Source organism: Streptomyces sp. NPDC088124 (assembly GCF_040685895.1).
GTDB lineage: Bacteria > Actinomycetota > Actinomycetes > Streptomycetales > Streptomycetaceae > Streptomyces.
Genome location: NZ_JBFBJB010000007.1, coordinates 170,561 through 225,370 on the forward strand (window position 1 = coordinate 170,561; position 54,810 = coordinate 225,370).

Here is a 54,810-nt window from a genome sequence, read left to right on the forward strand (position 1 = left end):
CGGATCCACGCCCATGACACCGCCCTCGCCGCCCGTTTCCGCAAGGGGCTGGCCGCCCTCGGGCATGTGCCGGTGGACGCCGGGGACTCCGCCGTCGTCGCACTGCCGGGACTGGCCCACCGCCACGCCGGTCTCCAGCAGGCCCGGGTGGCGGTCGCGGTCCGCGCGGGCTCGCTGCGTACCGCCTTCCACCTCTACAACACCACCGAGGACGTGGACCGGGCGCTGGAGGCCCTCGGTCCGGCCGCCTAGGCGGCCCAGGCGGCCCAGGCGGCCGGACATCGCCGGAGGGGCGGGGCGCGGCGGTCAGAGGAAGCGGGCCAGGAACGCCCTGGTCCGCGGGTTGGACGGGTGGTCGAGCACCTCCTCCGGAGTGCCGCTCTCCAGCACCCGGCCGCCGTCCATGAACACCACCCGGTCCGCCACCTCCCGCGCGAAGCCGATCTCGTGCGTCACCACCAGCATGGTGAGCCCGTCACGCGCCAGATCCCGCATGGTGGCCAGGACCTCGCCGACGAGCTCCGGGTCCAGGGCGCTGGTCGGCTCGTCGAAGAGCATCAGCTTCGGCCGCATCGCCAGGGCGCGGGCGATCGCCACCCGCTGCTGCTGCCCGCCGGACAACTGGCGCGGATAGGCGTCGGCCTTGTCCGACAGACCGACCCGCTCCAGCAGTTCCAGCGCGGTCCTGCGCGCCTGCGCCTTCGGCACGCGGAGCACGCCCACCGGCGCCTCCGTGACATTCCCGAGGATCGTCAGGTGCGGGAAGAGGTTGAAGTGCTGGAAGACCATCCCGATGTCGCGGCGCTGGCGGGTCACCTCGCCGGGGCGCAGATGGTGGACCCGGGCGCCCGAGCGGCGGTAGCCGATCAACTGGCCGCCGACGTGGACGGAGCCCGAGTCGATCTGTTCGAGGTGGTTGACGCACCGCAGGAACGTCGACTTCCCGGAGCCGGACGGGCCCAGCAGCACCACGACCTCGCCCGCGCGGACGTCGAGGTCGATGCCGCGCAGCACCTCCAGATGGCCGAACTTCTTGTGGACGTTCCGCGCCATGACGAGCGGCGGGCCGGCCGCGTCCGGAGGAGCGGGAGCAGGCCCGGGAGCGGGCACGGTCGCCGGCCCGGGCGCGGTCGCGGGCGCCGGGACCTTGGTCAGGCTGTCCTCCGTCATGGGGTCCTCTCCTCCTGCTCGTGCCGTGCGTCCCGCTCCTCGGCGAGGGGCGCCCCGGCGGCGGCCCGGCGCCGGAAGAAGGCGAAGTCCCAGAAGCCCTGTGGGGCGTTACGGGTCGCCCCGCGCGCGTAGTACCGCTCGATGAACGACTGTCCGACGTACAGCACGGACGTCATCACCAGGTACCAGAGGCAGGCGACGATCAGCAGCGGGATGGTCTCGAAGGTGCGGTTGTAGATCGACTGCACGGTGTAGAGCAGATCGGCCAGCGCGATGACGCTCACCAGCGAGGTGGCCTTCATCATGTTGATGACCTGGCTGCCGGTGGGCGGCACGATGAACCGCATCGCCTGGGGAAGCACCACCCGCCGCAGGATCCGCGCCCGGCCCATGCCGAGCGCCGCCGCGGCCTCCGACTGGCCCTGGTCGACGCCGAGCAGCCCGCCGCGCACGATCTCCGCCATGTACGCGGCCTCGTTGAGCCCGAGGCCGAGGATGGCGGCGAGCAGCGGGGTGATGAGGGAGTTGGTCTGCCCGCTGACGAACTCGGGGCCGAACGGCACCCCGAAGGAGATCCTGGGCAGCAGCGCGGACAGGTTGTACCAGAACACCAGCTGGACCAGGACCGGGATGCCGCGGAAGAACCAGACGTACGCGCCGCAGACCGCGCTCAGCACGCGGTTCTCCGACATCCGGCCGACCGCGACGAGCACACCGCCGACGATGCCGATGAGCATGGCCACCACGGTCAGTTCGACGGTCGTGGCGATGCCCTGGCCGATCACCTGGGCGCCGAAGTAGCTGCCGACCGTGGACCATTCGAAGTTGGCGTTGGTCACCAGGAAGTGCGTGAGCTGGGCGGCGAGGACCGCGAGGACCAGGACCGAGAGCCAGCGCAGGGGATGCCGGACCGGGGTGGCCCCGGCGACGTCCACGGCGGGGACCGCGTCGGACGGGCTGCCGGAACCGGTACGGGAGCCGGGCCGCGCCGGGTCCTCGCCGGTCATGGGCGGGGGAGCGTCAGTGGTGGCCATGGGCGGCGCACCTCCTCACGGTGATCAGGCGGCGCCGCCGAGGTTGACGCCGGGCTTGTCGAGCTGGTTGGCGGACAGGCCCCACTTCTTCATGATCTGTCCGTAGGTGCCGTTGTCGATCAGCTTCTGGATCGCTTTCAGGAGCACATCGCGCAGCGGCGAGTCCTTGGCGACGACGGCGCCCTGGTAGAGATCGCCGAAGCCGTTGGGCTGTCCGGTCCCGGCGAGTTCGAGGTCGCCCTTGGCCTGCGACACGAAGTACGTGAGCGGTGCCCGCGAGGAGAAGAAGGCGTCGGCCCGGCCGGAGCGCACCGCCAGGATGGAGCCCGGCTGGTCCTTGTAGGACTGGACCTGTACCGCCGCCTTGCCGTCCTTGACGCACTTCTCGGACTGCGTCTTGATCACGCCTTCGGCGGAGCCGCCGCCCATGACGGCGATCCGCCGGCCGCAGGTGTCGTCGAGGGCGTTGATGGCGCGCGGGTTCCCCTTGGGCACCGCGAAGACGACGAACTCCTTCACCCAGTCGACGAAGTCGTTGGCGCCCTGACGTTCCTTGAAGTCGCCGACGGGGCCGATGGCGAGGTCGTAGCGGCCCGCCTTGATGCCGGTCAGCTCGCTGGGCAGACCGTCGGCGGTGACGTGCTCGATCTTCACGCCGAGGAGCTGTTCGAGCGAGGTGGCGAGGTCGGCGGAGGCGCCGGTGAGGCTGTGACCGTCCGAACCGGCGATCTCGTACGGCGGGAAGGAGCCGTTGTTGACCGAGACCAGCGTGCCGGACTTGCGGTTCTTCTCCGGCAGCAGCGCGTGCAGCGCCGTGTCCTCGGTGAGCCGGGCCCCGGCGGCCTCGGCCGTGCCGCCGGCGGCGCTGTCCTTGGCGCCCTCGGCCTGGGGCGGGTTGCTGCCGCAGCCCGTGAGGACGAGACAGCAGGTGAGGGCGGTGGTGGCCAGCAGGGCCACGCTCTTGGGGGATCGCGTCAGGCGCATCAGTGGGCTCCGAGGGGAAGGACGGTGGGGTCGACGGCGAACCGCCGGTTGGCGAGGACGGGCAGCGTCCGGCGGGCCGCGGCCGTCATGTCGGGATCGGCCTCGGCCCAGGCCAGGCCGCGGACGGCGGCGAGCCGGGAGCGGACGGTGCCGAGCGGGTCCACGATCAGGCTGTTGCCGATGTTGCGGGGCCCGCACTCCCCGCTCGCCGCGACCCAGCAGGTGTTCTCCAGGGCGCGCGCCGCGGTCATGACCTCCCAGTGCCGCTCCTTGGCCGGGCCGCGCACCCAGGCCGCCGGGAGCGCGAGCACCTCGGCGCCGGCGTCCACGAGCAGCCGGGCCAGCTCGGGGAAGCGCACGTCGTAGCAGGTCATCAGGCCGACCTTGGTGCCCGCGACCTCGACGATCACGGGCGGCTCGTCCGCCGGGCGCACGTGGGCGGACTCCTGGTCGCCGAAGGCGTCGTACAGATGGATCTTCCGGTAGCGGGCGATCAGCTCGCCGTCGCGCAGCGCCACCAGTGTGTTGAACACGCGGCCGTCGTCGGACGGTTCGTGGATCCCGACGACGACGGTGGCGCGCCCCCCGGCGGTGGCCGCGCGCAGCTCGGTGACGAACGGGCCGTCCAGCGGCTGGGCGACCTCGCGGATGCGGTGGCGGTCCTCGGTGAAGCGGGCCAGGACCCCCTCGGGGAGGACGAGCAGGTCCGCGCCGCCCCGCTCCGCCTCGGCGGTGAGTTCCTGGCAGGCGGTCAGGTTGTCCTTCCAGTCGGGGGTGGCGGCGAACTGTCCGACGGCGATACGCATGGTGTGGGCTCCGGAAGTGGATCGGTGGACCGGCGGGGGAAAGGCGGTGGGCGACGGGAAGGCGCTGGACGACAGGGAGTCGGCGGGCGACGGGAAGTCGGCGGGCGGTGACGAGTCAGCGGGCGGTGGCGAGCGCCGGGTCGGGGAAGACCACCCGCGGGTCTATCGGCTCCGGCCAGATCCCCTGGGCGTGCAGCTCCTCGCAGAAGGCGCGGGTCATCGCCGCGTTGGGATCGGCCCCGTACGGCATCCAGTCGTCGCCGAACAGCCGGGCGGACTCGGTGAGTTCGTGGAGCAGCCAGGGGGTGGTGTCGGTGAGCAGCCGGCGCCGGGCGACCCAGCGGTGCTTGGAGCGCTCCAGCGCCGAGAGCAGCGCGGCCGGCAGGGCGGGATGGGCCTCGACCGTCTCCTTCTTGAGCGTGACGAGATGGATGCCGGGGACGAATCCGGTGGTCTCCCAGTACGCGCGCTCCGCGGCCGGATGGTCGTCGAGGAGATGCCGGAAGCGGCTGGCGGAGGTGAACAGCTCCGCCGGCATGAACGGGGTGAGGACCGCGTCCAGCCGGCCCGCGGCCAGCTCCTCCTCCAGCGAGTCGCCCTCGGCCAGGACGGAGACATTCGCCGGGAGGGGCCGCCCGCCCACCCGGTCCTTGCCCGACTCCCCGGCGGTCAGCGGCCCCACCCGCCACTCCACCCCCGTGAGATCCACCCCGGCGCCGCGCAGCAGCGCCCGGGTCCAGGTGTTGCCCGAGTCGGGCCAGCCGGTGAGCCCGATCCGGGCCCCGGCGAGCTGGGCGAGGGTACGGAACGGGCTGTCCGCCCGTACCAGGACGCAGCGGTGGCGGAACCCCCGCATGATGAACGCGGGGAGCCCGACGAGCCGGTCGTCCCCCGCCGCGCGGGCCTGCACATAGCGGCTGAACGAGGTCTCGCCGCCGTCGAGTCCCGGCTCGGCGAGCACATCGGGGGTGACGTCCCGCGAGTCGACCCGGACCGTGAAGCCCGCCACGTCCACCAGGCCGGAGGCCAGTGGTACGAGGTGGTCCCAGTCACGTAGCCCCAGATGGATCACGGGAGATGACACAGCGGACGCTCCTTGCTTTTCGGTGCACTTCTCGCATGGTTCACAATCAAGCCGAATAAGCAATATTCGGCCGTGCGATGGCTGGAACAATATTGTTCAGCGATAGGTCAAACAAGATGTGTTTTGTGTCCGAACATAAATTTTCCGTGCCGTAATCTACGGAGCGTGTCGGCGAGGCGGGAGAGCGAAACGGTGGACAAGGCATGGGCGGCGGGGCCGCAGGGCGCGGTCAGACTGGCCGGGCGCATCCCCGACCCCAGCGCGCGGGGGGTCGCGGCGGCCATGACCGACCTCATACGCTCCGGTGAACTGGCCCCGGGCAGCGCCCTGCCGACCGTGCGCGCGCTCGCCGTCGCGCTGGGGGTCAGCCCCGGCACCGTCGCGGAGGCGTGGGCGGTCCTGCGCAGACACCGGATGATCACGACGCTGGGCCGGCGCGGCAGCGTGGTCAGCGGCCCGCCGAGCGTCCCGCACCCGGCGCGGTTCGAACGGGTCGGCGATCTCGGCAGTCATCTCACCCTGGACCTCGCGGTCGCGGCCCCCGACCCGGCGCTGCTGCCCGGACTGGCGGACGCGCTCCTCGCCGGGGCGCGCACCCCGCGGCTCAACGACTACTCGCGTACGGCGATCACGGACGGTCTGCTGGACGCCGTACGGGACACCTGGCCGTTCGAGGCGGCGGCGTGGACGGCGGTGGGCGGCGGCTACGAGGGGGTGCAACTGCTCTGCCAGGCCCTGATCGTGCCCGGCGACCGGGTCGCCGTGGAGGACCCGACGGCGGCGCGGCTGCTGGACATCCTGGAGGCGCTCGACGCGCAGATCGTGCCCGTGGCCTGCGACGGCGAGGGACCGCTGCCCGGCTCCCTCGCCCAGGCGCTGGAGCGGCGGCCCGCGCTCTTCCTCCACCAGTCCAGGGCGCAGGCGCCGTGCGGCTGGACGGTCGGCGAGGAGCGCGCGGCGGAGCTGGCGAGGGTGCTGGAGACCGCCCCGAACGTCATGGTGCTGGAGGACGACGGCATCGGCCCGCTCGCCGCGGACCCGGTGGCCAGTATCGGCACCCACCTGCCCGACCGTACGGTCCTGGTGCGCTCGTACTCCAAGGCGTACGGCCCCGACCTGCGCATCGCGGTGATCGGCGGGCCGCGCGAGGTGGTCGAACGAGCCCGGGTGCTGCGGACGTTCGGCACCGGCTGGACCAGCCGCATCCTCCAGGACGCCCTCGCCCACCTCCTCACCGACGACGGCGCGACCCGGACGGTAAGGGCCGCCGCCCACCGCTACGACCTGCGGCGCGAGGCGCTCGCCGGGCGGCTCGCCCGGCGCGGGGTGCACACCGCGAACCGGGACGGGCTGATGCTGTGGGTGCCGGTGGCGGACGAGGCGTCCGCGCTGGTCACCCTGGCCGCGCGGGGCGTCACGGTCTCCCCGGGCAGCCGCTTCTGTGTCGCGTACGCCCTGCCGCACGTACGGATCGCCACGAGCAGGCTCACGGACGACGAGGCGGCGCTCGACGAGACGGCCGCGCTGATCGCGCTGGCGGCGTCGGCGTCGGCCGGCCGACTGGGCTGAGAGCTGATCCGCCGCGTGGGTCGTCCGGCCGCGTGGGCCGTCCGGCCGTGCGGGTCGTCCGTCGGCATGGGTCGTCCGGCCGCATGGGCAGTCCCGTCGCGCAGGACGTCCCGCCGCATGGGCCGTCCGGCCAGCGCCCGCGGTCGTGACGGAATGAGCCGGGGCGAGCGGGGGTTGACACATCGGCCGGCCATGTACGGCCGGGCGCCGCAGCCCTGTTCCGGTTCGGCCGTCCCCGACCCCAGGAGACCTCATGACCACCGCGTTCGACCCGATCGACCTCTCGGGTACGCAGCTCGCCAACCGTGTCGCGCTCGCCCCCATGACCCGCAGCCGTGCCTTCGGCCCGGGGAACTCGCCCACCGATTCGACGGTGGAGTACTACCGGCAGCGGGCCTCGGCCGGGCTGCTGATCACCGAGGCGATCCAGCCCTCCGTCCTCGGCCAGGGCTACCCGGACACCCCAGGGCTGCACAGCCGGGAGCAGGTCGCGGCCTGGCGCCGGGTCACCGACGCCGTGCACGCCGCGGGCGGCCGGATCTTCGCCCAGCTCATGCACGGCGGCCGGATCGGCCACCCGGACCTGTACCCGGACGGCCTGGTCCCGGTCGGCGTCTCACCCGTCGCCGCGCCCGGCCAGATCTATCTGCACACGGGTCCCGCCGACTACGTCGTCCCGCGCGAACTGACCTCCGACGAGATACGCGCGACCGTCACCGACTTCGCCGCCGCCGCCCGCAACGCGATCGAGGCGGGCTTCGACGGCGTCGAGGTGCACGGCGCCAACGGCTATCTGATCCATCAGTTCCTCGCCCCCAACACCAATCTGCGCACCGACGAGTGGGGCGGTTCCGTCGAGGGCCGCATCCGCTTCGCCGTCGAGGTGACCCGCGCCGTCGCGGCGGAGATCGGGGCGGCGCGCACCGGTATCCGGCTCTCGCCCGCCATCGGGCTGCTGGGACTCGAAGAGCCCGACCCGGAGCCGACGTACACCGCACTGGTGGAGGAGCTGGACCGGCTGGGGCTCGCCTACCTCAGCCTGATCGAGAACACGCGTGAGTTCGCCAGGACCGTTCGCAAGCTCTACTCGGGGACGCTCATCCTGACCGCCGCGACCGAGAACGGCACCGGCGCCGAGGAGCTGAAGCTGATCGAGGACGGGACGGCCGACCTGATCACCTTCGGGCGGCTCTTCCTCGCCAACCCGGACCTGCCGGCCCGGCTGCGGGCGGGCGGCCCGTACAACGCCCCGGACCGGGCGACCTTCTTCGGCGGCGGCGACCAGGGGTACATCGACTACCCGGCCCTGGAGAGCTGACCGCGGCCCGTCGCCGAGCGGGCGCAGGAACGCGCGGAGAGACGCCGGGAGATGCGGTCGGAGATGAGGTCGGGCAGCCGGCGTCCGTGTCCCACCACCCGCCTCGGCCGCACCGTCCTTGGTACGAAATGGCTCGTCGTCGCCGGCCGGCTCGTCCTCGCCGTCGTCTGCACCGCGCCGGCCGCCGGACTCGGCGACGTACAGCGCGAGGACTCGGCCGCGTGACACGGGAAAGGGGCGCGGGACCGGTCGTCCTCCTGACCGGTCTCGCGCCCCTCGCGTGTGCGCCGGCTCAGCGCACCGGGGTGAAGTCCCGCGCCCCGATGAACTCGGGCCGGGGCACCGGCGCCCCGAACGGTTCGACCGCCGCGTTCTCCACGCTGTTGAACACGATGAAGACATTGCTGCGCGGGTACGGCGTGATGTTGTCGCCCGAGCCGTGCATGCAGTTGCAGTCGAACCAGGTCGCGGACCCGGCCTTGCCCGTGAAGAGCCGGATGCCGTGCTGGTCGGCGAGGCTGGTCAGCGCCTCGTTGGAGGGCGTGCCGGCGCCCTGCATCTTCAGCGACTGCCGGTAGTTGTCCTTCGGCGTCTCGCCCGCGCAGCCGAGGAACGTCTTGTGCGACCCCGGCATGATCATCAGGCCGCCGTTGGTGTCGAAGTTCTCGGTCAGCGCGATCGACACCGAGACGGTCCGCATATTCGGCAGACCGTCCTCCGCGTGCCAGGTCTCGAAGTCCGAGTGCCAGTAGAAACCGGAGGCGCCGAAGCCGGGCTTCACGTTGATCCGGGACTGGTGGACGTAGACGTCGGAACCGAGGATCTGCCGGGCACGGCCCACCACCCGCTCGTCGCGCACGAGTCCGGCGAAGATCTCACTGATGCGGTGGATCTCGAAGACGGACCGTACGTCCTGGGACTTGGGCTCGATGATCGAGCGCTCGTCCGCGCGTACCTCCGGGTCCGTGATCAGCCGTTCCAGCTCGGCGCGGTAGAGCACCACCTCGTCCGGGCCGATGAGCTGGTCGACGGGGAGGAAACCGTCCCGCTCGAACGCCCCGAGATCGTCCGGGGAGATCGGGCCCGCCGCGCCGGGCTGGGACCACACGACGGGGTCCTGCCTCGGCGTGGTCACCTCGCCACGGCCGCGCGTCGGGTACAGGTCGGTGTGCACGGGGGTGGTGGTCATGGTCAGCCCTCCTCGGTCAGCAGCGGGTAGACGCCGTTCTCGTCGTGGTCCTCCCGCCCGGTCACGGGGGGATTGAACACGCAGACACAGCGGAAATCGGTCTTGGGGCGGAGCGTGTGGCGCTCGTGCCCGTCGAGCAGATACATGGTGCCGGGGGAGATCCAGTGGGTCTCGCCGGTCTCCTCGTCGGTGAGTTCGGCCTCGCCCTCCACGCACAGGACGGCCTCGATGTGGTTGGCGTACCACATCGACGTCTCCGTACCCGCGTACAGCACGGTCTCGTGCAGGGAGAAGCCGACCTTCTCCTTGGCGAGCACGATGCGCTTGCTCTCCCAGGTGCCGGAGGCCGACCTCACATGGCGGTCGGTGTTCTCGATGTCCTTGAACGATCGGACGATCACGGTGCGTTGACGCCTTTCTCTCTCGACGGTGGTGGGGTCGCTGTCCGGCGCTGCCGGCGCCCCAGCGGAGCGACGCCTTGGTGCGACGTCTCGGTGGGACGCCGGCAGCGCCGGGTCGGTGTGCCGGGTCGCTGTGCCGGGTCGCTGTGCCGGGTCGGTCAGGAGGTGTCGCGGACGGCGCGGGCCACGGTCCGCAGCCCCTCGTCCAGCTCGTCGGCGGTGATGGTGAGCGGCGGCAGCAGTTTCACGACCTCGCTCTGCGGTCCCGACGTCTCCAGCAGCAGCCCCAGCTCGAAGGCGCGGGCGCAGACGGCGGACGCGCGGGTCTTGTCGGCGAACTCGATGCCCCAGACCAGGCCGCGGCCACGGATCTCGGGTACGTCGCCGGTGGACTCGGCGCGCAGCGCGTCGAGGGCGCGCTCGATCTGCTCGCCGCGCGCGATGGTCTGCTTCTCCATCTGCCCGTCGGCCCAGTACGTGTTCAGCGCGGCGGCGGCGGTGACGAAGGCCGGGTTGTTGCCCCGGAAGGTGCCGTTGTGCTCGCCGGGCTCCCAGACGTCCAGCTCGGGGCTGAAGAGGCAGAGCGACATGGGGAGCCCGTACCCGCTGATGGACTTCGACAGGGTGACGATGTCCGGCGTGATGCCCGCCTCCTCGAAGGAGAAGAAGGCGCCGGTGCGGCCGCAGCCCATCTGGATGTCGTCGACGATCAGCAGCATGTCCTGGCGGCGGCAGAGGTCGGCCAGCGCGCGCAGCCACTCGGGGCGCGCGACATTGATGCCGCCCTCGCCCTGGATCGTCTCGACGATCACGGCCGCGGGCTTGTTCAGCCCGGAGCCCTGGTCCTCCAGCAGCCGCTCGAACCAGAGGAAGTCGGGCGTCTGCCCGTCCAGGTAGTTGTCGAACGGCATCGGGGTGCCGTGCACCAGCGGGATACCGGCCCCGGCGCGCTTGAACGCGTTGCCGGTGACGGCCAGCGACCCCAGCGACATGCCGTGGAAGGCGTTGGTGAAGGAGACGATCGACTCCCGGCCCTTCACCTTGCGGGCCAGCTTGAGGGCGGCCTCGACCGCGTTCGTGCCGGTCGGGCCGGGGAACATCACCTTGTACGGCAGGTCGCGCGGCCGGAGCACCACGTTCTGGAAGGACTCCAGGAAGGCGCGTTTCGCGGTCGTCGCCATGTCGAGGCCGTGGGTGATGCCGTCCCGCTCGATGTAGTCGATCAGCGCCCGTTTCAGTACCGGGTTGTTGTGACCGTAGTTGAGTGATCCGGCGCCGGCGAAGAAGTCCAGGTAGCCATGGCCGTCCTCGTCGGTCAGGCGGGCGCCCTGCGCGCGGTCGAACACGGCGGGCCAGCCGCGGCAGTAGCTGCGTACCTCGGATTCGAGGGTTTCGAAGACGCTCAGTGCGGGCGGGGTGATGGTCATGGGGGTCTCCAGCCGGTGTGAGAGGAGGAAGCGCGGGGAGGGCGCGTGCGGTCAGTACGGAGGCACGCGCGTCCCGTACGGGGGTGGCCGCGTACGGGAAGGGGGCCGGGCGGGCTCAGGGGGCGAGCGTCGCGAGCGGGCCGATGCGGTACAGCACCTCCGGCTGGTGCACCCCGTCGGGGAACAGGCCGCCGTCGAAGAGGACCTCGCGCTCCAGCGGCGCGCCGTGGCGGGCCGCGTACGCGGTGAACAGGCGGTCCGAGGCGGTGTTGTCCGGGGTCACGGTCGTCTCCACGGCCGTGATGCCCAGCTCCTTGGCGGCCCGGACGGTCAGCTCGTCGAGCAGGGTGCCGGCGAGCCCGCGTCCGCGGTGGCTCGCGTCGACGGCCACCTGCCAGACGACCAGCGCCTCGGGGCGCTCGGGCCGGACATACCCCGTGACGAAGGCGATCGGCTCGCCTCCGCCGTCGCGGGCGACGACGGACGTCGCGGCGAAGTCACGGCACCAGAGCAGGTAGCTGTACGAGGAGTTGAGGTCCAGGACCTCGGAGTCGCGGGCTATGCGCCAGATCGCGGCTCCGTCCTCCACTCGTGGGGTGTCGATCGTCAGGGGTTGGTTGAATTCGCTTCGGGCGCCTGCAAGGTCTGCTTGTGCGGCGGTCATGTGAATTGAATTTACCGAGCAAATGGGCAAAGTGCATCTTCGGCAGGGGTTGGGAGATATGAGCTCCTGTGTTATCGCGCGGGCGCGGGTGCGGTGGCGGACCCACCGGGTTTGGGGTTATTATGTGCGGATAAATCCGGGCAAATCGGTGGTCATTGTGGGCTCGGTCACATGTCCGTAACGCTCGCGAGACCGCCCGGAATCCTGGTTTCGGGAGGGCTGAAACCCAGGCGTTTAGGCCAATGAAAAGCGGGCAGAAGAATACGGGGAGCTGCTCGGAATAAAGCAGTTCCCCGTATTCATGAATTCATTCGGTATTTGGGGTGGTGCTAATTTCCGGTCAGGCCGGACGCGTCCGCGCGGACGGCTGCCCACGCGGCGTCGGCCGCGCGGACGCCACCCGGCCGGTCCACCGCGACCCCGGCTCCCGCCAGCGCGGCGCCCAGCGCGTCGAGACAGGAGCGCACCACGTCGCCGGTGGCGTCCGCCCCGTAGTGGTTCACCCGGATCATCTCGGCGGCCAGCGCACCCCCGCCCGCCCGTCGCCCGCCACCACCCTCAACCGAAGCGCTGCGCGCAGCCCCTTTGACTGCGATCAGCGGCAGCGACGGATCGGTGGCCAGCGCCTTCGCTACCAGCTCCGTGGCGTCCACCCCCGCGGGGGTACGGAGCGTCGTGGCGACCGGCGCGGCCTCCGCCGCCTCACGGACGAACGGCGCCAGACCGCCCCCGAGCGCCAGCGCGCCGGCCCGGGTGGCGGCAGCGGCGGCGGCGTGCCGCCCGGTCACCGCCGCCAGGCCCGCCGTCTCGATGCGCTCCACGCACGCCTCCAGCGCCAGCATCTCCAGCTGGGCCGGCGCGTGCGGCAGCGCCCTGCGGCCCGCGTCGATCCAGCGCTCCTTCCAGTCGAGCAGCGAGAGGTACGAGCGCCGGGGCGCCCGCGGATTGGCGGCGAACCGCTCCCAGGCGCGCGGGCTCACCGCGACCGCCGAGACCCCGGCGGGCCCGCCCATCGCCTTCTGCGCGCCGATCACGCACAGGTCCACACCCCAGGCGTCGGTCAGCAGCGGCTCGGCGGCCACCGAGGCGACGGCGTCCAGCATGAAGAGCGCGCCGTGGGCCCGTACCACCTCACCGATCGCGGCCACCGGGTTGGTGTTGCCGGTCGCGGCCTCCGCGTGCACCAGCGAGACGAAGTCGATCTCCGGGTGCGCGGCGAGCGCCTCCTCCACCTGGGCGGCGGTCACCGCGGTGTGGAACGGCACCGCCAGGTCCACGACGGTCGCGCCGCAGTCCCGCAGCCAGTTCCCGAAGGTCTGCCCGTACGGCCCCGTGACCACGTTCAGCGCGGTGGAGCCCGGGCCCGCGCCGCCCCGGATGCACCCCTCCAGCGGGAGCAGGGCCTCACCCTGGGTGATCACGACGTCGTTCCCGGTGGCGAGGAGGGCGGCCACCCGGCGCTCGATGGAGGCGAAGCGCGCGGCGGTGAGCGGGGGCAGGTCAAGCAGCGGATGCGCAGGTGTCACGGCGGTGCTCTCTTCAGGGACGGATCGGGGGAGCGGGGGAGGGGCCCCCTTCCCGGCCGGGCGGGGAATCCCTCCGGTCGAGGGTACTCACGGCCTCGTACAGTGCTGCATATGAGTGATCACGCGGTGCTGCGGGTGACGGGACGGGTGCTGGTCGGCCCCGAGGAGGTCAGGGACGAGCTGTGGGTGGTGGACGGCAGAATCACCTTCGACCGGCCCGCGGGCGCCCGTGACGTCCGTACGGTCCACGGCTGGGCGCTGCCCGGACTGGTCGACGCCCACTGCCACGTCGGCCTCGACCACCACGGCGCGGTGGACGACGCCACCAGCGAGAAGCAGGCGCTCGGGGACCGGGACGCGGGCGCCCTGCTGCTCAGGGACGCCGGGTCGCCCGCGGACACCCGCTGGATCGACGACCGAGAGGACCTCCCGAAGATCATCAGGGCGGGCCGCCACATCGCCCGTACGCGCCGCTACATCCGCAACTACGCCCATGAGATCGAGCCCCCGGACCTCGTCTCCTACGTCGCCCGGGAGGCCCGCCGCGGCGACGGCTGGGTCAAGCTCGTCGGCGACTGGATCGACCGCGACGCGGGCGACCTGACCGCCTGCTGGCCGCGCCCCGAGGTCGAGGCGGCCATCGCCGAGGCACACCGGCTGGGCGCCCGGGTCACCGCGCACTGCTTCGCGGAGGCCGCGCTGCGCGACCTGGTCGAGGCGGGCATCGACTGCGTCGAGCACGCCACCGGCCTCACCGAGGACACCATCCCGCTCTTCGCGGAACGGGGCGTGGCGATCGTCCCGACGCTGGTCAACATCGCGACGTTCCCGCGCCTCGCCGCGGGCGGCCAGGAGAAGTTCCCGCGCTGGTCGGCGCATATGACCCGGCTGTACGAGCGCCGCTACGACACGGTGCGCGCGGCGTACGACGCGGGCATCCCGGTCTTCGTCGGCACCGACGCGGGCGGCGGCCTCGCCCACGGCCTGGTCGCCGGCGAGGTCGCGGAACTGGTGAAGGCCGGCATCCCGCCCCTGGAGGCCCTCTCCGCGACGACCTGGCGCGCGCGGGCCTGGCTGGGCCGCCCGGCCCTGGAGGAGGGCGCACCGGGCGACCTCGTGGTCTACGACGAGGACCCGAGGACGGACGTACGGGTCCTGGCGGCGCCGCGGCGGATCGTGCTGAACGGGTGGGTGGTCGGCTGAGCGCCCGTGCGGGTCAGCGGGTGGCGCGGATCATTACGGTGAGGACCGGCGACGCCGCTGACGGCTGGCTCTGTCCGATGTCCTCGAAACCCCACGACGTGTAGAGCGCGTGGACCTTCCCGTCACCGGCCGCCGGATTGACCATGAGCGTGACGTACGGCTCCTCGCGGGTGGCGAGGAAGGCGTCGAAGATGCGCGACGCAATTCCTGTGCCGCGCCACGCGGTTGGTACGCCGATCTCCTTCAGGGCGACGGCCGGACGCTCGGTGTACTTATCCACCGGTGCCGGGGTGGTGCGCTGCCGGTACTGGCGGTGACCGCGTCGTAATCGGCAGGTGGAGCAGCGGCACACGCACGTCGGCGTACACGTCGACCAGGCTGCCGCGCGGGGGTCCGAGAGTGGTGAACACGCGGAGTTCGATAGCGGGTGCCGAGGTCATGCGGGTGTCCTCCAGGCGTCGCGGGTGTGCTCGGTCCAGATCTGTGCGGTAGGGCTGCCCGGCGTGGTGGCGCGCAGTGCGGCACCGAACTCTTGCAACATGCGCGTCACCCGGGCGTGCTGGGTTGCGACATCGGCGGGGACCTTCATCGCAGTGGCGACGGCTTGCTCGATATCGCCTTGTCCGAGTTGGGCGGCAGCGAGCCGGGCGGTGTTGATGGCGCGGTCGCGCCGCATCTGAGGGCGGAGCAGGGCCAGACTCCGGTGAGCATGGGTTTCGGCTCGTTCGAAGTTTCCGAGGCGAAAGTGTGCGGCGAGAGCAAGCGTTTCCAGCTCTGCTCCGTTACGGACCGCCGTCATCCACACTGGTCGAGCGAGCCCCGGATCGGCACGGTCGAGTGCGTCCTGGGCGCAGCCGAGGGCGCGCTGCACTGCTGCGGTGTCACCGGTGAGGCCGAGGGTGGCGGCCTGACGGGCATGCCCGAGAGAGGCGAACAGGGGATCACGACGCGTGATGTTCAGATTGCGGGCGACGTCGTTGGCGGCGAGGGCATCGGCAGGGCGGCCCATGTGCCGGTACATGGTCCCCGCGTGACTCCAGATGCGGAACTTGATCGCCTGGTCACCGGACAACTCGGCGAGGGCCTGCGCTTCGCGCATGTGTCCCTTCGCGTCGTCGTAGCGGCGGCTGTCGATCGCCGCCCACATCGCCGAGGAGAGGAACGACGCCGCGCACGCATACAGGCTGTTGCGCACGCGCTGGGTCGCGCTGCCCGCATTCTGGAGATGCAGCGCCTCGCCGGCAAGCGCGGCGGCCCGCTGCTGGGCGCTGAGTTGTCCGCCGTGGCGCTGGTCACTGGCGATGACTTCGGTGAAGCGCGCCTGCAGACGGTCGACATCGCTCATGCCGATGCGCCGGGGCGATGCGCCGGGGGCGGCTGCCGCTGCGGCGACGGCTGCGATTCCGCCGACGAGAGTACGGCGCTTCATGTCAGGGTCCCCCTGCCGCGGAGGCGACGTGAGCGAGGCCCGGCCCCGTGGAATGAATCCCAAAGCGACGGCGGGCAGGCCAGTGACGTCCTCAAGGGCCTTGCGGGTAGCCGATTTGGGCCACTTGACCCGGCCCGCTTTCCAGGACCGGATCGAGGAGCCGTCCAGCCCGCCGGGCCGCCCGGTCAGTCGCTCAAGGGCCCCGTTCACGGCGTCGGCCAGGCTGTTGGAGCTGTGCCCGTTCTCAGCCATCCATGCCTCAAGAACCGTATTGCGCGTGGCATTCATATCCGCACCGTAGCCTTGCGGTCGCTTTCTGTCAGGTAAAAGAGGCGTCAAATCACCCTAGGGCATTCCGTCGAATACCTCTGCGATCACCCTAACTGTCCTACTGCGCAGGGGAGTTGTCTGATTACTGGTCGCTCGTAACCCCATAGGAGCGGCTGTTGACGGCCCGGCTTGCTCCTGAAGTCTCCCGGAGGGAGTGAGCAGGGCGCCGAGACAACGACGAAGGCTCCACCAATGACGAGTCTCAGTAAACAGATTCAGGCCGCCCCTATCGGCCACCCCGCCTACAGTCAAACGTTTCCGTGCCAGCCGGAGACGGCCGAGATCGGCCGCAAGCTCGTCCGTGACGCTCTCGCCGTATGGCGCCTCGACGATCTCGCCGACCGCGCCGTGCTGATCATGTCCGAACTGATCGCGAACGCCGTCCGGCACACTCCGTACCCCTCGATCCGCCTGATGGTCGGGCGGCCGAGCGCGGTGCGGGTGCGCATCGGAGTGGTGGACCGCGCCCCCTCGCGACTGCCCGTACTCAGCCCGGCCGATGCCGACGACGAGTCCGGCCGTGGCCTGCTCCTCATCGACGCGATCGCCGACCGCTGGGGCTACGACCTCTGCCGAAGCCGCAGCCGCGTATGGGCCAAAGAGGTCTGGGCGGAGCTTCTCAAGGAGGCCGGACAGTGACCGGTCGGCTGGTGCCCCCGCCGCTGCCGGACCTGGCCCGACTGCGGCCCCGCCAGCAGATGGCCATCGACTGCGCCTTGTGCGGAACTCACTTGGGTGCTTGCGGCCGTGTCCTGGGCGACGTGCGGTACAACGGCAGGCTCTTCCGGCTGTGGATTTGCGAGGTCGAGTGCCCGACGCATGCCAGTGGTGAGCCGTGACCGGCTGTCGGCGTTGTACGCGTTTCCACTGGCCCTAGACAACTACGTCTTGCTGAAGTGCCGTTGGGAAGTCTGGTGGCTGGTCGCCGACGCCGCCGGACTGCTGGGAGCCATGGCCCTGGCCCTGCTGGCCAAATGACGGCCGGTTGCGCCCTGACGCCCCGAGCTCCGTGCGCCACCCGATCCCACCTTTCTCTGGAAGGAGAACTCCCTCCTGTCTCTCGAAATGAGTACGCGACTGCGGGAAGTACTGCGAGTTGCCGGGTTACCGCCGAGACCACTGCCCGGCTGTGTGGAGTCACAAGCCGGACCGTCAGCCGGTTCCACCACAGAGCACGGCCCCCTGTTCATCAGCCGCACCTACGGCTGTCCACTGACTTGGAGAGATGATGCTCACCGCTCCGACCTATCGCAGCGTTGAAGGTGCATACCTCACCTTGCTGCAACTGGCATCGAACAACGCCGAGCACCACATCGCCGCCCGTGGAAACGAAGCTTGCGAGGTGATCGGTGTCGGCTTCCGACTGCCTGACCCCCGCCAGAGGCTTCCCTACCTGGCCACACGCAAGGCCAACCCGGTCTTTCAGTTCGCCGAAGCGCTCTGGTACTTGGCCGGCCGCCGGGACCTGGAGATGATCGGCTACTACGCCCCGTCGATGCGCTCCAGCTCCCTCGACGGGATCACCCTCGGCGGATCCGCCTACGGTCACACCCTCTTCAATCCCGCCGACGGCGACACCGCTTCGCCGTTCGGCCGTGTCCTGGAACTGCTCCGTAGGGAGATCGACAGCAAGCGCGGGTACCTCCCTGTCTTCTCCGCCTCCGAGCTGGCCGTCAGTGAAAACCCTGACATGGCGTGCTTGGCCGGACTGCACCTGCTCGCCCGTGGTGGACACCTGCACATGGTGTGCCACATGCGGGCCAACGACCAGGTGGCCTGCTGTCCGACGTGTTCAGTTTCACGATGATCCAGGAGTACGCGGCCGTGCAGCTCGGCTTGGAGCTGGGGACGTACACCCACTTCATCGGCTCCGCGCACGTCAACGATCGGAACGCCGAGCGTGTCAAGAAGGTGCTGGACGAAGCGGATATGCGAGGCCACCCGCAGCATTTCCCGTTTCCGGCGATGTTGGTGGAGACCACCCCCGGCACCATCACACGGGTCCTCGAACACGAGGAACTGCTGCGCACGAACAAGGCCCGGTACAGCGCGGACGACATCGCGGGTCTGGACGTGGACGTGTACTGGCAGCAGGCCATCTTGCTGTTCGAGGTCTACCGCCAGATCAAGCAGGACCAGGCCGAGACGGTGAGCCGCGAGGTGCTCGATGCCCTGCATCCGGGGCTCCGCTGGCTCCTCAAACACAAATGGGCGGCTCGCGCCACCCCCGAGGACCAGCGGTGAGCCGGAGGCCGCCGAGCGGCGCTGTCGTGGAAGGAATCGACTTCGACCGCTGGGCCGTCATCCTGTGCAAGCCGGACGCGGTCGAACGCGGACTGGTTGATGCCGTGCTGGAACGGATCGCCGCCGAAGGCGTCACGGTCACGAACCGGCGCGAGGTCACCGTGCAGCCCTGGCAGATCCACGTGCACTACTGGGACCTGCTGGTCGACGCCGACTGGTTCCCCGACCGGGACATCCCCGCGTGCCTGGACGAGGCGTACACCGGACGACAGGTCACCGTCGCGCTCGCTCACGCCGAGCCGGGCATACACGCACGCCTGCGCAATCTGCTGGGCCATTTCGACCCCACACACGCCGCTCCCGGCACGATCCGAGGCGATCTCGGCAACGACAGCCTCAACGCCGCTCTCGCGGAGAAACGGCTCGTCCACAACCTCGTGCACACCTCCGACGACCCGGCCTCGGCCCGCCGGGACTTCGGCACCTGGTATGGCGCCGACCGCCGAGACCTTCTCACGGACCTTTCGGCACAGAGCACCCCCGCCGAAGCCTGACCTCCCCAGGAGACCACGATGAGCGCTCCCACCATCGGCACTCGCCGACCCCTGCCGATCATGCTCGCCGACCAGATCGGCAGCCTGAAGACGGAACTCGCGGACGTGATCGAGTACCGCAAGTCAGGACTCTCGCTGAACTGGATCGTCGGCTGCCCGCTCGACTGCGGGTACTGCGTCCGGCACCTCTTCAGCAACTTCGAGATGAAGGTTCCGAGGCGTCTGATGAGCGACAAGGAAGCCGTGCGCCAGCTCGTCGGCCATGCCTACTTCCGGCCGCACAAGACTCCGATTCAGCTCCTGAACCGGGCCACCGACCCGATGCTCCCCGTGGCCAAGCCTCATGTGTTCAACGTCCTGCGGCAGCTGGACGACCGTGGCCTGACCAACCACGTCCTGTTCGTCACCCGATGGCGCGTCGCTCCCAAGGACTGCGCTGTCCTCAACAGCCTCACGAACCTACGCCTGACCATCCTGGTCACGCATTCGAACATCCAGAACCCCGCCATCGAGCCGGTGGACAGCAACATCGCCGCCGAGAGCCTGCGAACCCTGTACGAGCACGCCGAGCGGTACCGCACCGTCCTGTACTGGCGTCCCATCGTGCCCGGCCTCAACGACTCCGACACCGACATCACACGTGCACGCGGACTGTCCCAGCACGCGAACGCCACCGTGTTCACCGGCCTGTTCTTCCGCAACGAGATCGCCGCGTACTACGAGGCCCATGACCTGCCGATGCCGTACGAGGAAACGGCACGGCGCGAGATCATGCCCGAGGTTGCCGAGCAGCGGATCCTCGATGCCTTCGAGCGGGACGGCTCCTGGGGAGCCCTGTTCCGCAAGACGTCCTGCGGCGTGGCCTATGCGCACGGAGAGGCGGATTACAACGGGCACTACGGCATCCGGGAACTGTGCGACATCTGTCCGCCCGAGCAGGTCGCGAAGTGTCACGCCGCGTGGCTCAAGCCCGATCTGGCGAACGTCACCCAGGAGGCACGAGATCTCGGCGCGACCGGTCCGATCGAGATCAACGACCGTGCCATTGTCGTGGAAGGACTGGACGAGCCGCCGCGCTACTACCTTCAGCACGGCTTCGGCTTCCAGTGCCACGACCGAGCCAAGCCCCATCACCACCGCCGGCACGGCCGGGCCCCTATCGGCTGGCAGGCGGAGAACGGAAACACCGGCACATGAACTTCTCCTCCTGGCCCCCGTTGCTCGTTGTCGATGTCGAGGGCAACGGCACCAACCCGCCGGATCTGGTCGAGGTCGCCACCCTCCCCGTACGGGAAGGGCACGTGGACACGGGCACGGCGGGGGCGTGGCTGACCAGGCCGGCCCGTCCCGTCACCCCGTTTGCCGCTCGCGTACACGGCTTGACCAATCAGCGGCTGGAGAAGGAGCCGGGCTGGGAAGAGATCGCCGGCCAGGTTCACACGATCCTGGGCGTCTCGTGGATCTGCGCCCACAACGCGCACGTGGACTACAAGGTGCTCTCCGAACACCTCCCCCAATGGCAGCCGGCCGGAGTGCTCGACACGCTCCGGCTGGCCAAGGCCACCTACCCCAGCCTCGGTAAGTACAGCCTCGACGCCCTGATCGAACACCTCGCGCCGGATCTGAGCGAGGCCCCCGAGCAACGTCACCGCGCCGCCTTCGACGCCTATGCGACCGCACAGCTCCTCATCGCCATGGCCAACCGCTACCAGAACTGGGGCCAACTCGCAGCCGCCGCCGTACCGCCCGGCCTGCCCGGAGCCCCCGAACCAGAACAGGAGCCCACTCTGTGGTGACCTCACCTACTCTCATCCGCATCGGCGTGATGGGAGCCCACTCCACCGGCAAGACCCTGCTGATGCGCCGCATGGAGATGGAACTGCGCGGTCAGGGCATTCCGGTGGCCCGCACCGGCAAGCTCGGTCGGCGCGCCGCCCTCGTACCGCTGCCCAAGATGCAGCACCACACGGTCGCTTCCACCATGTGGATCATTGCCACCGGTATCGCCGACGAGATCGCCGCCGCGGCTCGACTGGAGGAGGGCCTCGTACAGGTCGTGCTCGCCGACCGAGCGTGCTGGGACGCGCTCGCCTACTTCCGAGCCACCCAGGAATGGCACCGTCGCCTCGCTGCGCAGGCGGACCGTGGGGCGCCGCACCGCCTAGCCTCCGCCCACGGCCACACGTACGACCTTCTCCTGGCCACTGTCCTTGCCCCGACCCTCCCCGTCGAACGCAGGCACGACCACGACGCCCGCTACCGCGCGCTGGTCGACCGCCACACTCACGATCTCCCGCGTGAGGAAAACATCCCGTACGTCCGTGTCACCGGCGACCCCGCCAGCCAGGAGCTGGCCGTCGAGCACGCCCTCCAGCTCTGCACGACGGAGGCGCCGGTATGACCAGCGCCCCTCCCGCAGGAACCACTGCCGTACGCGACGCCTCCGTCATCGTGGCCCGGGACGCGGACGGCATGGTCGCCGTCCTGACCGCCGAGTTCCCCCAGCACGGCGGCGAGTACGTGTTCCTGCCCGGAGGGCGCCGGGAAGGTGACGAGACGCCGGAGGAGTGCGCGCGGCGCGAACTGCGAGAGGAGGCCGGTGTCACCGCCGACACCTGGTGCCCCCTCGGTTCGTATGCCATTACCGTCAACTCTCCGGCCCGCATCTACCTCTTCCTGGCCGAAGGCATCACCTGCGGACCGCAGCAACTCACACCGAGCGAAGCGGACTTCAAGCTGATGTGGTGGCCGATGGCCGACGCGATCCAGGCCGCCACCCAGGGACGCTTTCTGCTACAGGGCGGTCCCTTGACGCTGCTGCTGGCCCAGCAGGTGACCGCAGCCTGATGGGAGCGCATCGCTGATGGGCAAGGTCCGTGCCTTGGAGGAGGCACGGACCTCGGGGCGTGACACGGGCAGGTCGCGAAGTGTCAGGCCGCGTGGCCCAAGCCCGATCCGGTGAACGTCACCCAGGAGGCGCGAGGTCTCGGCGCGACCGGTCCGATCGAGGTCAACGACTGTGCCATTGTCGTGGAGGGACTGGACGAGCCGCCGCGCTACTACCTTCAGCACGGTTTCGGCTTGCAGTGCCACGACCGAGCCATGCCCCATCACCACCGCCAGCACGGCCAGGACCCTGGTGATGTCTCCAAACACCTGGATCGGCCCGGTACTTTTCAACGAAGGCGCCCGGATGCCTGCCGTGACCATGGGACGGCCGCTTCCCAATGAGGGCACCTGCTGTCCTGAGGTCACAAGCTCCTGGAACAATGGCATCAGGGGAGGTAGCCCGTGCGTGTCGTTGTGATCGTGTCCAAGGCCGTGCTCGTCGTCGTAGGCACCTGGCTGCTTCTGTGCGCGGTGATTGCCTTTCCCCCGCTGTTGCCGGCGCGCTGGGAGTACTACCTGATCTCTCCGGCTTCGGTGGGCCTGTGGCTGATCGCCATGCTGGTGACACCATTTGCCGTCTGCTGGAGGCTGCGGCGTTGGATCGTGAGCCGATCGCCGCGCTCGGCGGAACGCAGTTCAGTAGCTTCTTCCCGTCCTGAGGGCTCGGTGGTGTGCCCATCGGCCAGAGGTGTCGGTGGCGCAAGTCGACACGGGGAGACTTCGCCAAGAGATGCTCAACGAACCAGATCACCCGAGACGCCGAGCGAAACAGGCCGGATCATCTGAGACGGGTGTCGGCGTACGAGGGGTCCTCTCCCCAGGTACGTACGGGCGAACGTCCTCGGCTGATTGGCCGCCGCTTGGCCGGGGCCGGCCGACTGCCCGCCAGCCTCGGGACAAGGCGATCGGGTCCGCAGGCCCATCGTCCATCGCTCAGTGAGGCCCGCAGGGCGCCCTCGACGGACCGTCGTGTCCCGCACCCTGAGAGCGCATCTTTGAACCTCGGTTGATCTCGTGCATGCGGTGAGGCATTCGAGGGCGTCGATGGTGTGTCCGCCGCGGGAGGCGTCAGCCCGTCCGGCGCGCCTGGGTGATCACGCGGTTCTGCAGTCGGGTGTGGTGGCGGTCCGTGGGTGACGGCGCACGCCCCTGTGATCCAATGGCCGTGGAGCCGGGACGTCGCGAAGGGAGCAAGAAGGCATGTCGACGGTCATACCCGTGCCCGACAACTGGGAGCCTCTGTTCAGTAGTTGGGACGAACTCCGGCACGGCTACCACGCCGGGGACAGGGACGAGACGGTGCGGGGCTGCGCTGGCCGGCTCGACACGACGGCGCCGGGGTCGGAGGGCGATCCCGTGCTGTTCTGGACGCTGGGCCTGCTGATGCTCGCCCCCTACGTGGCCTTCGGCAACCCCGGTCCGGGAGTCGAGGACAAGGTCGTCGCCGTACTGAGCCGGGTCGCGCGTGGTGACGACGGCGGGGCGTGCTCGCACGGCTGGCATCCGTACGAGGCCGACGTGGACGATGTGCTCGAGCGCCTTCCCGCCTGCCTGGAGGTGCTGAGCTCCCCGGTGAACCAGGCCCTCGACGACCTGCTTCCCGAGGATCTGCTCGGGGACTACCTGGATGAACCCGGGGACGAGGAGGCCGAACCCGCGAACCTCTCCGGGCCCGAGATCCTCGCCCGCTGGCAGTGCCCGCGTACCGCACCGGGATTCGCCCGTGCGGCCCTCGACTACCTGGGCGCAACCGTCCGCTGAGGGCGACGATTCCTCGGGCGTGAGTAGTTGAGCTGTCGGGTGGCCCCGCCTCCCCGACCTGCGGACGACCACCTTCAGGGTGGGGACGTATAGGGCTCTGGCAAGATTTTCGTAGGCGGAGATCATCTTGCCAGAGCCACGTCCAGACGTACGTCGACAACGGGGATCCGATCGACTGAGACGGGACAGTAGGGCTGGTGGCCCGGGTCCGCTCAGAGAGCGGCTGTCTCGACGAACTTAGGCGCCCCTGGGCAGCAGTTCAGGCCCGACTGTGTTCATTGAGACAGGACAGTTGACTCCGGACAGCGTCCCGGGAGGGCGGCGTTCGATGTCCACGAGAAAGGACAGCACTCACGTCGGCTCCCCTTAATGACCACCGCAGAGGCGGGACCAGGTACGCAGGGTTTCCCCGCGTCCTCACGGTCTGCGGATGTTGGGGGCGCCCACGGCTCCTTTCGGCTCTGCGGTGTTCGGCGCCTCGGCCGCCTGACCCAGGGCTTTACATCGCCGTCCTGTCAAGGGAAGTCGGGCTGCCGCAGTGCTCGTTGCCGCCGGTCAAGTCGACCCGCAGCAGGGCATGCAGCTGCGTCAGCAGCGAGCGCCGGGAGTCGTCCAGCGAGCGGAAGAGTTCCTCTTCGACGTGCTGCTCCGCGGCTGCCGCGGCGCGCAGCCGTCGCTGTCCGACCTCGGTCAGCACAACCAGGTGACCGCGCCGATCGCGCGGATTTGCCGAAAGCTGTTACCACCCGGCCGCCCCATGTCCCGGCGCGCCACCGGCCTCCGCGCCCCGCCCCGCGAACGGGGTGCTGCCGAATCCCGGTCGTGAACAAGGCCGGCCCGGGCGCCACGGGCAGGGCCGGGGGTGGTCCTCAGCAGCAACTGCAGCCCGTCGCGCAGCCGCAGGTGGTCGCGGCGGCCGCGGTGGGGGTGGGGGGCGTGGGCGCGCAGCAGCCCTTGCCCTGCCATGCGTCGCGGCCTTCCTTGGCGGCGATGGCGGCGATGACGAGGGCGGCGATCGGGTCGGCCCAGGACCAGCCGAGCAGCAGGTTGGCCAGGAGTCCGGCCAGGAGCACGGCGGAGAGGTAGGTGCACAGCAGCGTTTGCTTGGAGTCGGCGACGGCGGAGGCGGAGCCGAGTTCGCGGCCGGCCTTGCGTTGGGCGGCGGAGAGGAACGGCATGATCGCCAGGGAGAGAGCGGCGAGGACGATGCCGGGGACCGAGTGGTCGGCTTCACCGGTGCCGGTCAGTGCCCGGACGGAGTCGACGGTTACGTACGTCGCGAGCGCGAAGAACGAGACGGCGATGATGCGCAGGGTGCGCTGTTCGCGGGCTTCGCGGATGGCGTGGTCGCGGGCGGAGAACTGCCACGCGACGGCTGCGGCGGAGGAGACCTCGATGATCGAGTCGAGGCCGAAGCCGATGAGGGCGGTGGAGGAGGCCGCGGTGCCGGCGATGATCGCGACGATCGCTTCGATGACGTTGTAGACGATGGTCGCGGCGACGAACAGGCGTATGCGCCGGGTGAGGGTGTCGCGGCGGGCGGGGCTGGGGCCGAGGGATATCGCGGTCATTCAGCAGCAGCCCTTCTCGGCGGCGTCCGGGCAGGTCCTGTCGGCCTCGACGGCGACTACGGCCGCTCGCAGGTCGTCCAGTGCGTGGCCGAGGCGTTCGTCGGCGAGTTCGTAGCGAGTCCGGCGGCCGTCGGGCGCGGCGACGACCAGGCCGCAGTCGCGCAGGCAGGCAAGGTGGTTCGACAGCCGGGTCCGGGAGATCTCCAGGGCGTCGGCGAGGTCGGCCGGGTAGGCCGGTGCCTGGCGCAGGGTGAGCAGGATGCGGCAGCGGATGGGATCGGCGAGGGCGCGGCCGAACCGTGCCAGCACGTCGATTTCGGCAGCGAGTGTCAGCACCTCTCGACAGTACATCAAATCCTGAATTCAGGAAATCGTGGATTGTGTGTGCTGGGTGGCCTGGACGACGTGGCTGGTGTTCTGGCCGGCAGGGCGTTTCCAGGTGTCGACGGTGACAGCACCGAGCCGGAGGCCGGGACCGCACTTCCGCCGCGGGCCGCGGCGCGGGCCGAACGGACGATGGCCGACCTGCCGTACTTCGTCGGGCGCATTGTTCCCGGGTTCATGTCCTACACCCCGGACCTGAGCCGCCTGGAGGCACACGCACATCGGCTCGTGCTCGCCGGTGGCCAGGACTCGCGCGGCGAACTGACCTACCGCCCGGCCGCCTTCCTGGCCGAGCGTCTCGGCAGGGAACTCCTGCACTTCCCCGGCGGCCACATCGGCCTGACGACGCATCCGGCCCGGTTCGGCGAACTCCTTCGCACGGCTCTCCGCGCCTCGACGGAGCGTCGTGGACCGGTCGGCGCCGGCGAAGCGTCGCCCCGTCGCTCAGGCTGAGCGCAGGCAGAAGGGGTGTCCGGCCGGGCTGGAGTAGACCCGGCTGCCCTTCTCGGGCACGGGGCCGACGCCGTCAGCGGGTCGCAGGCGACTGGCACCGGCTTCCGTCGCCGTCCGGTCGGCGGACGAGAGATCGTCGACAGCGAAGTCGAGGTGCATCTGCTGGGAACTGCCGTTCGGCCAGTCAGGGGCGACCTGTCCCGGGGCCGACTGGATCACGAGCACCGGAAGGCCGGGGGCCCGGACGAAGTGGTGGGTCGGTGTCCGGGTGAGTGAGCCGCCGAGCAGCCGGTGCCAGAAGAAGCCCTCCGGCTCCAGGTCGGCGGCATCGATGATCACGGAACTCAGGGCGATGTTCACGGCCGTGTCCTCCCTTTCCTGCGGGTTGCCGCTCAGAGCGCCGGGATGATGCCGCCGTCGACGCGGAACTGCGCTCCTGTGAGCCACTTCGCGCGCCCGGACGCGAGGAAGGCGATCAGTTCGGCGACGTCCTCGGGATCGCCCGGGCGGCCCATCGGCACCTTCAGGTGGTCCACGATCCGCTCCGTGACCTCGTCCGGGCTGATGCCCTGCTGGTCGGCGATGTGCCGCAGGTGGGCGGTGGCGCCTTCGGTGACGACGAAGCCCGGAAGGACGCACACCACGCGCACCCCGTGCTCGCCCACCTCGGTCGCCAGTTCGCGGCTGTAGGCGTTGAGCGCCGCCTTGGCGGCGGCGTAGGAGGCCTCCGTACGCTGCGGAAGACGGCTCGCGATCGAGGAGACGTGCACCACGACGCCGGACCCCCGCTCGACTAACGCAAACGGAGTCCGACTCACCTTATGGAGATTCCGCTGATGTCATCACGTCCGCTGCGCGCCGACGCGCGCCGCAACCGCGAGGCGCTCCTCACCGCCGCGCGGTACGCGTTCCTCAACGGCGACACCGACGCGCACGTCGAGGAGATCGCCCGCAGGGCCGGGGTGGCCGTCGGAACGCTCTACCGCCACTTCGAGACACGCGAAGCCCTCATCGAGGAGGTCTACCGCGAGGAAGTCGACGAGCTGTGTACCGCTCCCGCACAGCTTCTGGGCCAACACGCCCCGCACGAGGCGCTGCGGCGCTTCCTGCTGATGCTCGTGGACCACGCGGCCGTGGGCAAGGGAATGGCCGTCGCCCTGGGGAGCATCATGGCAACGGACTCACCGGTCTTCGACAACGCCCGCACACAGATGGGCAACGCCCTCACCGAACTGCTCGACGCGGGCACCACGGCCGGCACCATCCGTGGCAGCGTCACCGGCCCCACCCTGCTGCGCGCCCTGGGCGGCATCTGTCACATGAACGCCACCGAAGGCTGGCAGGACGAAGCCCGGCAGATCACCACCCTGCTCTTCGACGGTCTGCGCTTCGGAGCCCGACGGGCGACCTGAGCCAACTGCCCCGATGGGCAGAGACGCGGGTGCGTGTGCGGGAAGGCGGGAGTGGCGCAGGACATCGCCGGGCGTCAGGGACAGCACCTCGGGCGGAATGCCATGTTCACGCAGCCATTCGTCATCGTAGGACTCGTACAGGTAGTTGGCGCCCGAGTCGGGGGCGATGGCGAGCACCGGTCTCCCCGGGTGGGCCGTGGCGTAGGTGAGAGCGGCGAAGACGGCTGCCCCGCCGGACTCGCCGAGCAGGATGCCTTCTTCGGCGGCCAGTACCCGGCACAGCGACAGTGCCTCGATATCGGTGACCCGGTGGAGCGAGTCCACGCACGCCGTCCGAAGGTTGCCCGGTGTCCAGCTGAGACCGATTCCGCGCATCTTGTACGGGGTGAACGGGGGCCCGAAGGCCGCGGATCCGACGGCGTCGACCGCGCGGACATGGAGATCCGGAAAGTGCTCCTTGAGCGCTGTGCCGAGGCCGCTGAGATGGCCCCCCGTGCTCACCGTGGCGATCAGCGCTCCCAGGTCGTCGAAGTCCTTGACGATCTCCGGTGCGGTGTGGGTGGCGTGAGCCCGCGGGTTGTCGGGGTTGTCGTACTGGTTGAGGGTGACGGCGTGCGGGATCCGCTCGACGAGTTCGCGCACGCGACGGAGGCGGGTGGACTGGAAACTGCCGTTGGCGTCCGGTTGGGTCACCATGTCCAGTTCCGCGCCGAGCGTGGTGGCGTACGACAGAACCGAACGCGGTGTCTTGGGATCGACGACCAGGATGACGCTGTACCGCTTGACCGCTCCGATGAGGGCCAGCGCCTTGCCCAGGTTGCCCGAAGTGGACTCGACGATCGTGGAGCCGGATGCCAGTAACCCTTTTCTTTCCGCCTGTTCCACCATGTGGAGGGCGGCGCGGTCCTTGATGCTTCCCGAGGGGTTGCCTCCTTCGAGTTTGATGTAGATGCGGTCGCCCGGGTGGGGGAGCAGCCGGCGAATCCTCACGACAGGTGTGTCACCAAGGGGTTCCAGGATGTTCTCGTAGACCACCGTGGCTCCTTTTGTCAGGTCGGGACAGTGACGGGGGCTGAGGCCGGAAGCACCGGTCGGTTCGTACCCGGGGGCGTTGAGCGGGCGGCGTCGGTGTCCTTCCTGGACACGGTCCGGCGGGACGTGTTCCCGCGGTGGCGCTGCCGGGACACCGTGCCGCCCGCCGTTCACCGCCCGGCCGGTCGCGCGGTCAGCAGAGCGCCTGCTTCCGCGCCTCGCTTGACGTTGATGACGCGGTTGCCGCTCTCCGCGTCGGCCCAGCGCACGAAAGTGCCGGCGTATGCACCGCCGAACACCAAGGGGCCGAGGCAGACGTGGTATTCGCGGCGGCCCGTGGCGTCCACTCCCGGACAGTGCCAGGGCCGGGCCAGTATCCGCTGGCACACATGACCGGTCTCGGACCGCGCGGCCCCGGTCAGTATCCGTTTCCATTCGGCAGGTGCCACGGCGGGCCCGAAGACGATGCCCCGGCCGCCGTAGTCGGATGCCGGCTTGAGCACCCATTCGTCCTGTCCGGAGAGCGCTTCCTCCAGGGTCTCCCGCGTCACCCGGAACGTTCTCGGGATACAGGACCGGACGAAGGACCGTTCAGCCGCGGTGAAGTGGCTGGAGAAGGCGGGTGAAGTGAGGATCTCAAGATTGGACTTGCTGTTGTACAGGGCGGCGGTCGGCGGTGCGACGAAGTCCACCAGCCCATCGGCGTCCGCGTCGCAGAGGGCTTCGGTCGTCTCGGGCGGAACGAACCGGCGGGTCTCCTGCCAGGTGTACATCGTGAAGACGACATCGACACGTCGGCCCTGATGGAAGACGCCGCCACCTCGGATCTCCAGGTCCTGCACCATGCCGCTGACACAGTCGAAGCCGAGAGAGCCGACCAGCTTCTCGAAGGCCTTGCGCCCGGAGTTCAGGTCGTGCCGGTCGGCGACCGCCTCGAAAACCACCGGACGCCTCCCGGCCGGCGCCTGCCGGACGAGGCGGTGAAATGCCCTGCCCCATGCCGCCGTCATGTCGGGAGCGCCTGCCTCGTAGCCGATCTCGCGCAGGAAGCGGTGGTAGCCGGATCTTCTGAACTGGCGTACATACGGGTCGTGGGTGTTCATTCCGCCCATCGGTGCCGAGACGTTCACCTCGACGATCCGTGGGCCTTCCTCGGTGAGGACGAAGTCCGGCCGGGCGAACTGGCGAGCCATCGCCTCTCCGCGTGCGGAGAGCGTACGGATGAGCAGACGCGCGTCGTCGTCCGCGATGCCCTGGAAGGATATCCAGGCCGCCATGTCGCCGCCGAAGACCCTGCCGGGAATCGCGCAGAGCAGGTCCATCACGCTCCGGGCCGCATGGGCGAGTTCCTTCTCGAACGCGACGGAGAACAGCGGGGGCGGAAAGATGTGCGGCCAGCCTTCGCGGTGGATACCGGCGTGGAAGAGGCTCATGTCCTCCTGGGCCACAGCCGGTCCGACCGCCTTCTCGTACTCCTGCCAGCTGTCCGTCAGGCCGGCGGCGAGCAGACCGGACGCACGCCCCCGGCTCCTCATATCGAGGATGCCTTCAGCCGGCCGTCCCGTTCCAGGGCCGTCATCAGGTGGTTCACGACCTCCGGAGTCCGGTCCACCCCCGTGGACCGGATGGTCCAGTTGATCGCCCCCGGATTCTCCAGGTTGAGTTCCAGAACGTAGGGGTACGCCAGGTCGATTCCGGCGAAGTAGATCCCTTGGCTCATCAGCGACTTGCCGAGGTCGTGGCAGAACGCCTCCTCGTCGGCCGTCAGGACCAGTTCGGAGAACTTGTTGCCCAGGGTCGCGTTGGCGCGGTGGTCGTCGTCGTTGTGGTAGCGGTGGAAACCGCACACGGGGACGCCGCCCGCGAGCAGCACGCGCTTCTCGTTCTCCGCCACCGTGGGGATGTACTCCTGCATGGCGACGTACTTGCTGGACAGGCCGACGGTCTGACGCCCGTAGTTCTCGTAGCGGGACACCTCGTTCCCCGTCGCGGACTGGAGCAGGGCCCTGAAGTTCTTCTCCCGGGCATTGACGTAGTAGATGTCGGCGCCGCAGCCTTCGTTGCCCGGCTTGAGGATCCACGACCGGTCGGAAGACTCGGTGACCACGGCATTCAGCTCGTCGAAGCTGTTCGACACATAAGAGGTGGGCAGATGGTCTTCGTCGATCGCGGCCGGAAGGCAGTTCTTGCTGTTGAGGAAGAGCACGGCGCTCGCGTCGTTCACGAACGGAACCCGCTGGTTGAGCACCCACAGGAGCTGGTAGGTGTCGAGGAACAGGTTCGGGTGCGGGCTGGTCAGCAGCCATACGAGTTCGAAGTCCTCGGCGCTGCGCCTGGTGAGCAGCATGTCCGGGAACGGGACTCCCTTGTGGTACTCGCGGTCCAGTTGGAACATGTCGCACATCACGGTGCCCGCGCTGATGCCCAGGGTCTCGATGTCGGCCACATGCACTTCGTGCCCACAACGGAGCAGGCCGTTCGGGATCAGTGAGTGGTTGTCCAGCCGGTACTCCTGCATACGGGAGATCAGTACGAGAACCTTGTGCCCCATGGAAAAACCTCCGTGTCGTCAGTCCGAAGTTGTCAGTCCGAAGTTGTCAGTCCGAAGTTGTCAGTTCGCAGTCGTCAGTTCGCGGTTGTCAGTTCGCAGTTGTCGGTTTGCACAAGGGGGCCCGCGGTGGTCACCGCCCGGCCGCGGCCCCGAGGTCGTGTGCCAGCGCGTCCAGATCCGAACGGACGCGGGCCGGTTCGGCCCCCGCCAACAGGGCGTAACCGATCCGGTCGTAGTTGGTCCGTGCTCCGCGCCCCGGTGACCAGGTGCCGGGCTGAACCCGGCCACGCTGATAGCTGGGAAGCCGTGCGAAGGCGGCCCTGACCTCGTCCGGCGTCACGTCGGCGGAGACTTCCTCGGGCATGATGAACCGGCTGGCGGCCGCCGCGAAGCGCGGCTCGGATGCCGAGTGCGCGATCTTGGACCGAAGGTGGAAGTCCAGGAATCCGGCCACCATGTCGATGCCCGTGCACCACTGGACCAGTTGGGTGATGTGACCGCCGGGCAGCCGTGGATTGACCTCGATGAGATGTACGCCGTCGTCGTTGACGCGGCACTCGACATGGGCCGCCCCGCCGCGTAGCCCGATGGCCTCCACCCAGCGCAGTACCTGCTGACCGACCCGCTCCGCGAGCGGGGCCGGCATCGGGGCGGGGAACACATGGCCGCGTTCCACGAAGTGCGGTGGTCCGCCCAGGTACTTCTGTGTGAGGCCGGCGACCCGCCAGCCCCGCTCCGCGTCCCAGTACAGCTCGCAGCTGTACTCGTCGCCCTCGATGAACTGCTCCAGAAGCACGGCCCGACGAGGACGGTAGCCGCGCGTGTTGACGACGTGGGCCCGGTAGAGATCGGTGACCGCTCTGACGTCGGCCGGTGTGTGGCAGAGGCGGACGAACACACTGCCGCTCTCGTCCACAGGTTTCACCACCAGGGGGTACGTCAGCGACTCCGCGTCGATCGTGCCGATCTCGTCCTCAGGGACCGTTCGGAACCAGGTCCCACCGCCCAGGTGGCTCGTCAGCTCGCGGGTCAGGTCCTTGTACCGGGCCGCCACAAGGCCGGGGACGTCCGCGTGCGGCAGCCCGAGCACCTGGGCACAGAGCGACGCGGTGACGAGGTGGTAGTCGTCGAAGGAAATGACCGCTTCGACGTCGAGGTGCCTCATGGCAGCGAGCACTTCGGCGACGTTGTAGCTGTCGCGGATGGTGATGATTTTACTGCAGTGTTTCATCGGGTTGTCCGGAAGAGCCTGGTAGAACTCCTGCTGCATGGTGACGAATACCAGGTCGTATCCGTGCTCGGCAGCAAGCAGCATCGCGTCGGAAGCGGTACCCGTGTTGTTTGCTTCAAGAAATATGATTGCCATGCCGACCGTTCTCTGTAGGCGATGGGAGTGATGCTCGCGGTGCCGACCGGCGAGCGTCGTGAAGGTCCGGAATGCGGCACCCGGGGCTGCGTGTCGGCGCGGCGAAGGAGGTGTGCGGAATGCGGAGCCGGCGGTGACTTGTGCTTCGCGCAGGAATGGACTGTTCCGCTTGAGGTTTATCTGCCGTTCAGAGAACGTCGTCCGCCAGGGGAATTACCGGAGATGCGTCTCGGCTGACAAGAAATTCAGGCCGGGGCGAGAAGGCGGGAGCGTTGCTCACCGCGTTGTAGGTGATGAGCAGCAGCGCACGGCGGTCCATGGACCGGTTGTCGGACGAGGAGTGCACGATGCTGGGGTGGAAGGCGTAGACGGTGCCCGCCGGCCCGATCGCCGGCCGCTTCGCCGTCCGCTGGAGCAGAGCGTCGACCTGGGGCCGCGGGACCGTGTACTCAAGGTCGGCCGCCACGTGGTTGCGCCAGTCACCGCTGCGTTTTCCCTGCTCATCGACGCTGGGCTCGATCAAGCCCAGCCGGTGACTGCCGGGGATCACCTGAAGAGGGCCGTTGTCCTCATGCGTGTCGTCGAGGAAGATGGCGATGTTGACCGCGTGGGGCGCGGCCATGCCGTCCTCCTTGCTCCAGAAGGCGAAATCCTGGTGCCAGGGCCAGGCCGCCCCCTCTTGCGGCTGCTTCAGATTGACCTTGAACTGATAGACGTAGACCGGCTCGCCTATGAGTTCTTCGGCCAGCCCGACCAGGGTGGGAAGCCGGACGAGTCTGGCGCAGGTATCGTCGAACAGGTGGCACCCGTGGAGGGCGCGAACGGCATTTCCGTTCTTCTCCAGCACGACTTCGGGGCGCTCTTGCCGGCTGATTTCGTCAACGCTTTCCCGCAGCTTTTTCAGGCCCGCTTCTTTGAACGGTGACGGAAACCTGTACCAGCCGCTCTCTTCGTATTCCACCCTTGCGGAGGAAAATAAGACGCCATCGTTCTGCAAAGCGATTCCCTTCCCAATAGTTAACACATACCGGGCGGTCGATCGATCTGTGACTCTACAGAACTCACCGGCCATCACCAAGGATGGATTTCGCCAGTCATACCACCCCAGGGTATGGGTTTAAGTGGGTGGAAATTACGTGAAACAGTCACCTGCTTCCGGCCAAATTTAGTTCGAGGGCGCCTTTCGTCGTCGCGCCGGACCGCCAGATGAGTAATGTTTGCTCGCGTCGAGCGCTGCTTACTTTGTCTGCTCGTCGCCTTTCCGCTCTCATGACCCAGGGGGTCTTGTGTCAGGCCTGCCACGCCCGGCGCCCATGGCGCGTGCCGTCAAGGACGCCATGGGCGGATTGCCGTCCCAGTTCTGGTGGTTGTGGGCGAGCACACTGATCAACCGGCTCGGCGGCTTCGTGACGACGTTCCTCGCGCTCTACCTGACGACGGAACGGGGCCTGTCGGCCAGCTTCGCGGGCATGGTGGCCGCGTTGTACGGAGGGGGCGGCGCCGTCGCCTCCGTCGTGGCGGGGGTACTGGCGGACCGTGTGGGCCGCCGCCCCACGCTCCTGATCTCCCAGCTGACCACCGCCGCCGCCATGGCGATCCTCGGATTCAGCCGGGACCCCGTGTTGATCGCGGTGGTCGTGACCGTCCTGGGGGTGACCGCCAACGCCGCGCGGCCCTGCATCCAGGCGATCATCGCCGACCTGGTGCCGGACAAGGACCGCGTCCGGGCCTTCTCGCTCAACTACTGGGCCGTGAACATCGGTTTCGGAGTGGCGTCGGCCGCCGCCGGCCTGATCGCCGAGCACGGATACCTGCTGCTGTTCCTCGGCAACTCGGCGTCCGTCCTGCTGTGCGCCGTCGTCATCTTCCTCAAGGTGCCCGAGACCAGGCCCCAGGACGCCCCGGCCGCCGGCGACACCGCCGACATGTCCGCGCCCCCCGCGACGGGGCTGGGCGCGGTACTGCGCGACGGCCGCTTCATGGCCGTGGTCCTCCTGTCCTTCCTGGTCTCCCTCGTGCTCATGCAGTACACCACTTCACTGCCGGTCAGCATGGGGAAGGAGGGCTTCTCCAGCGCGGACTACGGCATCGTCATCAGCATGAACGGACTGGTGGTCGTCCTCGCCCAGATTCCCGTCACCAGAGCCCTCAGGGGCGTCAGGCCCGTCACCGTCCTGATCATCGCCTCCCTGCTCTCGGGCTTCGGCTTCGGCCTCACCGCCCTCGCTCACTCCGTGCCCTTCTACATCCTGACGGTCTGCGTATGGACCATCGGCGAGATCATGCACAACCCGACCAGCATGTCCATGGCAGCAGCACTCTCGCCGGCCCATGCCCGGGGCCGCTATCAGGGCATCTACACACTGGCGTTGTCCGGAGGGACCTTCGCGGGCCCGTTGCTCGGCGGTGTCGTCATCGACCGGTTCGGCTCCGACACCCTGTGGGCCGGATGCGCTGTCATCGGCATGGCGGCCGCTCTGGGCTACGCGGCTCTGGCCAAACCCCTGGGCAAGGTGATCCCGCCCGCCGCACCGGCCGGATCACAGCCCGAAAGGGAGCCCGAACTGGAGGGCCGGGGGTGAGCCGGCGGAGCGGGCAGTCAGCCGTCCGCCACTCCGAACCCATGTCACGACCATCGAGGAGATGCTCATGAGCCTTTTCACCACGCCCGGTTGGCAGATACAGGTGCAGGAACGCTACAGCCTGACGATCGGCTTGTTCGCCCGGGACGCCGCCGGGCTGCGGCCACGCATGGATCCCGACATCCCTCCCTTGTCACCGACCGTCGACGTCCGCTCCGACTTCGCCCGCCTGGCCGGGGCGCGGACGACGGACGAATGGGAGAGATGGTGGAGCCGGGAACTGCTGCGGGAGACCGACTCCGGCCAGGGGCTCTACCCCCCGCACTTTCCTGCGCTCGCCGGCTGCCCCCAGCTCGGCGCGCTGGTCCGCGCCTGTTTCGACGACGCGGTGGCGTGGAACGTCCGGCGTCACCGGCGGAGCGGGGGCTTCCCCGCCGGTGACGAGTCGTACGCTCCCGAGGCGGGCCTGGTCGGTGCGGTGGAGGCGGAGATCGGCCGTAAAGCCCGCCCGTTCCGCCTGATCGTCACCCAACTCCCCGTCGCCGAGGAGACCGGGTGGCGGGTCGCGCGCGACCACGTGCTGGTGAGCGAGGGCCGGCGGAGAAACACACCGGCCTACGGCGCATGGCTCGCGCCCATGATCCGGGAACTGGCCTGAGCGGCAGGCCGGCCGTCACCCGGGGACGCTTCCTGCTCCAAGGGCACCCCGCTCAGTTCCCGACCGCCGTCAGCGCCTGGTCGAGGGCCTGGAGGAAACGGTTCGTCGTGGTGCGGTCCCGGACCGCCAGGCGGAGCCAGCGGGGGCCCAGGCCCGGGAAGGTGTCGCCGCGTCGGGCCGCGAAGCCCAGGGTGCGCAGCCGGGCCCGTACCGCGTCCGCGCGGTCCATCGCGATCAGGACGAACGGGCCCGCCGCCGCGGCCACCACCTGTACCTCCTCGAACTCCGCCAGCCCCGCCAGCAGATGCGCGCGCTCCACCGCCATCCCGCGCGCCGCCCGCTCCGCCTCCGCGAGCGCGGCGGGCTCCATGCACGCCCGCGCCGCCGCCAGCGCGGGTGTCGAGACCGGCCACAGCGGCTGGACGCGCTCCAGCGCCGCCACGGTGCCCGGCTCGGCCAGCACGTACCCGATGCGCAGCCCGGCCAGCCCCCAGGTCTTGGTCAGGCTGCGCAGCACCACCAGGCCCGGTAGGTCCGTACGCGCCGCCAGCGTCTCCGGCTCGCCCGGTACCGCGTCCATGAACGCCTCGTCCACCACCAGCGTCCGGCCCGGCCGGGCCAGTTTCGCGATCGCCTCGGCCGGGTGGAGCACGGACGTCGGGTTGGTCGGGTTGCCGATCACCACCAGATCGGCCTCCTCGGGCACCTCCGCCGGATCGAGCCGGAAGCCCTCGCCCGCCCGCAGCAGCACCCGGCGCACCTCGTGCCCCGCGTCCCGCAGCGCCGCCTCCGGCTCCGTGAACTGCGGATGCACGACCACGGGCGCGCGGGCCGGCAGCGCCCGCGCGAGCAGTACGAACGCCTCCGCCGCCCCCGCCGTCAGCAGCACCCGCTCCACCGGCAGCCCGTGCCGCGCCGCGACCGCCGCGCGCGCCGCGCGGCCGTCGGGGTAGGCGGCGAGCCCGGTCAGCGAGTCGGCGATCCGCTCGCGCAGCCAGACCGGGGGCGTGCCCGTACGGACATTGACGGCGAGGTCGACCAGGCCCTCCGCGCAGTCCCGGACCTCCGCGTCGCCGTGATGGCGCAGGTCGTAGCGGTCAGCGCGCGTAGACATGGCGGCCGCCGCTGAGGTGATCATCGGATATCGCGGCGGATCGGCCGGACCGGGCCCACGGCGGCCGGGGGCAGGATCCCGGCAGCTCCCGGGGGCTCGGTCCGCGCTGGTGGAGTGCCATGCTCACTGTTCACTCTGCTCTCGATGGACGGGATGTTCCCGGACCGCCGGAAAGGGCCGGCGGGCCGGCCGGGCGGCCCGGGGCGGGCACTGACGACACCGACATCATTTCCTTCCGTGCCGGTTCCACTCCGACTGGCCCCTGCACGCCACCGCGCAGGTCGCCCGCGCGGGCCCGGCGACGGGGTTCGATTTCCGTTTCGGCACGAGCAGACGCCCACCGCCCGCGAGCGCCGCGGCCTCCGCGACGGACGCGGTGCCCACGGCCGACAGGGGCGCGGCAGACGGACGCGGTACGGCGATCCCGGCCAGCAGCGCGGCCGGATACCCCCGTACGGGTACACCGAGCCGCGCCGCCGCCCCGGCGATCCCCGCGGCCCCGGCCTTCGCGTCGAGCGTCGCCAACTCGACCACGCGGGACGGCGGAAGCCCCGCCTCCCGCAGCGTCTCCTCGATCAGCCCGAGCACCTCCGCGGCACCGGCCCCGGCGCGCGCGCCGACCCCCACCACCAGTCCGTCACGCGGTTCCTGAGGTGCGGGGGACCGCTCCGATCGGCTATGCAGGGGCGCATGGCGGTCTTCGTCGCGCTCGGCGCGTTCCTCATGACGCTGTTCGGCGGCTGGACGGCGCAGCGCGTCACCGACCGGCGCCATCTCGTCCTCGGACTGGCCGGTGGGCTGATGCTCGGGGTGGTCGGCCTCGACCTGCTGCCCGAGGCGCTGGGCGCCGCCGGCGAGGAGTTCCTGGGGGTGCCGCGGGCGCTGCTGCTCTTCGTCGGCGGCTTCCTCGCCGCCCATCTGGTCGAGCGGCTGCTCGCCGTCCGGCAGGCGTCCCACGGCGGCGCCCCGCACGGCGGCCACGCCCACGCCTCCGGCCACGCCCACGCCTCCGGAAACGACCGCACTTCCCCTCGCGCGCATCCCCACCACGGGCCCGGCTCCGGCGCGGACGGGCGCGTCCCCCAGCTGGGGCTGACCGCCGCCGCGGCCATGGTGGGCCACAGCCTGATGGACGGCATCGCCCTCGGCGCGGCCTTCCAGGTCGGCGGCGGCATGGGCACGGCCGTCGCCCTCGCCGTCATCGCCCATGACTTCGCCGACGGCTTCAACACGTACACGATCACCAGCCTGTACGGGAACGACCGCCGCCGGGCGATCACCATGCTCGTCGCGGACGCGCTCGCGCCGGTCGTCGGTGCCGCGTCCACCCTGCTCTTCACGCTCCCGGAGGAGGCGCTCGGCAGCTACCTCGGGTTCTTCGGCGGCGTCCTGCTCTATCTCGCCGCCGCCGAGATCCTGCCCGAGGCGCACCACGACCACCCGGCGCGCTCCACGCTCCTGTGCACCATCCTGGGCGTGGGCTTCATCTGGCTGGTGGTGGGGATCGCCGGGTGACTCCTCGGACAGAAAGGCGTTCGGGAGGGTGCTCGGGAAGGCGTTCCGGAGGGCGTTCACCGCCCGTCCCCGTCCCCGTCCCCGTCCCCGCCCACCGCCCGGGCCACGAACCGCCGCGCCATCTCCGGCGCCGCCGCCCAGTGCGTGTGCAGATAGCTCGCGTGCACACCGCCGCTGACGAACCCCTCCACCCGGCGCCCGGGATGCACCACCCCCCACGCGGGCTCCGCACCGGCCCCCGGCTCCAGCACCGTCCGGTGGAACTCGTGGCCCCGTACCCGGGTCCCGGCCGCCGCCAGCGCACTGTCGCCGATCGCCACCGCCTCCCGGTAGCCCAGCGTCAGCCGCCCCGACATCCGCGCGTCGGCGGGCAGCACCCCGCACATCGGCTTCCCGTCCAGGGAGCGCGCCAGATAGAGCAACCCGGCACACTCGGCGGCCACCGGCGCGCCCGCGTACGCCAGTTCCGCCACCGCCTTGCGCAGCGGCTCGTTGGCGGACAGCTCCGGCGCGTACACCTCGGGGAAGCCGCCGCCGATCACCACCCCGCGCGTGGCCGCCGGCAGCGCCTCGTCCCGCAGCGGGTCGAAGGGGACGACCTCGGCGCCGGCCGCCGTCAGCAGCTCGGTGTGTTCCGCGTACGAGAACGTGAACGCCGGCCCGCCGGCCACCGCGATCACCGGCCGCTCGCGCCCGGGGCCCACCACCGGTGCCACGCCCGGCTCCCACGCCTCCGTGGCCAATTCGGGCGCGCCGCGCGCCAGCGCCAGCAGCGCCTCCAGGTCGCATCCGGCCCGGACCCGCCCGGCCAGCTCCCGCGTCGCGTCGAGCGCGTCCGTACGCCGCTCGGCCACCGGCACCAGACCGAGGTGGCGCGAGGGCGCGGCGACCTGGTCCGTACGGCGCAGCACCCCCATGACCGGCACCCCGGACCCGTCCAGCGCGTCCCGCAGCAGCCGCTCGTGCCGGTCGGTGGCGACCTTGTTGAGGATCACCCCGCCGATCCGCACCTCCGGGTCCCAGGAGGCGAAGCCGTGCACCAGCGCCGCCACCGAACGCGACTGCGACGAGGCGTCCACGACCAGCACCACCGGCGCCCGCAGCAGCTTCGACACCTGGGCGGTCGAGGCCAGTTCGCCCTGGTCGGAGGCGCCGTCGTACAGCCCCATCACGCCCTCGACGATCGCCAGGTCGCACCCCGCCGCGCCGTACGCGAACAGCGGCCCGATCAGCCCGGGGCCGCACATGTACGCGTCGAGGTTCCGGCCAGGACGCGTGCGGCCGTCACCGGCCGACACCGCCAGTGTGTGGTAGCCGGGGTCGATGTAGTCCGGCCCGACCTTGTGCGGGGAGACGGCGAGGCCGCGCTCCGAGAACGCCGCCATCAGGCCCGTCGCGACCGTCGTCTTCCCGCTTCCGGAGGACGGCGCGGCGATGACCAGACGCGGGACGTTCACCACTCGATGCCCCTCTGGCCCTTCTGCCCCGCGTCCATCGGATGCTTGACCTTCGTCATCTCCGTGACCAGGTCCGCGAAGTCCATCAGCTCGGGCGGCGCGTTGCGCCCGGTGATCACCACGTGCTGGGTCCCGGGCCGGTTCCGCAGCACCTCGATCACCTCGTCGGTCGCCACCCACCCCCAGTGCAGCGGGTACGCGAACTCGTCCAGCACGTACAGCCTGTGCGTCTCGGCCGCCAGATCGCGCTTGACCTGCTCCCAGCCCTCCCGCGCCGCCTCCTCGTTGGAGTACTGCGCGTCCCGCTGCACCCAGGACCAGCCCTCGCCCATCTTGTGCCAGGAGACGGAGCCGCCCTCGCCGCTCGCCCCGAGCACCTTGAGCGCCCGCTCCTCGCCGACCTTCCACTTCGCGGACTTCACGAACTGGAAGACGCCGACCGGCCACCCCTGCGTCCAGGCGCGCAGCGCGAGCCCGAACGCCGCCGTCGACTTGCCCTTGCCGGTGCCCGTGTGGACCAGCACCAGCGGACGGTTGCGGCGCTGACGGGTGGTGAGACCGTCGTCCGGTACGTTCTCCGGCTGTCCCTGCGGCATCAGGCGGCCCTCCTGGGGTTCTTGGCGACGTGCCCGTCGCGGTGTCCGTCACTCATCTGCTGTACGTCCCTGACCAGCCCGGCGATGCGGTCGGCCCGCAGCTCGTCCAGCGTGACCGCCGTCCCCGCCAGTTCACCGGCGAGGGACGCGGCGAGCCCGAGCCGTACCGGACCGGTCTCGCAGTCCACGACCACCGACGCCGTCCCGTCCGCCGCGTGCAGCCGCGCCGCGCGCGCCGCCAGCGCCACCGGGTCCCGGCCGCCCGTCGCCCGCCCGTCCGTCACCACCAGCAGCAGCGGGCGGCGCGCCGGGTCCCGCATCCGCTCCACCCGCAGTACGTCGTGCGCCTTCAGCAGCCCGGCCGCCAGCGGGGTCCGCCCGCCCGTCGGCAGGGACTCCAGACGGGCCGCCGCCGCGTCCACCGAGGACGTCGGCGGCAGCGCCAGCTCCGCGTCCCGGCCCCGGAAGGTGACCAGACCGACCTTGTCGCGCCGCTGGTACGCGTCGAGCAGCAGCGAGAGCACCGCGCCCTTCACGGCGCTCATCCGCCGCCTGGCCGCCATCGACCCGGACGCGTCGACCACGAACAGCACGAGATTGCCCTCGCGCCCCTCCTTGGTCGCCTGCCGCAGATCGTCCGCGCGCACCACGAGCCCCGGACCGCTGCGCCCGCGCGCCCGCTGGTGCGGCGCCGCCGCCTGTACGGTCGCCGCGAGATGCAGCGTGGTCAGCCTGGCCCGGGGCCGCCGGGACCCGGTCGTCCTGCCGCGCTCGGTACGGGCCCGGGAGCGGCGCCCGGCCGCCCCCTCGCCCAGCCCCGGCACGCTGAGCACCTTCGTACGGAACGGCTCGGCGGCCCGTACGGGGGACTGCTCACCGGCCCCGGTGTTCCGGCGCTGCTGTTCGCCCTCCGGCTGGGGCTCCGGCTGCCGCGGTACGGCGGAGTCGTCCGGCGCCGGTCCGTCCTGCGCGGGGCCCTCGGGGGCCTCGGGGCCCTGCTCCGGCGGCTGCCCGCCGCCGCCCCCGGGCCCGTCCGGTCCATCCGGTCCGTCCGGTCCGTCCGGATCCGGGTCCTCGTCGCGCTCGTCGCCCTTGAACTCCTCCAGCGTCTCGTCGAGCTTCTCCTCGTCGAGCCCCGGCGCGTCGAAGGGGTTGCGGCGCCTGCGGTGCGGTAGCGCCAGCAGCGCGGCCTGCCGGACGTCGTCGGCGGTGACGTCCGTACGCCCCGCCCACGCGGCCAGCGCCGTCGCCGTCCGCGCCATCACGATGTCCGCGCGCATCCCGTCCACCTCGAACGCGGCGCAGGTCGCGGCGATCTGCCGCAGCGCCGTGTCCCCGAGGCGTACGTCCGGCAGCAGGGCCCGTGCCGCGACGATCCGTTCCCGCAGCGCGCTCTCCTCACCGGCCCAGCGCGCCGCGAACCCGGCCGGGTCGTCGTCGTACGCGAGGCGCCGCCTGACCACCTCCACCCGCAGATCGGGCTCGCGGGACGCCGCGACCTCGACGGTCAGCCCGAAGCGGTCCAGCAACTGCGGCCGCAGCTCGCCCTCCTCCGGGTTCATCGTCCCGACCAGCAGGAAGCGCGCGGCGTGCCGTACGGAGACGCCCTCGCGCTCGACGTACGAGGCACCCATGGCCGCCGCGTCCAGCAGCAGATCCACCAGGTGGTCGTGGAGCAGGTTGACCTCGTCCACGTACAGCACCCCGCGGTGCGCGTCGGCGAGCAGCCCCGGCTCGAACGCCTTCACGCCCTCGGACAGGGCCCGTTCGATGTCCAGGGCCCCCACGAGCCGGTCCTCGGAGGCGCCCACGGGCAGCTCGACCATCCGCGCGGCCCGCGCTCCGCCGGGCACCCGCCCGTCCGCCCCGTGCGGCCCGTGCGGCCCGTCCGGGCACCGCGGATCCGGCGCGGCCGGGTCGCAGCTGAACCGGCATCCCGTCACCACCGGCACCTCCGGGAGCAGCGCGGCCAGCGCCCGTACGGCCGTCGACTTCGCGGTGCCCTTCTCACCCCGTACCAGGACGCCGCCGACCGCCGGACTGACCGCGTTCAGCAGCAGGCCGAGCCGCAGATCGTCCATGCCCACCACGGCGGTGAACGGAAAGGGGGTGCTCATAGGCTGATCGCTCCTTCGGGTTCGAGTGACTCGTCGATGACCGGACGGACTCCGGGGCGGCGCGGCGCGCTCAGGGCGCCCCCGGCTCCGGCGCTCATGGCGCCCCCGGCGGGATGAACGGCAGCCCCGCCGGGGCGCCCTCCTCGATCAGCCGCAGCAGCGCCGCCGTGTCCGCGTGCTCCTCGACGAGGTCCGCGAGCAGGTCGAGCTGTTCCTCGCGCAGCGCGCCGAAGCTCGTGCCGGGCGCGGGCACGAACCGCCGGCCGGCCGCCCGCGCCACCTCCGTCAGGAACCGCCGCCGGAATGCGTCGCTCTCCAGTGCCCCGTGCCAGTGCGTGCCCTGGACGGCCCCGGCCCGGCAGCCGTCCAGCGCCCGCCCCTCCGGGTCCGAGACGAAGGCGTCCCCGCCGCGCACGTCCGCCACGCCGTGATGGATCTCGTACCCCTCGACGCGCTCGCCGAGGGCCACCCCGACGGGCCGCGCGAGGGTCTTCTCCCGGTCGAACCTGACCCGTACGGGCAGCAGTCCGAGCCCGGCCACCGACCCGGCCCGGGACTCCACCTCGTCGTCGATCCGCTCGCCGAGGATCTGGTAGCCGCCGCAGATCCCCAGCACGGGGCGGCCCTCGGCGGCCCGCAGGACCAGCGCGTCGGCGAGCCCGCGCTCCCGCAGCCAGGCCAGCGCCCGCACCGTGCCGCGCGTGCCCGGCACGATCACCAGGTCGGCGTCGGCCAGCTCCTCGGGGCGGTCCACGAACCGCACCACGACCCCGGGCTCCGCCGCCAGCGCGTCCACATCGGTGAAGTTCGACATGAGGGGTACGGCGCAGACCGCGATCCGCAGCACGTCCTCGCCGTACGGGGGAGCCACCACCGACTCGCGGGCGCCACCGCGCAGCGAGACCCGCAGCCCGTCCTCCTCGTCGATCCCCAGGCCGTGCCGGAAGGGCAGCACCCCGAGCGTCGGCCGCCCGGTCAGCCCGCGGAGCATGTCGAGCCCCGGCTCCAGCAGTGACACGTCGCCCCGGAACTTGTTGACGAGATACCCCGCGACCAGCGCCTGGTCCTCGGGGCTCAGCAGCGCGGTCGTCCCGAAGAAGGAGGCGAACACCCCGCCCCGGTCGATGTCCCCGACCACGACCACCGGCAGCCGCGCGGCCCGCGCGATGCCCATGTTCACGATGTCCGTACGGCGCAGATTGATCTCCGCCGGACTGCCCGCGCCCTCGCAGATCACGGCGTCGTACGTGGACCGCAGCTCCGCCAGGCACTCCAGAACGGGCCCGAGCAGTGCCTCCTGCCGACCTCCGTGGTAGCCACGGGCACTCAGCTCGCCGACGGGCTTCCCCATCAGCACCACCTGGCTGCTGCGGTCGCTGCCCGGCTTGAGCAGGACGGGGTTCATCAGCGCGGTCGGCTCCACCCGCGCGGCCTGCGCCTGCATCGCCTGGGCGCGCCCGATCTCCGCCCCCTCACGGGTCACGAACGAGTTCAGCGACATGTTCTGGCCCTTGAACGGCGCGACCTTCACGCCCTGGCGCGCCAGCCAGCGGCAGATCCCCGCCGTGACGACACTCTTGCCCGCGTCGGAGGTCGTCCCGGCGATCAGCAGCCCCCCGCCGAGCCCCGCGCCCCCACCGTTCCCGCTCATCCACGCCTCCCGTCGCGCGCGGCGGCTGCGCGCACCGCGCCATAGACGACCCGGCCGGTGACACAGGCCGCGAGCGCGAGCACGTTGACCCGGCCGGCCAGCCGGACGGCGCGCTCGATGTCCGGGACCCCGACCGGGCGCCCCGTGCCGTTCAGGACGGGCCGGTGCTCCACCCGCCCGCCGTACGCCAGGGTCCCGCCGAGCCGTACGCCCAGCGCCCCGGCGAACGACGCCTCCACCGGGCCCGCGTTGGGGCTCGGATGGCGGTGCGCGTCCTGCCGCAGGGCCCGCAGCGCGCCGCGCCGGTCCGGGCCCGCGGCGACGGCCAGCGCGGCGGTCAGCCGGGCCCCCGGCCACCCCACGACGTCGTCGAGGCGGGCCGACGCCCAGCCGAACCGGCGGTAACGGGCGCTCTTGTGACCCACCATCGCGTCCAGCGTGTTCACGGCGCGGAATCCCACGAGCCCCGGCGTCCCGGCGAGCGCGCCCCACACCAGGGCGCCGACGACGGCGTCGGAGGTGTTCTCGGCGACGGACTCCACGACGGCGCGCGCGATCTGGCCCTCGTCCAGGGAGTACGGGTCACGCCCGCACAGATGCGGCAGCCGCCCGCGGGCCCCTTCGAGGTCCCCGGCGGCGAGCGCCGCGCCGACGGCCCGTGCCTCCCGGCCCAGCGAGGTGCCCCCCACCACGGCCCAGGTCGCGGCGGCGGTCAGCGTCACGGCGGCGGCGGGCCGCTCGCGTACCGCCGCCGCGGCCAGTGCCGCGGTCCCGGCAGCGGCTCCGGCGCAGAGCGCGGTGTGCAGCGCGCCCCGGCCGCGGTGGTCGCGCCACAGCGCGCGCTCGACCGCTTCCGCGGCCCGGCCGAAGGCGGCCACCGGATGTCCCCGGCGCGGATCGCCGAACAGCCGGTCGGCCAGGAGTCCGAGGGTGGCGCCGTACGCGAAGACCCGCTCGGCGGCAGGGGCGGCCCGGCCGCCGCCGCGCGCGGCGGCAGAACCGCAGCCAGGCATGGCGAAGTGTCCTCACTCAGGGTCCGCGCCCCGGTTCGACGTACGTGATGCGACGGCGAGAGTTCCTGGCTCCTGGAGGCGAGGCTCACAGTGACAGTGGCGGGACCGCGCCGGATTCGCACCGGCTTCCTCTGCTGCCGTCGTCAATGGCCCCGGAAGTCCACCACGCCGCGCAGGACCCGTCAACTCATCCTTGACCTGCGACGGGACAGTGTGCGGAGCCCCACATCGGACCGGTCGGCCGATGCGGGGCTCCCGCGGGGGCGTGCGTGGCGCGTGTGGCGCGTGTGGCGTGCGTGGCGTGCGTGATCGTCAGGCCACGATGAGGCTGATCCCGTACGCGACGGCTCCGGCGCAGAGCGCGAAGCACAGGTAGGCGCCGGCGCGGGCGGTGAGGGGCGCCGGTCCTGTGGCGGGGGTGGAGGCGGCGGCCGAGGTCCCGGCCTGGCCCTGCGCGGGCGCGGAACCCCGCTTGGCGAGGCCCACGACGCCCAGGCTGAAGAGGCCCACGAGGGCGACGGTCGCCACGAGGCTGACGCCGAAGACGGAGCCGAGTGCTGCCCAGTCGATGTCCATGAGGTCGCTTCCTGAGAGGTGGTGCGGATTACACCGTGGCGCGGCGGGCGGGCTCGCCGGTCTGGTCCGCGGGGGCGGGGATGGTGGCCGAGAGGTCCTGGCCCGCGGCGCCCGCCGGGGGAGGCGGGGTGACGGCCGCGACGGCGGCGGTCACCACACCGGCCGGCTCACCGGTCCGGCCCGAGCCGCCGTCGGTGGCGACGCCGGTGGCGGCTCCGGTGCTTTCGTCCGCCCCGGCGTTGACGTTGGTGTGGTCGACGGGCTTGCGGCGCGAAGCGAGCCAGATCCCGGCGGAGCCCGCGATCAGCAGGACCGCGACGACGACGATGCCCCAGGTGCCCTGGCCGGTCAGGAACTCGGCGCCGGCCGCGACCAGACCCGCGGCCGGGAGCGTCAGCCCCCAGGCGACGAACATCCGTGTGGCCGTGGACCAGCGCACCACCCCGCCCTTGCGGCCGAGCCCCGCGCCCATCACGGCGCCGGAGCAGGACTGCGTGGTGGAGAGCGAGAAGCCCAGGTGCGAGGAGGCCAGGATGACCGTCGCGGCGCTGGTCTGGGCGGCGAAGCCCTGCTGCGGCTGGAGGTCGGTGAGGCCGGTGCCCATGGTGCGGATGATGCGCCAGCCGCCCAGGTACGTGCCGAGCGCGATCGCGATCCCGGCGGAGACGATGACCCACAGGGGCGGGTTGGAGCCGGGGGCGAGAACGCCGCCGGTGACCAGCGCGAGCGTGATGACGCCCATGGTCTTCTGCGCGTCGTTGGTGCCGTGGGCGAGGGAGACGAGCCCGGCGGAGGCGATCTGCCCGGCCCGGTAACCCTTGGCGGTGACCCGGTCGTCGCCGTCGTTGACGGCCTGGCCGATCCGGTACGTCAGCCTCGTCGCGAGCAGGGCGGCGAGCCCGGCGACGACGGGGGCGGCGAGTGCGGGGATCAGGACCTTGGTGATGACGACCCCGCCGTTGACGCCGGAGGTGCCGACGGACATCAGGGTCGCGCCGATCAGGCCGCCGAAGAGTGCGTGGGAGGAACTGGACGGGAGTCCGAGCAGCCAGGTGAAGAGATTCCACAGGATGGCGCCGACGAGCGCCGCGAAGATCACTTCGGTTCTGATGCCCTGTTCGTTGATGAGCCCGCCGGAGATCGTCTTGGCGACCTCCACGGACAGGAACGCGCCGACGAGATTCAGGACCGCGGACATGCCCACCGCGACCTTGGGCTTCAGAGCGCCGGTCGAGATGGTCGTCGCCATCGCGTTGGCGGTGTCGTGGAAACCGTTCGTGAAATCGAACACGAGCGCTGTCACGATCACGATCGCGAGCAGCAGTGTGATGTGTTCCATTGACCCAGGACCCAGGCAATCGTTCGACGTCGGTGGCCTCGGTGAACGTAGGGAGTCAGGGTGAACGGAAGATGAACTGGACGGGTCTTCGCGGTGTCTCGCCCCGTGAGGTTGACGGCGGCGCCTGGCAGGATCGCCGTATGACGGATGACGGGACCGGCGAACACGGCGAACTGGCGGACGCGCGAGGCGAGATGGCGGGCGCGCGGGGTACGGCGGAGGGCGGGACGGAGGCCGGGCGGGGGGCTCTGGAACGGGCCTGGGCGGAGCTCGTCGACACCGCCCGGAGAACGGCCGCGGAGGGCCTGGTCGTCGGCACCTCGGGCAATGTCTCCGTGCGCGTCGGCGAACTGGTCCTGGTCACCCCCAGTGGGGTGCCGTACGACCGGCTCGCGCCGGGCGACGTGGTCGCCGTGGACCTCGCCGGACGGCAGGTGTTCGGCACGCTCACCCCAACGAGCGAACTTCCACTGCATCTCTCCGTTTACCGCGACACATCGGCGACGGCCGTCGTACACACCCACGCCGTGCACGCCACCGCCGTCTCCACACTCGTCACCGAACTTCCCCTGATCCACTACATGGCGGCGGCCCTCGGTGGCGCCGTCCGGGTCGCCCCGTACGCGCTGTACGGCTCGGAGGCGCTGGCCCGCGGTATGCGCGAGGCCCTGGTGGACCGTACGGCCTGCCTGCTCCAGAACCACGGCACGGTGGCGTACGGCGACACCCTCGCCCAGGCGTACGACCGCACCGCCCAGCTCGAATGGATGTGCCGCCTCTGGCTCACGGCCGCCGCGGTGCCGGGACACCGGCCCTCGCTGCTGTCGGAGGAACAGGTGCGGGAGGTGGCGGAGAAGCTCAAGGGCTACGGCCAGCGCCCCTGACAGCGACCCCGACACCCTGACACCGACCCCGACCCCGACCTTGGTACCGGTCCTGGGACCCGGGGCCCAGGACCGGGCGCCGCCCCCGCTCAGCCTCCTGCCTCGGCCCCCGACGGCCCCCGCCCGCTGGCCGGGGCGCGCACGGGTGGTGACACTGGGAGCGTGCGCCCGGCTACAGCGGCGGCAGCGGCCGTCACCACAGTGCTCGGGGTCGGCGCGGCTGCGGTCGCGGCCGGCCGGTACGCCAGCGATGCCGCGCTGAAGGCACCGCCGGGGCGGCCCCTGCCCAGCGACCCGAAGATCACCGTGCACGCCATGGCCGCCGGGCAGGTCACCCTGACCCGTTCGCTCGCCTCGCTGCGCCCCGGGACGTACGGGATCGAGGGGGCGGGCGCGCACGCCGTCGTCGGGCCGGTCCTGGACGGCGTCCCGCACTCGGCCGACACCGTGGTGCGCCGGCTGGAACGGGTCGGCCGCGGCACTCTCGTCCCCGGGAGCCGCGTACGGTTCACTCCACGGCTGTACGAGGGGGACCCCGGCACAGCCCTCGGGCTCACCCACAAGAACGTGTGGATCCCGGGCGAACTCGGCTCCCTGCCGGCGTGGTTCGTACCGGGGCCGCGCGACACCTGGGTGATCACGGTGCACGGCCTCGGCACCACCCGGGAACATCCGCTGAACGTCCTGGAGTTCCTCGCCGCCCAGCGGCTGCCCGTCCTCGACATCGCCTACCGGGGCGACCCCGGCGCCCCCCGTTCGCCGGACGGCCTCGGCCACCTCGGCGACTCCGAATGGCGCGACCTCGACGCGGCGATCCGCTACGCCGTCCGCTTCGGCGCCGAGCGCGTGGTCGTGCACGGCTGGTCCACCGGCGCCTCGATGGCCCTGCACGCCGCCGCGAACTCCGCGCTCAGCGAGCGGATCTCCGGACTCGTGCTCGACTCACCGGTGCTGGACTGGGAGGCCACCCTGCGGGCGCTGGCCTCCGCCCGCCGGATCCCCGCGCCCCTGCTCCCGCTCGCGGTGCGGGCCGCCCAGGGCCGGACGGGACTGCACGGCGACCGGCTGCTGGAAGCGGCGGACCCGCGCAATCTCCACGTACCGACGCTGATCTTCCACGGCCCCCACGACACGATCGCCCCCTGGAACCCCTCGCGCGAACTCGCCGCCCACCGGTCGGATCTGGTCAGCCTCCACGCCGTCCCGCACGCCCCGCACGCGGCGATGTGGAACGCGAACCCCGACGGCTACGAGGAGACGCTCCGCCGCTTCCTCACCCCCCTCATGTAGCGCCGGGGCCCCTGCTCGTGCGGCGCCACGACCCCGCATCATGGAGTGCCACGACCCGGCTCATGGAGCGCCATGCCCGCCACGGCCGGACGTCCCACCGTCAGGCCGGCCGCCGGGTCGGCTGCCGGGCCCGCTGCCGGGCCCGCTGCAGGGCCGGCCTCCGGCGCCTCCGTTTGGACTCCTTGCGCCGCCTTCGCGCCCCCGCGCGGACCGCGCCGCCCCGGCGGTCCGCCGCGCGCCGTCCCCTTCCCCCACCTCCCCGAACAGGCCCGCGCGACCCTCCGCGTACCCAGGGGACGCCTCCGCACGAGAGGCCACTTCCGTCGTTCCGGTACCGCTGAAAGGGGTTCCGTTTGGGCTTTCGGGCAGTCACCGGGAAGACTGCCCCCGTGACGTCCCGAAAGCCTGATGAGCAATTGGCGCGCAACTCCAGACTCCGACTCGTCCCCGCGCGGCCGTTGACCACGGCCCGACGGGCTGTGACCGAGGCGCGCGGCCGGCCGGCCCCGCGGCCGCCCCAGGGCACTCCGCCCCAGGCGGAGCTGGCCCGGCAGGCGAGGGCCGTGCTCGCCGACGCGGTCCGGCTGGCCCGCTGGGCCGCCGTCGACCGGGACCCCGGCGCGGGCCCGCTCACCGCGGGGGCGCGTGAACGGGCCGCGGCGGCGCTGGAGTTGACCCCGGACCAGGTGAGCGCGGCCTGGGACAGGGCCCGGCTGGCCGGCCTCGTCGAGCTGCACGACGGCACCGTGCGCCCCGGCTGGCGCCTCCAGGCGTGGGACCGCGACGACAGCGCCGTCCAGCGCGGCTGGGTCGCCCTCTTCGACGCCTGGTCCCTGGTCCACCCCGGCCCCGCCGACATCGCCCCGGCGACGGTCGCCGAGGTCATCGAGGCCGTCCCGCAGGTGCTCTCCCTCCTCCAGCTCTCGGCCGGGCCCGTGCTCGAACCGACCCTGCTCGACCTGCTCCAGCAGCGGGTCGCCGAGCTCCACGAGGAACGCTGCGAGGTCCCGTACGGCCCGCAGCCCGCCCCGGCGCCCACCTCCACCGAGCCGGGGGCCGCCGACCCGGTCGACGAGGCCCTGCTGCCCCCGCTCCTGGACTGGGCCCTGGACGGCCTGGCCGCCGTGGGCGCCCTCACCCGGGGCGAGGGCCAGGCCACCCTCACCCCGCTCGGCAGCTGGGCGGTCTGGGTCAAGCTCGAACAGATCTGCGTCGCCGCCCAGAGCCCCGCGGGCAACATCGAGCAGTCCGCGGAGCACATGCTGCGCGGCTGCGCCCGGCTCACCCCGGGCCCGGCCCGCGCCGAGTACCGGGCCTGGCTCGCCGCCCGTACCGTCGGCAGCGCCGTCACCGAACTCCTCACCGTCGCCCGGGGCGAGGACGCCCTGCTGCGCGGGCTCGCCTTCGAGGCGCTCCGCGTGGTCGGCGCACCCGCGGAGGCCGATGTGCGGGCCGCCGCCACCGACACCTCGCTGCGGCCCTACGCGCTGCTCTGGCTCGCGGAGTACGAGGGAGCCGACCCCGAGGACGCCGCCGAGGTGCTGACCCGCGAGGAGTCGACCTGGCTGTGGGTCGACACGGCGGCGGCCGTCGCCGACCACGGCGAGAGCGATCTGCTCGTGCGGCACCTCGAATCCGCCGTGCAGGGCAATGTGCCGGCCCTGCTCGCCGAGGTCCGGGTCCTGGGCCATCCCCGTACGGTCCAGGTCCTGGTCGCCCTCGCCGCCGCGCACCCCGACCCGGCGCTGGCCAAGGCCGTCCGCAGGGCCGCCTTCCAGGTGCACACCGGAGGCTCCTGACCGGACCCGGCGCCCCTGCGGAGAGCCAGGGGCGCCAGGGCCGGCCCCGGCCGCCGGGACAGCGGCCCGGGCCGCTCGCACCGGCCCGGGCGCGGCGGTGCGAGCGGGCCTCAGCGGAATGTGGCCTCAGCGGAATGTGGCCTCAGCGGAACGTGTCGCAGCGCGCCACGTCCCCCGCCGAGTACCCCGTACGGAACCACTCCTGCCGCTGCGCCGCCGAGCCGTGCGTCCAGGACTCCGGGGTGACCCGGCCCTGGAACCTCTCCTGGATCCGGTCGTCGCCCACGGCCGCCGCCGCGTCGAGCCCGTCCGTGATGTCCTCGTCCGTCAGCTTCGCGAGCAGCGGACGCCCGGAGGACCCGGCCGGCGTGGTCGTCGCGTGGTGCGCCCACACCCCCGCGTAGCAGTCCGCCTGGAGCTCCACCTTCACCGCGTTGCTGTCCGGGCCCTGCCGGCCGTCCTGGGACCTGGCCAGCGTGCCCTTCAGGTGCTGCACGTGGTGGCCGTACTCGTGCGCCACCACGTACGCCTGCGCGAACGGCCCGCCGCTCGCGCCGAACTCCGTCCTCAGCTCCTCGAAGAATCCGAGATCCATGTACGCCTGCTGATCGGCCGGGCAGTAGAACGGGCCGACCGCGGAGGTCGCGGACCCGCACGCCGTGTCCGTACGCCCCGTGAACAGCCGGGTGCGCGCCTTGATGTAGCGCTCACCGCCGCGCTCGTACTCCGCCTCCCAGAAGTCCTGCACGCTGTTGACCACCGCGACGATCCGGCAGTCCTCCCGCGTGTTGGCGTCCCGCCCCGTCCGGCACTCCGCGTCCACCTGCGCCGCCGAGGAGGCACCCGGGCCGGGGGCCGGGGAGCCGCCGGAGCCGGCCGAGCCGTCCGACGACAGGCCGAGCTGCTCGGGGCCGACCCCGAGGAAGAGGGCGATCAGCAGGACGACGAGTCCGGCCGCGCCGCCGCCCACGGCGAGCCCGCCCCCCGGGGATCCGGCTGCCGCGCTCGTCCTGGACCTCCGACGTGTCCAGCCGCGCGTCGTCGTCGAACTGCATGCCCCACCACTCTCCGTCCCGCGTCGGCGAGGTCCGGCGCGGGACGGAGGATACCGACGACAGGCCCCGGGACAGGGGGCCCGGCGCCCGGGGCCCGCCCAGACAAAGCAGTTGCGCCGCCCCGCTAGACTGACCCGTATGGCATTTCTCCTTGTGCATTAGCCGGCGTCGAAGAATCCCTCCGCCTGCCCTCTTCCGCCGTCCATACCGCCCTGGAGTCTTTCCGTGATCACCGCAACCGGCGTAGAGCTGCGCGCCGGCGCCCGCGTCCTCATCGAGTCCGCCTCGTTCCGTATCGCCAAGGGGGACCGCATCGGTCTCGTCGGGCGCAACGGGGCCGGCAAGACCACCCTCACCAAGTGCCTCGCGGGCGAGGGCATCCCCGCCGCCGGCACCATCACCCGCTCCGGTGAGGTCGGCTATCTCCCGCAGGACCCGCGCACCGGCGACCTCGACGTACTCGCCCGCGACCGCATCCTCTCCGCCCGCGACCTCGACTCCGTGCTGAAGAAGATGCGCGAGAACGAGGACCGGATGGCGAACGGGAAGGGCGCCACCCGCGAGAAGGCGATGAAGCGGTACGAGCGCCTGGAGACCGAGTTCCTCACCAAGGGCGGTTACGCCGCCGAGGCCGAGGCCGCCACCATCGCCGCCGCGCTCGGCCTGCCCGACCGGGTGCTCGGCCAGCCCCTGCACACCCTCTCCGGCGGTCAGCGCCGCCGCGTCGAGCTGGCCCGCATCCTCTTCTCGGACGCCGACACCCTCCTCCTCGACGAGCCCACCAACCACCTCGACGCGGACTCCATCGTCTGGCTGCGCGACTACCTCAAGACGTACCGCGGCGGCTTCATCGTGATCTCCCACGACGTCGAACTGGTCGAGACGGTCGTCAACAAGGTCTTCTACCTGGACGCCAACCGCGCCCACATCGACGTCTACAACATGGGCTGGAAGCTCTACCAGCAGCAGCGCGAGGCGGACGAGCGGCGCCGCAAGCGCGAGCGCGCCAACGCCGAGAAGAAGGCCGCGACGCTCAACTCGCAGGCCGACAAGATGCGCGCCAAGGCCACCAAGACCGTCGCCGCGCAGAACATGGCCCGCCGCGCCGAGCGGCTGCTCTCCGGCCTGGAGCAGGTGCGCCAGGCCGACAAGGTGGCCAAGCTGCGCTTCCCGGAGCCCGCCCCCTGCGGCAAGACCCCGCTCACCGCCGAGGGCCTGTCCAAGTCGTACGGGTCGCTGGAGATCTTCACGGACGTGGATCTCGCCATCGACAAGGGCTCCCGCGTCGTCATCCTCGGCCTCAACGGCGCCGGCAAGACCACCCTGCTGCGGCTGCTGGCGGGCGTCGAGAAGCCGGACACCGGCCAGGTGACCCCCGGCCACGGCCTCAAGCTGGGCTACTACGCCCAGGAGCACGAGACCCTCGACCCGGAGCGCTCCGTCCTGGAGAACATGCGCTCCTCGGCCCCCGACCTCGACCTGGTCGACGTCCGCAAGACGCTCGGGTCCTTCCTCTTCTCCGGCGACGACGTCGACAAGCCCGCCGGGGTGCTCTCCGGCGGGGAGAAGACCCGGCTGGCCCTCGCCACCCTGGTCGTCTCCTCCGCCAACGTGCTGCTGCTGGACGAGCCGACGAACAACCTCGACCCGGCCAGCCGTGAGGAGATCCTGGGGGCGCTGCGTACGTACAAGGGCGCGGTCATCCTCGTCACCCACGACGAGGGCGCCGTCCACGCCCTGGAGCCGGAGCGGATCATTCTGCTGCCGGACGGCGTCGAGGACCTGTGGGGCGCGGACTACGCCGACCTGGTCGCGCTCGCCTGACCGCCCCGTGCCCGCGCCCCTGCCCGGGGGCCGCCGCGGGAGGCGCCGACGTCGTGATCGTCCGGTGTGATCCACTCCCTCTGGAGCGTTCGGCTCAGCAGTGATCCACCATCTGAGTGACTGTGTCTCGTACCCTCGGCGTGGTACGCGACGGAACGCCTCTCCGCGTACATCATCCGCACCCTCTCCCGCCACACGGGCCTGACCTGGCACTTCTCGTCCCACGCAGGTCAGGGCCGGATCCGGGCGGCTCTGGAATGCGGCATTCCGTTCGTGCTCGAAGGTTGAAGTACGCCGAAGCTTGTCGTACGGACCTTGCTGAATGGGTGGCCAGGACGCCCGTGAGGGGTGATCATGAGAAGTCCAGAGCGCACTTCCCATGAGGAGGCACGGGTGGCCGAGACTCTGAAGAAGGGCAGCCGGGTGACCGGCGCCGCGCGCGACAAGCTCGCGGCAGACCTGAAGAAGAAGTACGACAGTGGTGCGAGTATCCGGGCACTGGCCGAGGAAACCGGCCGTTCCTATGGATTCGTCCACCGGATGCTCAGCGAGTCCGGAGTCACACTGCGGGGACGCGGTGGGGCTACGCGAGGCAAGAAGGCCGCGTCGGCCTGACGGCCGAACGCGGCTCCTGCTGGGCCACCGGTTCGGAGGGTGGCCACCCGGGTCGATCGGACGATCGGCCGGGTGGTTACTGTGCAGTCACTTAGTTAGGTGAGTCCGACTGCCCGAACCGGAGGCGCCCCATGACTTCACTCGCACCAGTGCTCGACAAGGATGGCGTACGGCTCACCGTCGAGGACGCGGTCGCCACGGTGACACTGGCCCTTCCGGCCAAGCGCAACGCCCAGTCTCCCGCTCTGTGGCGGGCGTTGACAGAGGCCGGAAGGGCACTGCCGGGCAGCGTCCGGGTGGTGGTGGTGCGCGGTGAGGGGCAGTCCTTCTCCGCGGGGCTCGACCGGCAGGCGTTCACCCCCGAGGGGTTCGAC

The 54,810-nt window shown here is 71.2% G+C and carries 52 protein-coding genes, 6 pseudogenes and 1 riboswitch (2 of these 59 only partly in view); of the genes and pseudogenes, 26 read left to right on the forward strand and 32 right to left on the reverse strand.

What is annotated here, in order from left to right; translation table 11 throughout:
• Positions 1–252, forward strand: the final stretch of a protein-coding gene (locus tag AB0P17_RS08210) for an aminotransferase class V-fold PLP-dependent enzyme (RefSeq protein WP_365808711.1). The gene continues 807 nt to the left of window position 1, outside the view; only the last 252 of its 1,059 coding nucleotides appear in the window; its start codon lies off the left edge, out of view; its stop codon occupies positions 250–252.
• Positions 253–306: 54 nt separating this feature from the next.
• On the opposite strand, the gene AB0P17_RS08215 is transcribed toward AB0P17_RS08210, so the two are convergent.
• From AB0P17_RS08215 to AB0P17_RS08235, 5 genes are all read right to left on the reverse strand, one after another.
• Positions 307–1,053: an amino acid ABC transporter ATP-binding protein gene (locus AB0P17_RS08215; RefSeq protein WP_365808830.1), complete on the reverse strand. Its 747-nt coding sequence runs from the start codon at positions 1,051–1,053 to the stop codon at positions 307–309.
• Between the two features lie 113 nt (positions 1,054–1,166).
• Positions 1,167–2,204 (reverse strand): amino acid ABC transporter permease, encoded by a 1,038-nt coding sequence (locus tag AB0P17_RS08220; protein WP_365808713.1) that lies wholly within the window; start codon positions 2,202–2,204, stop codon positions 1,167–1,169.
• 24 nt (positions 2,205–2,228) lie between these two features.
• On the reverse strand, positions 2,229–3,188 hold the full coding sequence (locus AB0P17_RS08225; protein WP_365808715.1) for an ABC transporter substrate-binding protein: 960 nt from the start codon (positions 3,186–3,188) through the stop codon (positions 2,229–2,231).
• Positions 3,188–3,994 (reverse strand): deaminated glutathione amidase, encoded by an 807-nt coding sequence (locus AB0P17_RS08230; protein WP_365808717.1) that lies wholly within the window; start codon positions 3,992–3,994, stop codon positions 3,188–3,190. Before AB0P17_RS08230 ends, AB0P17_RS08225 begins: the two co-directional genes overlap by 1 nt.
• Positions 3,995–4,109: 115 nt before the next feature.
• Positions 4,110–5,078 (reverse strand): hypothetical protein, encoded by a 969-nt coding sequence (locus tag AB0P17_RS08235; protein WP_365808718.1) that lies wholly within the window; start codon positions 5,076–5,078, stop codon positions 4,110–4,112.
• Between the two features lie 165 nt (positions 5,079–5,243).
• On the opposite strand from AB0P17_RS08235, the gene AB0P17_RS08240 reads away from it, so the two are divergent.
• From AB0P17_RS08240 to AB0P17_RS08250, 3 genes are all read left to right on the forward strand, one after another.
• A complete protein-coding gene (locus tag AB0P17_RS08240) occupies positions 5,244–6,647 on the forward strand; it encodes an aminotransferase class I/II-fold pyridoxal phosphate-dependent enzyme (RefSeq protein WP_365808720.1) in 1,404 nt (467 codons plus the stop codon).
• A 253-nt stretch (positions 6,648–6,900) separates the two neighbouring features.
• Positions 6,901–7,965: an alkene reductase gene (locus tag AB0P17_RS08245; RefSeq protein ID WP_365808722.1), complete on the forward strand. Its 1,065-nt coding sequence runs from the start codon at positions 6,901–6,903 to the stop codon at positions 7,963–7,965.
• A 63-nt stretch (positions 7,966–8,028) separates the two neighbouring features.
• A complete protein-coding gene (locus AB0P17_RS08250; protein WP_365808724.1) occupies positions 8,029–8,190 on the forward strand; it encodes a hypothetical protein in 162 nt (53 codons plus the stop codon).
• Between the two features lie 67 nt (positions 8,191–8,257).
• Here the strand turns inward: AB0P17_RS08250 and thpD are convergent, their stop codons facing one another.
• The 5 genes from thpD to AB0P17_RS08275 all read right to left on the reverse strand — a co-directional run bounded on the left by thpD (position 8,258) and on the right by AB0P17_RS08275 (position 13,172).
• A complete protein-coding gene (gene thpD, locus AB0P17_RS08255; RefSeq protein ID WP_365808726.1) occupies positions 8,258–9,154 on the reverse strand; it encodes an ectoine hydroxylase in 897 nt (298 codons plus the stop codon).
• Between the two features lie 2 nt (positions 9,155–9,156).
• Entirely contained in the window at positions 9,157–9,555 is a 399-nt protein-coding gene (locus AB0P17_RS08260) for an ectoine synthase (RefSeq protein WP_365808728.1), read from the reverse strand.
• 158 nt (positions 9,556–9,713) lie between these two features.
• The gene (gene ectB, locus AB0P17_RS08265) at positions 9,714–10,982 is read right to left on the reverse strand and encodes a diaminobutyrate--2-oxoglutarate transaminase (RefSeq protein WP_365808730.1); all 1,269 of its coding nucleotides are present in this window, start codon (positions 10,980–10,982) and stop codon (positions 9,714–9,716) included.
• Between the two features lie 115 nt (positions 10,983–11,097).
• Complete coding sequence (gene ectA, locus AB0P17_RS08270) at positions 11,098–11,646, reverse strand: diaminobutyrate acetyltransferase (protein ID WP_365808732.1); 549 nt, start codon at positions 11,644–11,646, stop codon at positions 11,098–11,100.
• 329 nt (positions 11,647–11,975) lie between these two features.
• Complete coding sequence (locus AB0P17_RS08275; RefSeq protein WP_365808734.1) at positions 11,976–13,172, reverse strand: aminotransferase class V-fold PLP-dependent enzyme; 1,197 nt, start codon at positions 13,170–13,172, stop codon at positions 11,976–11,978.
• Positions 13,173–13,283: 111 nt separating this feature from the next.
• Here AB0P17_RS08275 and AB0P17_RS08280 point away from each other — a divergent pair, with 111 nt between their 5' ends.
• Complete coding sequence (locus tag AB0P17_RS08280) at positions 13,284–14,375, forward strand: amidohydrolase family protein (RefSeq protein ID WP_365808735.1); 1,092 nt, start codon at positions 13,284–13,286, stop codon at positions 14,373–14,375.
• 13 nt (positions 14,376–14,388) lie between these two features.
• Here the strand turns inward: AB0P17_RS08280 and AB0P17_RS08285 are convergent.
• A pseudogene (locus AB0P17_RS08285) lies at positions 14,389–14,815 on the reverse strand (GNAT family N-acetyltransferase).
• Entirely contained in the window at positions 14,812–16,092 is a 1,281-nt protein-coding gene (locus AB0P17_RS08290; protein ID WP_365808737.1) for an XRE family transcriptional regulator, read from the reverse strand. Before AB0P17_RS08290 ends, AB0P17_RS08285 begins: the two are co-directional and overlap by 4 nt.
• 234 nt (positions 16,093–16,326) lie before the next feature.
• On the opposite strand from AB0P17_RS08290, the gene AB0P17_RS08295 reads away from it, so the two are divergent.
• From AB0P17_RS08295 to AB0P17_RS08340, 10 genes are all read left to right on the forward strand, one after another.
• Positions 16,327–16,773 (forward strand): ATP-binding protein, encoded by a 447-nt coding sequence (locus AB0P17_RS08295; RefSeq protein WP_365808739.1) that lies wholly within the window; start codon positions 16,327–16,329, stop codon positions 16,771–16,773.
• 586 nt (positions 16,774–17,359) lie between these two features.
• Positions 17,360–17,941 carry a thymidylate synthase gene (locus tag AB0P17_RS08300; protein ID WP_365808740.1) on the forward strand — a complete coding sequence of 194 codons (582 nt, stop codon included), beginning with the start codon at positions 17,360–17,362 and terminating at the stop codon, positions 17,939–17,941.
• Positions 17,938–18,378 (forward strand): hypothetical protein, encoded by a 441-nt coding sequence (locus AB0P17_RS08305; protein WP_365808742.1) that lies wholly within the window; start codon positions 17,938–17,940, stop codon positions 18,376–18,378. Before AB0P17_RS08300 ends, AB0P17_RS08305 begins: the two co-directional genes overlap by 4 nt.
• On the forward strand, positions 18,375–18,932 hold the full coding sequence (locus tag AB0P17_RS08310; RefSeq protein ID WP_365808744.1) for a nucleoside-diphosphate kinase: 558 nt from the start codon (positions 18,375–18,377) through the stop codon (positions 18,930–18,932). Before AB0P17_RS08305 ends, AB0P17_RS08310 begins: the two co-directional genes overlap by 4 nt.
• An 18-nt stretch (positions 18,933–18,950) precedes the next feature.
• A complete protein-coding gene (locus AB0P17_RS08315) occupies positions 18,951–20,129 on the forward strand; it encodes a radical SAM protein (protein ID WP_365808746.1) in 1,179 nt (392 codons plus the stop codon).
• Positions 20,126–20,728, forward strand: coding sequence for a 3'-5' exonuclease (locus tag AB0P17_RS08320; RefSeq protein ID WP_365808747.1), 603 nt, complete (start codon positions 20,126–20,128; stop codon positions 20,726–20,728). Before AB0P17_RS08315 ends, AB0P17_RS08320 begins: the two co-directional genes overlap by 4 nt.
• Entirely contained in the window at positions 20,725–21,333 is a 609-nt protein-coding gene (locus AB0P17_RS08325) for an AAA family ATPase (protein ID WP_365808749.1), read from the forward strand. The genes AB0P17_RS08320 and AB0P17_RS08325 overlap by 4 nt, the downstream gene beginning before the upstream one ends.
• On the forward strand, positions 21,330–21,779 hold the full coding sequence (locus AB0P17_RS08330; RefSeq protein ID WP_365808750.1) for an NUDIX hydrolase: 450 nt from the start codon (positions 21,330–21,332) through the stop codon (positions 21,777–21,779). The genes AB0P17_RS08325 and AB0P17_RS08330 overlap by 4 nt, the downstream gene beginning before the upstream one ends.
• A 444-nt stretch (positions 21,780–22,223) precedes the next feature.
• Positions 22,224–22,607, forward strand: coding sequence for a hypothetical protein (locus tag AB0P17_RS08335; protein WP_365808752.1), 384 nt, complete (start codon positions 22,224–22,226; stop codon positions 22,605–22,607).
• 414 nt (positions 22,608–23,021) lie between these two features.
• The gene (locus AB0P17_RS08340; protein WP_365808754.1) at positions 23,022–23,582 is read left to right on the forward strand and encodes a hypothetical protein; all 561 of its coding nucleotides are present in this window, start codon (positions 23,022–23,024) and stop codon (positions 23,580–23,582) included.
• Between the two features lie 499 nt (positions 23,583–24,081).
• Here AB0P17_RS08340 and AB0P17_RS08345 read toward each other — a convergent pair whose 3' ends face one another.
• The 3 genes from AB0P17_RS08345 to AB0P17_RS08355 all read right to left on the reverse strand — a co-directional run bounded on the left by AB0P17_RS08345 (position 24,082) and on the right by AB0P17_RS08355 (position 25,489).
• Positions 24,082–24,279, reverse strand: a complete 198-nt coding sequence (locus tag AB0P17_RS08345) for a hypothetical protein (protein ID WP_365808755.1) — start codon at positions 24,277–24,279, stop codon at positions 24,082–24,084.
• Between the two features lie 172 nt (positions 24,280–24,451).
• Positions 24,452–25,153 (reverse strand): cation transporter, encoded by a 702-nt coding sequence (locus AB0P17_RS08350; RefSeq protein WP_365808757.1) that lies wholly within the window; start codon positions 25,151–25,153, stop codon positions 24,452–24,454.
• Entirely contained in the window at positions 25,154–25,489 is a 336-nt protein-coding gene (locus AB0P17_RS08355; protein ID WP_365808759.1) for a metalloregulator ArsR/SmtB family transcription factor, read from the reverse strand. It lies immediately after the preceding gene.
• Positions 25,490–25,600: 111 nt separating this feature from the next.
• Between AB0P17_RS08355 and AB0P17_RS08360 the strand changes: the two are divergent.
• Positions 25,601–25,990: pseudogene (locus AB0P17_RS08360) on the forward strand (hypothetical protein); the annotation flags it as partial.
• Here AB0P17_RS08360 and AB0P17_RS08365 read toward each other — a convergent pair.
• Entirely contained in the window at positions 25,982–26,350 is a 369-nt protein-coding gene (locus AB0P17_RS08365; RefSeq protein ID WP_365808761.1) for a VOC family protein, read from the reverse strand. The pseudogene AB0P17_RS08360 and the gene AB0P17_RS08365 sit on opposite strands and share 9 nt — an antisense overlap.
• 32 nt (positions 26,351–26,382) lie before the next feature.
• Positions 26,383–26,784 (reverse strand): annotated as a pseudogene (locus tag AB0P17_RS08370) (SDR family oxidoreductase); the annotation flags it as partial.
• A 39-nt stretch (positions 26,785–26,823) separates the two neighbouring features.
• On the opposite strand from AB0P17_RS08370, the gene AB0P17_RS08375 reads away from it, so the two are divergent.
• Positions 26,824–27,402 (forward strand): TetR/AcrR family transcriptional regulator, encoded by a 579-nt coding sequence (locus AB0P17_RS08375; protein WP_365808832.1) that lies wholly within the window; start codon positions 26,824–26,826, stop codon positions 27,400–27,402.
• 168 nt (positions 27,403–27,570) lie between these two features.
• On the opposite strand, the pseudogene AB0P17_RS08380 reads toward AB0P17_RS08375, so the two are convergent.
• From AB0P17_RS08380 to AB0P17_RS08400, 5 genes and pseudogenes are all read right to left on the reverse strand, one after another.
• Positions 27,571–28,608 (reverse strand): annotated as a pseudogene (locus tag AB0P17_RS08380) (cysteine synthase family protein); the annotation flags it as partial.
• Entirely contained in the window at positions 28,605–29,969 is a 1,365-nt protein-coding gene (locus tag AB0P17_RS08385) for a hypothetical protein (RefSeq protein WP_365808763.1), read from the reverse strand. The gene AB0P17_RS08385 and the pseudogene AB0P17_RS08380, both read right to left, overlap by 4 nt.
• On the reverse strand, positions 29,966–30,985 hold the full coding sequence (locus AB0P17_RS08390) for a glutathione synthase (RefSeq protein WP_365808764.1): 1,020 nt from the start codon (positions 30,983–30,985) through the stop codon (positions 29,966–29,968). Before AB0P17_RS08390 ends, AB0P17_RS08385 begins: the two co-directional genes overlap by 4 nt.
• A gap of 130 nt (positions 30,986–31,115) precedes the next feature.
• Complete coding sequence (locus tag AB0P17_RS08395) at positions 31,116–32,351, reverse strand: ATP-grasp domain-containing protein (RefSeq protein ID WP_365808766.1); 1,236 nt, start codon at positions 32,349–32,351, stop codon at positions 31,116–31,118.
• A 187-nt stretch (positions 32,352–32,538) separates the two neighbouring features.
• Positions 32,539–33,312, reverse strand: coding sequence for a phytanoyl-CoA dioxygenase family protein (locus AB0P17_RS08400; protein WP_365808768.1), 774 nt, complete (start codon positions 33,310–33,312; stop codon positions 32,539–32,541).
• Between the two features lie 352 nt (positions 33,313–33,664).
• Between AB0P17_RS08400 and AB0P17_RS08405 the strand changes: the two genes are divergently transcribed.
• Both AB0P17_RS08405 and AB0P17_RS08410 read left to right on the forward strand, forming a co-directional pair.
• Positions 33,665–34,933, forward strand: coding sequence for an MFS transporter (locus tag AB0P17_RS08405; RefSeq protein ID WP_365808769.1), 1,269 nt, complete (start codon positions 33,665–33,667; stop codon positions 34,931–34,933).
• 67 nt (positions 34,934–35,000) lie between these two features.
• On the forward strand, positions 35,001–35,591 hold the full coding sequence (locus AB0P17_RS08410) for a hypothetical protein (RefSeq protein ID WP_365808771.1): 591 nt from the start codon (positions 35,001–35,003) through the stop codon (positions 35,589–35,591).
• A gap of 52 nt (positions 35,592–35,643) precedes the next feature.
• On the opposite strand, the gene cobC is transcribed toward AB0P17_RS08410, so the two are convergent.
• Complete coding sequence (gene cobC / locus AB0P17_RS08415) at positions 35,644–36,729, reverse strand: Rv2231c family pyridoxal phosphate-dependent protein CobC (RefSeq protein ID WP_365808773.1); 1,086 nt, start codon at positions 36,727–36,729, stop codon at positions 35,644–35,646.
• Between the two features lie 243 nt (positions 36,730–36,972).
• Positions 36,973–37,389 (reverse strand): annotated as a pseudogene (locus AB0P17_RS08420) (cobalamin biosynthesis protein); the annotation flags it as partial.
• A 6-nt stretch (positions 37,390–37,395) separates the two neighbouring features.
• Between AB0P17_RS08420 and AB0P17_RS08425 the strand changes: the two are divergent.
• On the forward strand, positions 37,396–38,220 hold the full coding sequence (locus tag AB0P17_RS08425; protein WP_365808775.1) for a ZIP family metal transporter: 825 nt from the start codon (positions 37,396–37,398) through the stop codon (positions 38,218–38,220).
• 56 nt (positions 38,221–38,276) lie between these two features.
• On the opposite strand, the gene AB0P17_RS08430 is transcribed toward AB0P17_RS08425, so the two are convergent.
• The 7 genes from AB0P17_RS08430 to AB0P17_RS08460 all read right to left on the reverse strand — a co-directional run bounded on the left by AB0P17_RS08430 (position 38,277) and on the right by AB0P17_RS08460 (position 46,969).
• Positions 38,277–39,680 carry a cobyrinate a,c-diamide synthase gene (locus AB0P17_RS08430; RefSeq protein ID WP_365808777.1) on the reverse strand — a complete coding sequence of 468 codons (1,404 nt, stop codon included), beginning with the start codon at positions 39,678–39,680 and terminating at the stop codon, positions 38,277–38,279.
• Positions 39,674–40,273 (reverse strand): cob(I)yrinic acid a,c-diamide adenosyltransferase, encoded by a 600-nt coding sequence (cobO, locus tag AB0P17_RS08435; protein WP_365808778.1) that lies wholly within the window; start codon positions 40,271–40,273, stop codon positions 39,674–39,676. Before cobO ends, AB0P17_RS08430 begins: the two co-directional genes overlap by 7 nt.
• Positions 40,273–42,390: a putative cobaltochelatase gene (locus tag AB0P17_RS08440; protein WP_365808779.1), complete on the reverse strand. Its 2,118-nt coding sequence runs from the start codon at positions 42,388–42,390 to the stop codon at positions 40,273–40,275. The genes cobO and AB0P17_RS08440 overlap by 1 nt, the downstream gene beginning before the upstream one ends.
• 94 nt (positions 42,391–42,484) lie before the next feature.
• Entirely contained in the window at positions 42,485–44,041 is a 1,557-nt protein-coding gene (locus AB0P17_RS08445) for a cobyric acid synthase (protein WP_365808781.1), read from the reverse strand.
• Entirely contained in the window at positions 44,038–45,054 is a 1,017-nt protein-coding gene (locus tag AB0P17_RS08450; protein WP_365808783.1) for a cobalamin biosynthesis protein, read from the reverse strand. The genes AB0P17_RS08445 and AB0P17_RS08450 overlap by 4 nt, the downstream gene beginning before the upstream one ends.
• 36 nt (positions 45,055–45,090) lie before the next feature.
• Positions 45,091–45,211, reverse strand: a riboswitch (cobalamin riboswitch).
• A 155-nt stretch (positions 45,212–45,366) separates the two neighbouring features.
• A complete protein-coding gene (locus AB0P17_RS08455) occupies positions 45,367–45,630 on the reverse strand; it encodes a hypothetical protein (protein WP_365808785.1) in 264 nt (87 codons plus the stop codon).
• 28 nt (positions 45,631–45,658) lie between these two features.
• On the reverse strand, positions 45,659–46,969 hold the full coding sequence (locus AB0P17_RS08460; RefSeq protein WP_365808787.1) for an inorganic phosphate transporter: 1,311 nt from the start codon (positions 46,967–46,969) through the stop codon (positions 45,659–45,661).
• 194 nt (positions 46,970–47,163) lie between these two features.
• Here AB0P17_RS08460 and AB0P17_RS08465 point away from each other — a divergent pair, with 194 nt between their 5' ends.
• From AB0P17_RS08465 to AB0P17_RS08475, 3 genes are all read left to right on the forward strand, one after another.
• Complete coding sequence (locus AB0P17_RS08465) at positions 47,164–47,853, forward strand: class II aldolase/adducin family protein (RefSeq protein WP_365808834.1); 690 nt, start codon at positions 47,164–47,166, stop codon at positions 47,851–47,853.
• A 162-nt stretch (positions 47,854–48,015) separates the two neighbouring features.
• Complete coding sequence (locus AB0P17_RS08470) at positions 48,016–49,143, forward strand: prolyl oligopeptidase family serine peptidase (protein ID WP_365808789.1); 1,128 nt, start codon at positions 48,016–48,018, stop codon at positions 49,141–49,143.
• 479 nt (positions 49,144–49,622) lie between these two features.
• Entirely contained in the window at positions 49,623–50,942 is a 1,320-nt protein-coding gene (locus tag AB0P17_RS08475) for a hypothetical protein (protein WP_365808791.1), read from the forward strand.
• Positions 50,943–51,084: 142 nt separating this feature from the next.
• Here the strand turns inward: AB0P17_RS08475 and AB0P17_RS08480 are convergent.
• A pseudogene (locus tag AB0P17_RS08480) lies at positions 51,085–51,997 on the reverse strand (neutral zinc metallopeptidase).
• Between the two features lie 225 nt (positions 51,998–52,222).
• On the opposite strand from AB0P17_RS08480, the gene AB0P17_RS08485 reads away from it, so the two are divergent.
• From AB0P17_RS08485 to AB0P17_RS08495, 3 genes are all read left to right on the forward strand, one after another.
• Positions 52,223–53,821, forward strand: a complete 1,599-nt coding sequence (locus tag AB0P17_RS08485) for an ABC-F family ATP-binding cassette domain-containing protein (protein WP_365808793.1) — start codon at positions 52,223–52,225, stop codon at positions 53,819–53,821.
• Positions 53,822–54,214: 393 nt separating this feature from the next.
• Positions 54,215–54,436 (forward strand): helix-turn-helix domain-containing protein, encoded by a 222-nt coding sequence (locus tag AB0P17_RS08490; RefSeq protein WP_006123601.1) that lies wholly within the window; start codon positions 54,215–54,217, stop codon positions 54,434–54,436.
• A 131-nt stretch (positions 54,437–54,567) separates the two neighbouring features.
• Positions 54,568–54,810 carry the beginning of an enoyl-CoA hydratase/isomerase family protein gene (locus AB0P17_RS08495; RefSeq protein ID WP_365808795.1) on the forward strand. 549 nt of this gene lie beyond the right edge of the window, so only the first 243 of its 792 coding nucleotides appear in the window; it begins with the start codon at positions 54,568–54,570; its stop codon lies off the right edge, out of view.

Coding starts and splice junctions, on each gene's coding strand:
- AB0P17_RS08320 (WP_365808747.1), top strand. CDS start 20,126: ATGAACTTCTCCTCCTGGCCCCCGTTGCTCGTTGTCGATGTCGAGGGC.
- AB0P17_RS08405 (WP_365808769.1), top strand. CDS start 33,665: ATGGCGCGTGCCGTCAAGGACGCCATGGGCGGATTGCCGTCCCAGTTC.
- AB0P17_RS08395 (WP_365808766.1), bottom strand. CDS start 32,351: ATGGCAATCATATTTCTTGAAGCAAACAACACGGGTACCGCTTCCGAC.
- AB0P17_RS08450 (WP_365808783.1), bottom strand. CDS start 45,054: ATGCCTGGCTGCGGTTCTGCCGCCGCGCGCGGCGGCGGCCGGGCCGCC.
- AB0P17_RS08230 (WP_365808717.1), bottom strand. CDS start 3,994: ATGCGTATCGCCGTCGGACAGTTCGCCGCCACCCCCGACTGGAAGGAC.
- AB0P17_RS08445 (WP_365808781.1), bottom strand. CDS start 44,041: ATGAGCGGGAACGGTGGGGGCGCGGGGCTCGGCGGGGGGCTGCTGATC.
- AB0P17_RS08245 (WP_365808722.1), top strand. CDS start 6,901: ATGACCACCGCGTTCGACCCGATCGACCTCTCGGGTACGCAGCTCGCC.
- AB0P17_RS08225 (WP_365808715.1), bottom strand. CDS start 3,188: ATGCGCCTGACGCGATCCCCCAAGAGCGTGGCCCTGCTGGCCACCACC.
- AB0P17_RS08385 (WP_365808763.1), bottom strand. CDS start 29,969: ATGAGGAGCCGGGGGCGTGCGTCCGGTCTGCTCGCCGCCGGCCTGACG.
- AB0P17_RS08215 (WP_365808830.1), bottom strand. CDS start 1,053: ATGGCGCGGAACGTCCACAAGAAGTTCGGCCATCTGGAGGTGCTGCGC.
- cobO (WP_365808778.1), bottom strand. CDS start 40,273: ATGCCGCAGGGACAGCCGGAGAACGTACCGGACGACGGTCTCACCACC.
- AB0P17_RS08280 (WP_365808735.1), top strand. CDS start 13,284: ATGAGTGATCACGCGGTGCTGCGGGTGACGGGACGGGTGCTGGTCGGC.
- AB0P17_RS08340 (WP_365808754.1), top strand. CDS start 23,022: ATGTCGACGGTCATACCCGTGCCCGACAACTGGGAGCCTCTGTTCAGT.
- AB0P17_RS08305 (WP_365808742.1), top strand. CDS start 17,938: ATGATCCAGGAGTACGCGGCCGTGCAGCTCGGCTTGGAGCTGGGGACG.
- ectA (WP_365808732.1), bottom strand. CDS start 11,646: ATGACCGCCGCACAAGCAGACCTTGCAGGCGCCCGAAGCGAATTCAAC.
- AB0P17_RS08250 (WP_365808724.1), top strand. CDS start 8,029: ATGAGGTCGGGCAGCCGGCGTCCGTGTCCCACCACCCGCCTCGGCCGC.
- AB0P17_RS08350 (WP_365808757.1), bottom strand. CDS start 25,153: ATGACCGCGATATCCCTCGGCCCCAGCCCCGCCCGCCGCGACACCCTC.
- AB0P17_RS08290 (WP_365808737.1), bottom strand. CDS start 16,092: ATGAATGCCACGCGCAATACGGTTCTTGAGGCATGGATGGCTGAGAAC.
- AB0P17_RS08315 (WP_365808746.1), top strand. CDS start 18,951: ATGAGCGCTCCCACCATCGGCACTCGCCGACCCCTGCCGATCATGCTC.
- AB0P17_RS08465 (WP_365808834.1), top strand. CDS start 47,164: ATGGCGGGCGCGCGGGGTACGGCGGAGGGCGGGACGGAGGCCGGGCGG.
- AB0P17_RS08390 (WP_365808764.1), bottom strand. CDS start 30,985: ATGGGGCACAAGGTTCTCGTACTGATCTCCCGTATGCAGGAGTACCGG.
- AB0P17_RS08330 (WP_365808750.1), top strand. CDS start 21,330: ATGACCAGCGCCCCTCCCGCAGGAACCACTGCCGTACGCGACGCCTCC.
- thpD (WP_365808726.1), bottom strand. CDS start 9,154: ATGACCACCACCCCCGTGCACACCGACCTGTACCCGACGCGCGGCCGT.
- AB0P17_RS08440 (WP_365808779.1), bottom strand. CDS start 42,390: ATGAGCACCCCCTTTCCGTTCACCGCCGTGGTGGGCATGGACGATCTG.
- AB0P17_RS08220 (WP_365808713.1), bottom strand. CDS start 2,204: ATGGCCACCACTGACGCTCCCCCGCCCATGACCGGCGAGGACCCGGCG.
- AB0P17_RS08295 (WP_365808739.1), top strand. CDS start 16,327: ATGACGAGTCTCAGTAAACAGATTCAGGCCGCCCCTATCGGCCACCCC.
- AB0P17_RS08425 (WP_365808775.1), top strand. CDS start 37,396: ATGGCGGTCTTCGTCGCGCTCGGCGCGTTCCTCATGACGCTGTTCGGC.
- cobC (WP_365808773.1), bottom strand. CDS start 36,729: ATGATCACCTCAGCGGCGGCCGCCATGTCTACGCGCGCTGACCGCTAC.
- AB0P17_RS08300 (WP_365808740.1), top strand. CDS start 17,360: ATGATGCTCACCGCTCCGACCTATCGCAGCGTTGAAGGTGCATACCTC.
- ectB (WP_365808730.1), bottom strand. CDS start 10,982: ATGACCATCACCCCGCCCGCACTGAGCGTCTTCGAAACCCTCGAATCC.
- AB0P17_RS08455 (WP_365808785.1), bottom strand. CDS start 45,630: ATGGACATCGACTGGGCAGCACTCGGCTCCGTCTTCGGCGTCAGCCTC.
- AB0P17_RS08410 (WP_365808771.1), top strand. CDS start 35,001: ATGAGCCTTTTCACCACGCCCGGTTGGCAGATACAGGTGCAGGAACGC.
- AB0P17_RS08460 (WP_365808787.1), bottom strand. CDS start 46,969: ATGGAACACATCACACTGCTGCTCGCGATCGTGATCGTGACAGCGCTC.